Annotated in this window: 55 protein-coding genes and 1 riboswitch (1 of these 56 running past the window's edge); of the genes, 20 read left to right on the top strand and 35 right to left on the bottom strand. The window is 32.7% G+C overall.

The genetic code is table 11. The features are described from left to right. Nucleotides 1-170 precede the first annotated feature (170 nt). Nucleotides 171-1,511 (top strand): Nramp family divalent metal transporter, encoded by a 1,341-nt coding sequence (locus tag F1592_RS10210; RefSeq protein ID WP_053017971.1) that lies wholly within the window; start codon nt 171-173, stop codon nt 1,509-1,511. Between the two features lie 57 nt (nt 1,512-1,568). Here F1592_RS10210 and F1592_RS10215 read toward each other — a convergent pair whose 3' ends face one another. From F1592_RS10215 to F1592_RS10275, 13 genes are all read right to left on the bottom strand, one after another. Continuing rightward, nucleotides 1,569-2,054, bottom strand: a complete 486-nt coding sequence (locus F1592_RS10215) for a DUF4064 domain-containing protein (protein ID WP_053017970.1) — start codon at nt 2,052-2,054, stop codon at nt 1,569-1,571. 141 nt (nt 2,055-2,195) lie between these two features. Beyond that, nucleotides 2,196-3,398, bottom strand: coding sequence for a lipoteichoic acid stability factor AuxB (gene auxB / locus F1592_RS10220; RefSeq protein ID WP_149809524.1), 1,203 nt, complete (start codon nt 3,396-3,398; stop codon nt 2,196-2,198). 72 nt (nt 3,399-3,470) lie between these two features. Continuing rightward, nucleotides 3,471-4,544: an ABC transporter substrate-binding protein gene (locus F1592_RS10225; protein ID WP_149809523.1), complete on the bottom strand. Its 1,074-nt coding sequence runs from the start codon at nt 4,542-4,544 to the stop codon at nt 3,471-3,473. Continuing rightward, nucleotides 4,541-5,353 (bottom strand): ABC transporter permease, encoded by an 813-nt coding sequence (locus F1592_RS10230; protein WP_037535611.1) that lies wholly within the window; start codon nt 5,351-5,353, stop codon nt 4,541-4,543. Before F1592_RS10230 ends, F1592_RS10225 begins: the two co-directional genes overlap by 4 nt. After that, entirely contained in the window at nt 5,350-6,162 is an 813-nt protein-coding gene (locus F1592_RS10235) for an ABC transporter permease (RefSeq protein WP_053017967.1), read from the bottom strand. Before F1592_RS10235 ends, F1592_RS10230 begins: the two co-directional genes overlap by 4 nt. Next, nucleotides 6,155-7,249 carry an ABC transporter ATP-binding protein gene (locus F1592_RS10240; protein ID WP_037535605.1) on the bottom strand — a complete coding sequence of 365 codons (1,095 nt, stop codon included), beginning with the start codon at nt 7,247-7,249 and terminating at the stop codon, nt 6,155-6,157. The genes F1592_RS10235 and F1592_RS10240 overlap by 8 nt, the downstream gene beginning before the upstream one ends. 15 nt (nt 7,250-7,264) lie before the next feature. Continuing rightward, entirely contained in the window at nt 7,265-7,804 is a 540-nt protein-coding gene (locus F1592_RS10245) for a helix-turn-helix domain-containing protein (protein ID WP_011276130.1), read from the bottom strand. Between the two features lie 170 nt (nt 7,805-7,974). Further along, entirely contained in the window at nt 7,975-8,247 is a 273-nt protein-coding gene (locus F1592_RS10250) for a UPF0223 family protein (protein ID WP_053017966.1), read from the bottom strand. A 188-nt stretch (nt 8,248-8,435) separates the two neighbouring features. Further along, nucleotides 8,436-9,842: a dihydrolipoyl dehydrogenase gene (gene lpdA / locus F1592_RS10255; RefSeq protein WP_149809522.1), complete on the bottom strand. Its 1,407-nt coding sequence runs from the start codon at nt 9,840-9,842 to the stop codon at nt 8,436-8,438. A gap of 3 nt (nt 9,843-9,845) precedes the next feature. Further along, nucleotides 9,846-11,147, bottom strand: a complete 1,302-nt coding sequence (locus tag F1592_RS10260; RefSeq protein ID WP_149809521.1) for a dihydrolipoamide acetyltransferase family protein — start codon at nt 11,145-11,147, stop codon at nt 9,846-9,848. A 202-nt stretch (nt 11,148-11,349) separates the two neighbouring features. Beyond that, a complete protein-coding gene (locus F1592_RS10265; RefSeq protein WP_149809520.1) occupies nt 11,350-12,327 on the bottom strand; it encodes an alpha-ketoacid dehydrogenase subunit beta in 978 nt (325 codons plus the stop codon). A gap of 3 nt (nt 12,328-12,330) precedes the next feature. After that, complete coding sequence (pdhA, locus tag F1592_RS10270; protein ID WP_011276135.1) at nt 12,331-13,443, bottom strand: pyruvate dehydrogenase (acetyl-transferring) E1 component subunit alpha; 1,113 nt, start codon at nt 13,441-13,443, stop codon at nt 12,331-12,333. 172 nt (nt 13,444-13,615) lie between these two features. Further along, the gene (locus F1592_RS10275) at nt 13,616-14,239 is read right to left on the bottom strand and encodes a YkyA family protein (protein WP_037535598.1); all 624 of its coding nucleotides are present in this window, start codon (nt 14,237-14,239) and stop codon (nt 13,616-13,618) included. Nucleotides 14,240-14,369: 130 nt separating this feature from the next. On the opposite strand from F1592_RS10275, the gene def reads away from it, so the two are divergent. The 3 genes from def (at nt 14,370) to rnjA (ending at nt 17,304) form a co-directional block, all read left to right on the top strand. Next, entirely contained in the window at nt 14,370-14,921 is a 552-nt protein-coding gene (gene def / locus F1592_RS10280) for a peptide deformylase (protein WP_037535596.1), read from the top strand. Between the two features lie 485 nt (nt 14,922-15,406). Further along, the gene (locus F1592_RS10285; protein ID WP_002448185.1) at nt 15,407-15,625 is read left to right on the top strand and encodes a DNA-dependent RNA polymerase subunit epsilon; all 219 of its coding nucleotides are present in this window, start codon (nt 15,407-15,409) and stop codon (nt 15,623-15,625) included. Further along, nucleotides 15,625-17,304 (top strand): ribonuclease J1, encoded by a 1,680-nt coding sequence (gene rnjA, locus F1592_RS10290; protein ID WP_037535591.1) that lies wholly within the window; start codon nt 15,625-15,627, stop codon nt 17,302-17,304. Before F1592_RS10285 ends, rnjA begins: the two co-directional genes overlap by 1 nt. Before the next feature lie 78 nt (nt 17,305-17,382). Here the strand turns inward: rnjA and F1592_RS10295 are convergent, their stop codons facing one another. From F1592_RS10295 to F1592_RS10310, 4 genes are all read right to left on the bottom strand, one after another. Beyond that, complete coding sequence (locus F1592_RS10295) at nt 17,383-17,769, bottom strand: YbaN family protein (RefSeq protein WP_053017963.1); 387 nt, start codon at nt 17,767-17,769, stop codon at nt 17,383-17,385. Nucleotides 17,770-17,927: 158 nt separating this feature from the next. Next, nucleotides 17,928-18,587, bottom strand: a complete 660-nt coding sequence (locus tag F1592_RS10300; protein WP_011276142.1) for a potassium channel family protein — start codon at nt 18,585-18,587, stop codon at nt 17,928-17,930. A gap of 126 nt (nt 18,588-18,713) precedes the next feature. Then, the gene (locus F1592_RS10305; protein ID WP_149809519.1) at nt 18,714-19,730 is read right to left on the bottom strand and encodes a cytochrome d ubiquinol oxidase subunit II; all 1,017 of its coding nucleotides are present in this window, start codon (nt 19,728-19,730) and stop codon (nt 18,714-18,716) included. Further along, nucleotides 19,730-21,082 (bottom strand): cytochrome ubiquinol oxidase subunit I, encoded by a 1,353-nt coding sequence (locus F1592_RS10310; RefSeq protein ID WP_016930740.1) that lies wholly within the window; start codon nt 21,080-21,082, stop codon nt 19,730-19,732. The genes F1592_RS10305 and F1592_RS10310 overlap by 1 nt, the downstream gene beginning before the upstream one ends. Nucleotides 21,083-21,285: 203 nt before the next feature. On the opposite strand from F1592_RS10310, the gene F1592_RS10315 reads away from it, so the two are divergent. Beyond that, a complete protein-coding gene (locus F1592_RS10315) occupies nt 21,286-21,519 on the top strand; it encodes a glutaredoxin family protein (RefSeq protein WP_037535582.1) in 234 nt (77 codons plus the stop codon). 110 nt (nt 21,520-21,629) lie between these two features. Here the strand turns inward: F1592_RS10315 and ptsP are convergent, their stop codons facing one another. The 5 genes from ptsP to auxA all read right to left on the bottom strand — a co-directional run bounded on the left by ptsP (nt 21,630) and on the right by auxA (nt 27,206). Beyond that, nucleotides 21,630-23,345 carry a phosphoenolpyruvate--protein phosphotransferase gene (ptsP, locus tag F1592_RS10320; protein ID WP_037535580.1) on the bottom strand — a complete coding sequence of 572 codons (1,716 nt, stop codon included), beginning with the start codon at nt 23,343-23,345 and terminating at the stop codon, nt 21,630-21,632. Nucleotides 23,346-23,347: 2 nt separating this feature from the next. After that, on the bottom strand, nt 23,348-23,614 hold the full coding sequence (locus tag F1592_RS10325) for a phosphocarrier protein HPr (RefSeq protein WP_011276148.1): 267 nt from the start codon (nt 23,612-23,614) through the stop codon (nt 23,348-23,350). 334 nt (nt 23,615-23,948) lie between these two features. Next, nucleotides 23,949-24,491 carry a DUF697 domain-containing protein gene (locus F1592_RS10330; RefSeq protein ID WP_011276149.1) on the bottom strand — a complete coding sequence of 181 codons (543 nt, stop codon included), beginning with the start codon at nt 24,489-24,491 and terminating at the stop codon, nt 23,949-23,951. Nucleotides 24,492-24,548: 57 nt separating this feature from the next. Next, nucleotides 24,549-25,721 carry a class I SAM-dependent rRNA methyltransferase gene (locus F1592_RS10335; RefSeq protein WP_053017844.1) on the bottom strand — a complete coding sequence of 391 codons (1,173 nt, stop codon included), beginning with the start codon at nt 25,719-25,721 and terminating at the stop codon, nt 24,549-24,551. A gap of 189 nt (nt 25,722-25,910) precedes the next feature. Continuing rightward, the gene (gene auxA, locus F1592_RS10340) at nt 25,911-27,206 is read right to left on the bottom strand and encodes a lipoteichoic acid stability factor AuxA (protein ID WP_053018986.1); all 1,296 of its coding nucleotides are present in this window, start codon (nt 27,204-27,206) and stop codon (nt 25,911-25,913) included. A 149-nt stretch (nt 27,207-27,355) separates the two neighbouring features. Here auxA and graF point away from each other — a divergent pair, with 149 nt between their 5' ends. The 4 genes from graF (at nt 27,356) to F1592_RS10360 (ending at nt 30,745) form a co-directional block, all read left to right on the top strand. Further along, nucleotides 27,356-27,475, top strand: coding sequence for a glycopeptide resistance-associated protein GraF (graF, locus tag F1592_RS13810; RefSeq protein ID WP_107609884.1), 120 nt, complete (start codon nt 27,356-27,358; stop codon nt 27,473-27,475). Between the two features lie 289 nt (nt 27,476-27,764). Then, nucleotides 27,765-27,864: riboswitch (TPP riboswitch) on the top strand. 87 nt (nt 27,865-27,951) lie between these two features. After that, complete coding sequence (locus tag F1592_RS10350; RefSeq protein WP_149809518.1) at nt 27,952-28,527, top strand: ECF transporter S component; 576 nt, start codon at nt 27,952-27,954, stop codon at nt 28,525-28,527. A 12-nt stretch (nt 28,528-28,539) separates the two neighbouring features. After that, nucleotides 28,540-29,943, top strand: a complete 1,404-nt coding sequence (locus tag F1592_RS10355; protein WP_053017837.1) for an ABC transporter ATP-binding protein — start codon at nt 28,540-28,542, stop codon at nt 29,941-29,943. Beyond that, entirely contained in the window at nt 29,936-30,745 is an 810-nt protein-coding gene (locus tag F1592_RS10360) for an energy-coupling factor transporter transmembrane component T family protein (protein WP_037535569.1), read from the top strand. The genes F1592_RS10355 and F1592_RS10360 overlap by 8 nt, the downstream gene beginning before the upstream one ends. A 49-nt stretch (nt 30,746-30,794) precedes the next feature. Here the strand turns inward: F1592_RS10360 and purD are convergent, their stop codons facing one another. Genes purD through purE form a run of 11 tightly spaced genes read right to left on the bottom strand, consistent with a single transcriptional unit; the run spans nt 30,795 to nt 42,034 of the window. Next, entirely contained in the window at nt 30,795-32,036 is a 1,242-nt protein-coding gene (purD, locus tag F1592_RS10365; RefSeq protein ID WP_053017835.1) for a phosphoribosylamine--glycine ligase, read from the bottom strand. A 34-nt stretch (nt 32,037-32,070) separates the two neighbouring features. Next, nucleotides 32,071-33,549 carry a bifunctional phosphoribosylaminoimidazolecarboxamide formyltransferase/IMP cyclohydrolase gene (purH, locus tag F1592_RS10370; RefSeq protein WP_149809517.1) on the bottom strand — a complete coding sequence of 493 codons (1,479 nt, stop codon included), beginning with the start codon at nt 33,547-33,549 and terminating at the stop codon, nt 32,071-32,073. Nucleotides 33,550-33,564: 15 nt separating this feature from the next. Further along, nucleotides 33,565-34,131, bottom strand: a complete 567-nt coding sequence (gene purN, locus F1592_RS10375) for a phosphoribosylglycinamide formyltransferase (protein ID WP_037535564.1) — start codon at nt 34,129-34,131, stop codon at nt 33,565-33,567. Continuing rightward, entirely contained in the window at nt 34,131-35,162 is a 1,032-nt protein-coding gene (gene purM, locus F1592_RS10380; RefSeq protein WP_149809516.1) for a phosphoribosylformylglycinamidine cyclo-ligase, read from the bottom strand. The genes purN and purM overlap by 1 nt, the downstream gene beginning before the upstream one ends. Beyond that, on the bottom strand, nt 35,155-36,639 hold the full coding sequence (purF, locus tag F1592_RS10385; RefSeq protein ID WP_053017845.1) for an amidophosphoribosyltransferase: 1,485 nt from the start codon (nt 36,637-36,639) through the stop codon (nt 35,155-35,157). The genes purM and purF overlap by 8 nt, the downstream gene beginning before the upstream one ends. Further along, nucleotides 36,618-38,807, bottom strand: a complete 2,190-nt coding sequence (gene purL, locus F1592_RS10390; protein ID WP_053017829.1) for a phosphoribosylformylglycinamidine synthase subunit PurL — start codon at nt 38,805-38,807, stop codon at nt 36,618-36,620. The genes purF and purL overlap by 22 nt, the downstream gene beginning before the upstream one ends. Further along, nucleotides 38,800-39,471 (bottom strand): phosphoribosylformylglycinamidine synthase I, encoded by a 672-nt coding sequence (purQ, locus tag F1592_RS10395; protein WP_033079948.1) that lies wholly within the window; start codon nt 39,469-39,471, stop codon nt 38,800-38,802. Before purQ ends, purL begins: the two co-directional genes overlap by 8 nt. A 1-nt stretch (nt 39,472) precedes the next feature. Further along, nucleotides 39,473-39,733: a phosphoribosylformylglycinamidine synthase subunit PurS gene (purS, locus tag F1592_RS10400; protein WP_033079949.1), complete on the bottom strand. Its 261-nt coding sequence runs from the start codon at nt 39,731-39,733 to the stop codon at nt 39,473-39,475. After that, nucleotides 39,733-40,437 carry a phosphoribosylaminoimidazolesuccinocarboxamide synthase gene (purC, locus tag F1592_RS10405; protein ID WP_053017826.1) on the bottom strand — a complete coding sequence of 235 codons (705 nt, stop codon included), beginning with the start codon at nt 40,435-40,437 and terminating at the stop codon, nt 39,733-39,735. Before purC ends, purS begins: the two co-directional genes overlap by 1 nt. 3 nt (nt 40,438-40,440) lie before the next feature. After that, nucleotides 40,441-41,565, bottom strand: a complete 1,125-nt coding sequence (gene purK, locus F1592_RS10410) for a 5-(carboxyamino)imidazole ribonucleotide synthase (protein WP_053017825.1) — start codon at nt 41,563-41,565, stop codon at nt 40,441-40,443. After that, a complete protein-coding gene (gene purE / locus F1592_RS10415; protein ID WP_037535548.1) occupies nt 41,552-42,034 on the bottom strand; it encodes a 5-(carboxyamino)imidazole ribonucleotide mutase in 483 nt (160 codons plus the stop codon). Before purE ends, purK begins: the two co-directional genes overlap by 14 nt. Nucleotides 42,035-42,245: 211 nt before the next feature. On the opposite strand from purE, the gene folD reads away from it, so the two are divergent. Then, nucleotides 42,246-43,103 (top strand): bifunctional methylenetetrahydrofolate dehydrogenase/methenyltetrahydrofolate cyclohydrolase FolD, encoded by an 858-nt coding sequence (gene folD, locus F1592_RS10420; protein ID WP_016931330.1) that lies wholly within the window; start codon nt 42,246-42,248, stop codon nt 43,101-43,103. Nucleotides 43,104-43,254: 151 nt separating this feature from the next. On the opposite strand, the gene F1592_RS10425 is transcribed toward folD, so the two are convergent. After that, nucleotides 43,255-44,400: a globin domain-containing protein gene (locus F1592_RS10425; RefSeq protein WP_037535544.1), complete on the bottom strand. Its 1,146-nt coding sequence runs from the start codon at nt 44,398-44,400 to the stop codon at nt 43,255-43,257. 263 nt (nt 44,401-44,663) lie between these two features. On the opposite strand from F1592_RS10425, the gene F1592_RS10430 reads away from it, so the two are divergent. From F1592_RS10430 to rihC, 6 genes are all read left to right on the top strand, one after another. Beyond that, on the top strand, nt 44,664-44,981 hold the full coding sequence (locus tag F1592_RS10430) for a DUF5011 domain-containing protein (protein ID WP_011276172.1): 318 nt from the start codon (nt 44,664-44,666) through the stop codon (nt 44,979-44,981). Between the two features lie 295 nt (nt 44,982-45,276). Further along, complete coding sequence (qoxA, locus tag F1592_RS10435) at nt 45,277-46,401, top strand: cytochrome aa3 quinol oxidase subunit II (RefSeq protein ID WP_149809515.1); 1,125 nt, start codon at nt 45,277-45,279, stop codon at nt 46,399-46,401. Then, complete coding sequence (gene qoxB, locus F1592_RS10440) at nt 46,401-48,389, top strand: cytochrome aa3 quinol oxidase subunit I (protein ID WP_037535539.1); 1,989 nt, start codon at nt 46,401-46,403, stop codon at nt 48,387-48,389. The genes qoxA and qoxB overlap by 1 nt, the downstream gene beginning before the upstream one ends. Then, nucleotides 48,379-48,984, top strand: a complete 606-nt coding sequence (qoxC, locus tag F1592_RS10445) for a cytochrome aa3 quinol oxidase subunit III (RefSeq protein WP_037535537.1) — start codon at nt 48,379-48,381, stop codon at nt 48,982-48,984. Before qoxB ends, qoxC begins: the two co-directional genes overlap by 11 nt. Then, nucleotides 48,981-49,271, top strand: a complete 291-nt coding sequence (qoxD, locus tag F1592_RS10450; protein ID WP_011276176.1) for a cytochrome aa3 quinol oxidase subunit IV — start codon at nt 48,981-48,983, stop codon at nt 49,269-49,271. Before qoxC ends, qoxD begins: the two co-directional genes overlap by 4 nt. Nucleotides 49,272-49,413: 142 nt before the next feature. Next, on the top strand, nt 49,414-50,313 hold the full coding sequence (gene rihC, locus F1592_RS10455; RefSeq protein WP_149809514.1) for a ribonucleoside hydrolase RihC: 900 nt from the start codon (nt 49,414-49,416) through the stop codon (nt 50,311-50,313). Nucleotides 50,314-50,375: 62 nt separating this feature from the next. Here rihC and F1592_RS10460 read toward each other — a convergent pair whose 3' ends face one another. Further along, nucleotides 50,376-51,551, bottom strand: coding sequence for a serine hydrolase domain-containing protein (locus tag F1592_RS10460; RefSeq protein WP_149809513.1), 1,176 nt, complete (start codon nt 51,549-51,551; stop codon nt 50,376-50,378). Nucleotides 51,552-52,004: 453 nt separating this feature from the next. On the opposite strand from F1592_RS10460, the gene F1592_RS10465 reads away from it, so the two are divergent. The 4 genes from F1592_RS10465 to F1592_RS10480 all read left to right on the top strand — a co-directional run. Beyond that, the gene (locus tag F1592_RS10465) at nt 52,005-53,252 is read left to right on the top strand and encodes an LCP family protein (protein ID WP_053017819.1); all 1,248 of its coding nucleotides are present in this window, start codon (nt 52,005-52,007) and stop codon (nt 53,250-53,252) included. Nucleotides 53,253-53,270: 18 nt separating this feature from the next. Continuing rightward, the gene (locus tag F1592_RS10470) at nt 53,271-53,741 is read left to right on the top strand and encodes a DUF2538 family protein (protein ID WP_011276180.1); all 471 of its coding nucleotides are present in this window, start codon (nt 53,271-53,273) and stop codon (nt 53,739-53,741) included. 141 nt (nt 53,742-53,882) lie between these two features. Next, nucleotides 53,883-54,305, top strand: coding sequence for a GNAT family N-acetyltransferase (locus tag F1592_RS10475; protein WP_037535528.1), 423 nt, complete (start codon nt 53,883-53,885; stop codon nt 54,303-54,305). A gap of 252 nt (nt 54,306-54,557) precedes the next feature. Continuing rightward, nucleotides 54,558-57,671, top strand: partial view of a GW dipeptide domain-containing protein gene (locus F1592_RS10480; protein WP_149809512.1) — the 5' portion only. 969 nt of this gene lie beyond the right edge of the window; the window shows 3,114 of its 4,083 coding nt (coding positions 1-3,114); the start codon lies at nt 54,558-54,560; the stop codon falls past the right edge of the window.

Consider the following 57,671-nt stretch of genomic DNA (forward strand, 5'->3'; position numbering starts at 1 on the left):
CAAAAAGAATTTCATTATGAAATTCTACAAGCTAAGCGAGCTGGGGAAACAACGATATAAATTTTGAAAATATTATTTCTGTCCCACTTTTTTTTACACCCAATTTTATTAGGTTGACCTAAAAATAAAGTTAGATTATTATAAAATATATTAGTTTAAGGAGTTTTTTCATGGGTGTAATAGACAACAAAGGACAACGTAGTTTAGATGAAATTAATAGCACAATCGAATTTAATGGCTCGCAACGTACTAGTCAGAAATTTTTAGCTTTTCTAGGACCAGGTTTACTTGTAGCTGTTGGTTATATGGATCCAGGAAATTGGATTACATCAATGCAAGGTGGCGCACAATTTGGTTATACTTTATTATTTGTAATTTTAATATCTAGCTTATCAGCAATGTTGTTACAAAGTATGACTGTTCGTTTAGGTATCGCTACTGATAAAGATTTAGCACAAATGACTCGTCATTATTTAAACAAACCAACTGCAATTATATTTTGGGTGATTGCTGAACTTGCAATCATTGCCACTGATATTGCTGAAGTAATCGGAAGCGCGATTGCTTTGGATTTACTTTTTAATATTCCTTTAATCATAGGTGCTTTAATAACAGTTTTTGACGTATTTTTATTACTTTTTATAATGAAATTTGGTTTTAGAAAGATTGAAGCAATCGTCGGTACTTTAATCTTTACTGTACTAATGATTTTTGTATTTGAAGTTTACATTTCATCTCCAAATTTAATTGAAATACTTAACGGATTTGTTCCACATTATCAAATTATTGCTAATCATAGTATCTTGTATATTGCATTAGGTATTATTGGCGCTACAATTATGCCTCATAATTTATATTTGCACTCATCAATCGTGCAATCACGTAAGTATAATCGCCATAGCTTTACTGAAAAAGCCCAAGCGATTAAATTCGCAACAATTGATTCTAACATTCAATTAAGTATCGCATTTATTGTAAATTGCTTACTACTTGTTCTAGGGGCTGCTTTGTTTTATGGCGTCAATTCAAATAGCTTAGGTGGTTTCTATGATTTATATCAAGCTTTAAGAACACAACCTGTATTAGGTGTTGTAATGGGAAGTATAATGAGTACACTATTCGCAATAGCATTATTAGCATCCGGTCAGAATTCAACAATCACTGGTACACTCGCAGGTCAAATAGTTATGGAAGGATTCTTAAAACTTTCTATACCAAATTGGATGAGACGCTTAGTCACAAGAAGTTTGGCTGTCATACCTGTTTTAATATGTCTTGTTATTTTCCGGGGCAATGAGTCTAAAATGGAACAATTGCTAGTATTTTCACAAGTGTTCTTAAGTATTGCACTACCTTTCTCATTAATACCTCTGCAATTAGCCACAAGTAATGAAAAATTAATGGGTCCGTTTAAAAATAAAAAGTGGGTTAATATATGTGCTTGGGGTTTAATCATCATATTGAGTTTCCTAAATATTTATCTAATAATAGAAACCTTTAAAGAATTATAAAAAAATCTAACGATTTAGCATTATAAATGCTAAGTCGTTAGATTTTAGTTTTATATTTTAATAAATATATGGATCATCTTTCTTACGTTCATTATATGATTTTTCAGTTTGCCATTCATCCATGTTTACTTTTGTTGATTTAGGTTTTTGTTTAGGTAGATTAGGATCCTTTTTAACAAATAACATGATTGCTACAACTATCCACAATATTCCTGCAATTAAACTCATATTAAATATACCTACTAATGCTGCGACAATTAAAAGACAACCTGCTAAAATAGGACGACCTTTAATGATTAACATACCAATAATGCCTAACAACGTTGAAAAGATTAATGTTCCCATAGAAAAAGCCATAGCAAAGTTGACCATTTCAGGTGTAACTTTAACATCTTGATTTCCAAATTGTTTTAGCATTTGTTGATATTGTTCAGTATTATTGTTATTACTAACCATTAAGTAAGATAGTGATGACATAATTAAATAAATAATACTTAAACCACAAGCAATCCATCCAAGAATTAACTCTACTTTTCTACTCACTTTCTTAGCCTCCATTATTAAAGTATTTAATTAAATCATACTAAAATTGTAATCTGTTTGCGACTAACTTCATGAATTAAATTGTGGATATTGACACAAAAACGGTTAAGCCATATATGACTCAACCGTTTTAAATGTATATTAGTTTTTATTATCTTCTTCTTGGTTGTTGACGTCTTTCTCTGATTCGATGTCATCTTTATTCAAGATTTGTTTACGTTCTTCATAGTTCATACGACGTTGACTAACAGCACTTGGTTGATTTTTACGACGCTCTTTCATACGTTGATTATAAGCTTTGCGCTTTTCTTTTTTCTTAGCTTTAATTTCAGCTTTTTCTCTCTTACGTTGTGCTTTTTCTTCTCTTTTATCAACTTTTGGCTCAGTATCTACTACATTTTCAGCAAAATCGTAAGACTCTTCATCACTAGTGTTATCAAATTGTGATTTTTTATTCGCCTTTTTGTTGTATTTAGCCTGTCTAGAGAGTACTCCCGTTGCTTCAGCATCATCAGCATCCGATGGATACTCTCCAGTAATTGCACGTTTTGGATATTGATTATATTTATCTTCCTCAGTATCAGTTGCTAAATCTTGCTCTCCATCATTACGAATCGTTGTTTCATCGTAGTTGTTATCTCGATAATTACTATCGATATCATTATTGTAATAAGGCTTTTTACGACGTGTACGACGTTCAGATTTTTTGGTTTTACGCGGTGATTCAACATAATCTTCATCATAATCATTATATTGATTATGATCGTCGTAATCATAGTCATCATTAATATTTCTATCAGATCCATAATAACGATCATCATATTCATCTCTAGGATAATATTGATTTTCATAGCCGTGTGATGGACCATACATAGGCACTGTTTCGACCTTGCTCTTCCTTACAAACATCATGATTGCAATAATAAAGAAGAAAATAGGAATGATTAATGTTACGAATAATAATACTAATGGCAATGTAATAGTTGAGGCAATTAAAAACAAGAATCCAGAAAGTATTCTCATATTCATAGATATAAGTGCTAAAAATGAAATAAGCAAACACACTATGAAATAAACAATAATTGCCCATACACCATTTTGTAACCAAATTACAAATTGTGTTGTATTTAAACTATTATTTGTTAAAATTTGCTGAATTAGTTCATTACTATTCATTGAGTTTTCAAGATTTTGAATTGATGTATCATTACTAAATGACACGAGTGCAATAAACATTGTAATAACCGTCAATATAAGTAAGAAAATCCAACTAAACCAACCTAAAAGTTTTTCAGTCAGACGACTCACAGGCCGTTTGATTTGCGTGTAACGTTCTCCTGACATGTATTACAACTCCTTATTTTACTTATCAAATAATTATATCTAATTCATTATAAAATAACTACTATTTATAGTCTATTTTAAAGACATTTTAAAGTTTAAGAAACTTTCGTTATATTCTCCTAAAGTTTTAGGACCTAAATCTTTATAGACTTCTAATCGTGATTGCTCTTTTTGAGTAGGATAGAAACGATGATCATCTCTAACTTCTTTAGGTAACAACTGACGAGCCGCTTTATTAGGTGTAGCATATCCGACCCATTCTGTATTTTGTTTATTATTTTTAGCATCAAGAAGGAAATTCATAAATTTATAAGCCCCTTCTTTATTCTGAGCGGTTTTAGGAATAACCATATTATCAAACCATAGGTTAGATCCTTCTTTTGGAATAACATAATTATATTTGTCACTATCTTGTACTAAAGGAGCTGCAACACCACTCCATACTACTGCAATATTCCCCTCATTTTGTTCAAGCATCATTGTGACTTCGTCTCCAACAACGCCACTAACCTGTGGTGTAAGGTGATTCAAATCTTTCTCTGCTTCTTTTAAATGACTTGGATTTGTATCATTTAAACTATATCCTAATTTGTTCAAAGCTAATCCCATAATTTCTCGTGCACCATCAACTAATAAAATATCGTTTTTATATTTAGGCTGATATAATGCTTGCCAACTACTAAAGTCTTCATTTGGGTAAACCTCTTTATTATATAAGATGCCTACAGTACCAAAGAAATAAGGTAGTGAATACTTATTATGTCTATCATATGACATGTTCATGTAATCAGAATCTAAATTTTTTATATTTGGAATTTTACTATGATCTAGTGGTTCCAATAAATTTTCACGCTTCAATTTCTGAACGGTATATTCACTAGGAAAAGCCACATCATAGTGGGTTCCACCATTTCTAATTTTAGCTTCCATGGCCTCATTAGAATCAAACGTTTCATATATAACTTGAATACCTGTTTCTTTCTCAAATTGTTTAATTAAAGTGGGGTCTATATATTCTCCCCAATTATACACGTATATCTTTTCACCAGTACTAGTATTATCCTGCGATTTAAACCAGTGACTTATACCTAAGCATATTAATCCAACGACAATTGCTCCTAATATTAACTGTAAAAATTGCTTCACTGATTTACACCTCGCTTAGTTAATTGTCGTCTCTTAACTGTATGTTGTATTGCATAATAACCAACAATCCCTAATACAATAGCTGCAAATAAAATAGTTGAAATTGCATTTATTTCCATACTAATACCTTTACGTGCCATAGCGTAAACTTCTACAGATAATACACTAAAGCCATTACCGGTTACAAAGAAACTTACTGTAAAATCATCTAAAGAGTATGTTAGCGCCATAAAGAATCCACCTATAATTGAAGGCATTAAATTAGGTATTAATACACGTCCAAGTATTTGTGATTCCGTAGCACCTAAATCACGTGCAGCATTTAAAATATTATTATTCATTTCATATAACTGTGGTAACACTACGATAACTACGATAGGAATGCAAAATGCAATATGCGACGCTAACACTGTTCCAAAACCTAGTCCTAAACCAGTTAAATGCCCTATTGCTGTAAACATAATTAAAAATGAGGCACCAATAACTACATCAGACGAAACCATTAGCACATTATTAAGCGTTAATAATGTTACTTTAAATTTTTTATTTCTTAAATAATATAATGAAATGGCACCAAATGTTCCTATTATGGTAGAAATTGCAGCTGCTAATAGCGCAACTGCTACCGTATTAAAAATTACAGACATCAGACGATCATTCTGAAATAGACTTTGGTAATGTTCCAAAGTAAAATGCTCAAAATGAATCATATTTCCCGCTGAATTAAATGAATAAAACATAAGGAAAAATATCGGAATATATAATATAGCTAATAAAATGCCAATATATAATTTTCCATACCACTTCATTTAATTCTCCTTCTTTCGTCCGTAGATTTCGATTTAGTAATGATTAAAATAAATGCCATAAATACAATCAAGAATATGGCGATTGTAGAACCCATACCGTAATTCTGAATAACTAGGAATTGTTCTTCAATCGATGTACCAATATTGATAACTTTATTACCTGCAATTAATCTTGTAATCATGAATAGCGATAATGCTGGAATAAATGTTACTTGAATGCCTGTCATGACACCTTCTTTAGTTAGAGGTACGATAACTTTTCTAAATGTAGTAAATGGACTAGCCCCTAAGTCACTAGAAGCTTGTAATAAATTATTTGGGATAGCTTTCATACTATTAAATATAGGTAAAATCATAAATGGTATATAAATATAGCTTGCTACTAATAAAAATGCACCCGGTGTAAATAATAGATTAGCCGAAGGTAAATGAATAAAATTTAGAAATCTATTTATTAAACCCTCATGGCTTAGTAAACCAATAAAAGCATATGTTTTAAGTAATAGATTTATCCACGTCGGAATAATTAAAATGAGCAACCACATATTTTGGTTTTTTGACGAACGAATAAAATAAGCAGCAGGGTAGCTAATTAATAGAGTGATTATAGTAATTAATGCTGCGTAAAAAATCGAATCCCACATCATTTTTAAATATTTCATCGATAATATTTGTTCATAGTTTGTCAAACTAAAATGACCATTTAAATCAGTGAATGAGAAATATACAAGTAAAATAACCGGCACTATTATGAATAACACCATCCATAATAAATATGGAATGATTAGCACTTTATTTATATTACGCATTGTCAAACTCCTCATAACTTTCAATACGTTTATCAAATTCCTCTTCTGTTTCACCTGGAACCATGATGTGTATTGCCTCAGGGTCAAAATAGAGTCCTACTTCGCTTCCAACTTCTGCTTTTTTAGTTGTCTGTATGACCCATTCATATCCTTTTCTATCAATGCAACAAATTTCATAATGAACGCCTCTAAATAGCATTGAATCAACAGTAGCTTTAAATAACCCTTTGTCTGCTTCTATTAATGAAATATCTTCAGGTCTAATGACGACTTCGACATTTTTGCCTGAGGGTATACCAGCATCTACACATTCAAAATCTTGACCATATATATTTACTACGAAATCCTCAACCATTTTACCCTCAACAATATTGGATTCACCTATAAAATCAGCTACAAAACGATTGACCGGTTCATCATAAATATCTGTAGGTGTACCAAATTGTTGAATTTTACCATCTTTCATAACAAATATGTAATCACTGAGCGCTAATGCTTCTTCTTGATCGTGAGTAACAAATATGAAGGTAATTCCTAAACGTTTTTGTAATTCACGCAATTCATACTGCATTTCAGTTCTTAATTTTAAATCCAAAGCAGATAGAGATTCATCTAATAATAAAATTTCTGGCTCATTAACTATTGCTCTTGCGATAGCAACGCGTTGCTTTTGACCGCCACTCATTTCATTAATATTTCGTTGTTCATACCCTGATAATTTTACTAGTTTTAATGCATCTATTACTTTTTTATCAATATCTTTTTTGGAATGCTTTTTCAACTTTAAACCAAAAGCAATATTGTCATAAACATTTAAATGCGGGAATAAAGCATAATCTTGGAAAACAGTGTTTACCTTTCTTTTATTTGCAGGTAAATCACCTATTGATTTATTTAAATATATAATATCTCCATCATCTGGTTGTTCGAACCCAGCTATAAGTTTTAATATTGTGGTTTTACCACAACCTGAAGGACCTAGTAATGTATAAAAATGTCCTGACTCAATCTCTAAATCCATTTTGTTTAATATCGTTACATCGTCAAAACCTTTTGTCACACCTTTAAAAGATAACAATGGCTCCATTACTATACTCCCCCTTTATAAATATGATGCTGTCGCAACAATTAAAATTTCAATTTCATCGGTTGTTTCATTATGTAATTGATGTATTTCATTAGCCCTAAAATATAAAACATCTTGTTCATTTGCCTGATATCGTGAATTTCCTAATGTAAGTGTTACACACCCTTTTAAGCAATAAATAAATGTATCTGACTCAGATGGATCAAAATGTTTATAAGACGCACCTGGTTTTAATGATAATATGAGCGGTTCCATTTCAAATTCATTAGATTTCATTACCAACCAATTAAGTACATAACCTCTATCATATTCGTCATAAATAGTTCGTTCATTTTTAGTGTATAGCACTTTTTCTTTTGACTTCTCTTTAAAAAAATCACTAGGAGAAGTACCTAACACTTCTAGAATATTTAAAAATGTTTCCATACTAGGAGAAGCATGTTGACTCTCAATTTGAGATATATACCCTTTTGATAAATCTGTTCGTTCTGCTAGCTCTTCTTGCGTTAAATTCTTTTGACGTCTTAAATTACGTAATTTATTTCCAATTTGCATCGCTAATCACCTTAAAAAAGCTATACTTTGTTTAGTAATATTAAACATTTTGTTTAATGCTTAATAAAAGTAACAAAATATAGCTTTAACTTCAATACTTTTTTGAAATTAATTAAAATTAATGATGTAGATATTATGATTTTTAATAATTAACGTTAAATCGTTATAAGTTATTTTGCACTGAATGTTGTTAATTCGGGATTATTCTTTACTTCTTGTACAACTTTATAACTATTATAATTACTTTTTTCTTCAAATTCTTTAAATAATTGCTTTTCTTCTGCTTTGCCGGGAACAATTTCTTTGAATCGTTTATAATGATTCATTAAGTCTTGACCGTTAACCGAGTTTTCATAATAATTTTCAATTTTATTAAAGAAAGCAATCACATCAACCATTTCTTCATTAGACCAATCTAAGTCTAGTGGATATTGGTATTCCATTTTATTCCTCCATTCATTGTATTAGCTATTAGTAATCTATTACCCTTTTTTGGTTAAATAATTATAAAAAAGGGGTGAAACTAAGTTCAAACATGAACTTGAGTTGCACCCCTCTTGGATGTCAAATAACCTCAATCAAATCTAATTAAAGTTATTCGATCTATATAGTTAGTCAGTTTGACTAAAAATTACATTGTGTGGATTGGCATTCCAATTGCTTTTTCAGCAGCTTCCATAGACATTTCACCTAATGTTGGGTGAGCATGTACTGTTAATGCGATATCTTCAGCATTCATACCAGCTTCGATAGCTAAACCTAATTCAGAAATGATATCTGAAGCGCCATTACCGGCAATTTGTGCACCGATAACAGTATCGTCTTCTTTAAGTGTGATAAGTTTAACGAAACCAGTTGTATCATCTAATGATAAAGCACGGCCGTTACCAGCATAAGGGAATTTAGAAGCTTTGTAGTCTAAACCTTCTTCTTTAGCTTGTGCTTCTGTGTAACCTACTTGAGCTAATTCTGGTTCAGTGAAACATACAGCTGGCATACCAATGTAGTCTACTTCTGATGCTTGACCAGAGATAGCTTCAGCAGCTACTTTAGCTTCATAACTTGCTTTATGAGCAAGTGGTAAACCAGGAACGATATCACCAATTGCATAAATATTGTCGATAGAAGTACGGCTTTGTTTATCTACTTCTAATAATCCACGATCTGCGAATTTAAGTCCTAACTCTTCTAAACCTAATTCGTCTGTGTTTGGACGACGACCAACAGTTACTAATACATAATCAGCTTCGATAGTTTTTTCTTCACCTTTAGCTTCATAAGTAACTTTAACGCCCTTTTCAGTTTCTTCAGCATTTTTAGCCATTGCTTCAGTAATGATTTCAACGCCTTTTTCTTTCATGCCTTTTTTAACTGGTTGAACCATTTGTTTTTCGAATCCGCCAAGAATTTCTTTAGCGCCTTCTAAAATTGTAACGTCTGAACCAAAGTTAGCAAATGCAGTACCAAGTTCTGAACCAATGTAACCGCCACCTACAACGACTAATTTACCTGGAACTTCTTGTAGGTTTAATGCACCTGTTGAATCGATAACACGTTTACCAAATTCAAAGTTAGGAATTTCAATTGGTCTAGAACCTGTTGCGATAATAGCGTGTTTGAAATTGTAAGTTTGTGCACTTTTTTCATCCATAACGCGTAAGCTGTTATTATCAACGAAATAAGCTTCACCTTTTACAATCTCAACTTTATTACCTTTTAATAAGCCTTCAACACCACCAGTTAATTTGTTTACAACTGATTTTTTGAATTCTTGAACTTTGTCGAATTTAAGTGATACGCTTTCAGCGATAACACCTAAGTTTTCAGAGTGTTGAGCTTCTACAAAGCGGTGTGAAGCGTGTAATAATGCTTTTGAAGGAATACAACCAACGTTTAAGCATACGCCACCTAAGTTACCTTTCTCAACGATAGTAACTTTTTGTCCTAATTGTGCTGCGCGAATTGCTGCAACATATCCACCAGGACCTGCTCCGATTACAATAGTATCTGTTTCAATTGGGAAATCTCCAACTACCATGTTTTACCCCTCCATTAATAATAATTCTGGATTATTTAATAAGCGTTTGATGTGATTCATAGCGTTTTGTCCAGTTGCACCATCAATTTGTCTGTGGTCAAAGCTTAATGATAAAGCTAATACTGGAGCTGCTACGATTTCACCATCTTTAACGATAGGTTTTTGAGCAATACGGCCAATACCTAAGATAGCTACTTCTGGGTGGTTGATAACTGGAGTGAACCATTGTCCACCAGCTGAACCGATATTACTGATTGTGCATGTTGCACCTTTCATTTCATCAGATGTTAATTTACCATCACGAGCTTTAACTGCTAATTCGTTGATTTCATCTGAAATTTGGAAGATTGATTTACGGTCTGCATTTTTAACTACAGGAACTAATAAGCCTCTGTCAGTATCAGCAGCAATACCAATATTCCAGTAATGTTTGTGTACAATTTCGCCAGCTTCTTCATTGAATGAAGTGTTAAGTGCTGGGTATTTTTTAAGTGCAGAAACTAATGCTTTAACAACATAAGGTAAGAAAGTTAATTTAGTACCTTGTTCAGCTGCAACTTCTTTGAATTTTTTACGGTGATCCCATAAATCTTGAACATCAATTTCATCCATTAATGTTACGTGAGGAGCAGTGTGTTTTGAGTTAACCATTGCTTTCGCAATTGCTCTACGCATTGCTGGGATTTTTTCAGTAGTTTCAGGGAAGTCTCCTTCAGGTACTGATTGAGTTTGAACTGCAGAAGTATCTTCTGATGTTGAAGCAGCTGCACTTTCATTTGATGTTGTTGCTGCTTGAGCACCGCCACCATTTAAGTGGTTATCGATATCTTCTTTAGTAATACGACCATTTTTACCTGAACCAGCTACTGCTTTGATGTTAACGCCTTTTTCACGTGCATATTTACGAACAGATGGCATAGCTTTGATTTGTCTATTTTCATCTACTTCTTCATCTTGTGAAGCTGATGCTGCTGGTGCTTCTTCAGTTTTAGCTTCTTCTTGAGCTGGTGCTTCTTCAGATGAAGCATCGTCATCGTGACCACCTTTAAATTGCATATCTTCTGCATCAGGTGCATCGATTTTGACAACAACATCACCTACAACTGCTACAGTACCTTCGTCAACTACAACTTCTTCAACAGTACCGCTAACAGGAGATGGGATTTCAACTACAGATTTGTCATTTTGAACCTCTGCTAATACATCATCTTCTTCAATTGTATCTCCGGCTTTAACAAACCATTTTACAATTTCACCTTCGTGGATACCTTCACCAATGTCGGGTAATCTAAATTCAAATGCCACGTTCTTGTCCTCCTAGATTTCTTATTCATCATTTAATAAATTTATAACATAGAGCAAGGACAGAATAATTTGAAAGCCTAAACTCAAACTATTTTGCCCTAAATCTCTAGTTTACACTTACTTATTCACACATAGAGTAAAAAGTAAACATTTTACTTACTTCCTATAAGTCTGCTTGCTAGCTAATTGATAAGCTAAAATATTAGAATTCTAAAGTTGCTTTAGCTTTTTCAATGATATCGTTTTTGTTTGGTAACCAAACATTTTCAGCTTGTGTAAATGGATATACTGTATCAGCAGCAGCCACACCAGCGATTGGTGCTTCTAATGAAAGAATAGCACGTTCAGCTAATTCAGCAGCTACAGTAGCACCAACACCAGCTTGACGTTGAGCTTCTTGAACTACTACAGCACGGCCAGTTTTTTCAACTGATGCAACTAAAGTATCGATGTCGATAGGTTGTACAGTACGTAAGTCAATAACTTCAACTGAGTAACCTTCTTTTTCTAATTCTTCAGCAGCTTTTTCAGATTCTTGAACCATTGCACCGTAAGCGATTAATGTGATGTCGTTACCTTCTTTTTTCACATTAGCTTTACCGATGTCAATTGTATATTCTTCTTCAGGAACTTCTTCACGGAATGAACGATATAATTTCATATGTTCCAAATATACAACTGGGTCATTAGATCTGATTGATGAAAGTAATAAACCTTTAGCATCATATGGACCTGAAGGAATAACTACTTTAATACCAGGTGATTGAGCTAAAATACCTTCTAAGTTATCAGCGTGAAGTTCAGGAGTATGAACACCACCACCGAATGGTGCACGGATTGTAACAGGTGCTACTTTTGAACCACCTGAACGGAAACGTGTACGAGCAATTTGACCTGCAACTTCGTCAAATACTTCAAATACGAAACCAAGAAATTGGATTTCCATTACAGGACGGAAACCTTCAACAGTTAAACCAAGAGCTAAACCACCGATACCTGATTCAGCTAATGGTGTATCGAATACACGGTCTTCACCGAATTCTTTTTGTAAACCTTCAGTTACACGGAATACACCGCCGTTAACACCAACGTCTTCACCGAAAACTAATACGTTTTCGTCATTTTGCAATTCAGTTTTAAGCGCATTATTAATCGCTTGAACCATTGTCATTTGTGCCATGGCTTATTTCGACTCCTTCTCTTTGTAAATTTCATATTGTTCAGCTAAGTTTTGAGGCATATCTTCGTACATGATATCCATTAAGTCAATAACTGTTTGTTTTGGAGTATTATCAGCCTCTTTGATAGCTTTCTTGATGTCGTCTTTAGCACGTTCAATAACTTCATTTTCTTTTTCTTCGTTCCATAATCCTTTGTTTTCAAGGAATTTTCTGAAACGAACTAATGGGTCTTTTTTCTCCCAATCTGCATCTTCATCTGAAGTTCTATAACGAGTTGGGTCATCTCCAGCCATTGTATGTGGACCATAACGGTAAGTCATAGTTTCAATTAATGTTGGACCTTCACCATTAATAGCACGATCACGAGCTTCTTTAGTAGCTTGATATACAGCTAATGCATCCATACCATCAACTTGGATACCTGGAATACCTACTGCAATAGCTTTTTGAGCTAATGAAGTTGCTGCTGTTTGTTTACTACGTGGTGTAGAAATAGCATAGTTATTGTTTTGGATAACAAAAATTGCTGGCGCTTTATAAGCAGAAGCAAAGTTGATACCTTCATAGAAGTCACCTTGTGAAGAACCGCCGTCACCAGTGTATGTGATAGCAACTGCTTTTTTACCACGTTTTTTAATACCGAATGCTACACCAGCAGTTTGAATGTATTGAGCACCGATAATGATTTGTGGACTGAATGCATTAACACCTTCAGGGAATTGATTTCCTTTGAAGTGTCCTCTTGAGAATAAGAAAGCTTCAGTTAATGGTAAACCATGCCAAATGATTTGTGGCACATCACGGTAACCAGGTAAGATGAAGTCCTCTTTTTCTAAAGCATATTGTGAAGCTAATTGAGAAGCTTCTTGTCCAGCTGTAGGCGCATAGAAACCTAAACGTCCTTGTCTGTTTAATGAAATAGAACGTTGGTCAAGAATACGTGTCCATACCATTCTTTCCATTAATTCTACTAGTTGTTCATCAGTTAAATCAGGTACTAAGTCTTCATTTACGACATTACCATCTACATCCAAAATTTGAACCATTTCAAATTTCGACTGAGTATCATTTAATACTTTTACTGCATCGAATTGGGCTTGTAACTTAGGAGCCATTCAATTCACCATACCTTTCCCATATAATAGAAATTCATTTTATCCTCTCATAGTGTACCACAATTTATTTATACTGTTAAATATTTTAGTAAAGTTCTGTATTACTAAAAAAGATACAGTTTTTTACAACTGTATCATTCCAATCAACTAATCTGTACTAATGCTTATATTGCTACAGATTATCAACATCTTGTTTTTCTTTATTAACTGTGTTCATAGCTTTTGAATAATCTTTAAATTTATTTTGGAAATTCTTCTGAGCTTTATTCAATGCATCATTTTTTTCATCAACTTGCGATTGAGTTACACCATCTTGTTTAATAAGTTCGAACAAGTCTTTTTCTTTTTCCAAGACATTTTTATACGCACTTGCATATTCATCATGAACTTTATATTTATTTTTTACAGCATCGTCTAATTGTTTAACTTCTTTTTTCTTATCATCACTTTTAATTTCATCAATATGTGACTCGCCTTTTTTAAACTGTTTTTCAGAATCATTTAAAGTTGATACTTCTTTATCGAATGTTTCTTGTCTCTGTTTGATATTTTCAAGAATATCATCAGCAGCTTTCTTACGAGTATCCTCGTTATCACTATTAGCTTTTTTATATAAACCTTGCTTCTTTTCCTCAAGTGAGTTTAATTTTTTGCTAATGCTATTGATTGATTGCTCTTTATCAAAAGCTTTTTGAATATTTTCATTATACGCTTTAACTTCTTTTTTATCTGTTGTACAGCCTGCTAATAAAATAGTTGATGCTGCTACTACCGCAACTGTTTTACGTAATTTCATTGAGTGTAAACCTCCTAGTAGTCATTCGACTGTAATAATATAGAATTATACTTTATAAATCAAATGAAATAAGATAATGTACTTATTATTCATTTTTCTGTTATATTTTATTGTAAGGAAGGTGTATGACATGTTAACAATGAAAGATATTATAAGAGATGGTCATCCTACGTTACGTGCTAAAGCTGAAGACGTAAGTTTGCCTCTTTCTGATGAAGATAAAAGTACATTAAAAGAAATGCGTCAATTTTTAATTAATAGTCAAGATGATGACATTGCAAAAAAATATGGTTTACGTTCTGGTGTAGGTCTAGCCGCCCCACAGATTAATGTTTCAAAACGAATGATTGCTGTCTATTTACCTGATGATGGAAATGGAAAAGCTTATGACTATATGCTAGTTAATCCTAAAATTATGAGTCACAGTGTTCAACGTGCTTATTTACCTACTGGAGAAGGTTGCTTAAGTGTGGATGAAAATATCCCTGGTTTAGTTCATAGACATTTCAGAGTAACAATTAAAGCGTTAGACATTGATGGTAACGAAGTTAAATTGAGATTAAAAGGTTACCCAGCAATTATATTCCAACATGAGATTGATCATTTAAATGGTGTTATGTTCTATGACTATATTGATCAAGATAATCCATTAACTCCACTACCTGATTCTGTTGAAGTATAACTTTTAACAATTTTATTTGCTCAAACTATTTTCAATGATGGAACTAGTTTGAGTTTTTTATTTGTATTATGGCTGTTAAATTGAATTTATTACTTTTAATAATTTTTAAAAAATATATAACGTTGATGAAGTAATGAAGAGATATAAACTGCTTTATTTATTTATATACATAAGGTAAAATGAGTAGTAACTGAAATCTTAGTTTAACGCTAATTTTCAAATAATGAACGACATTAACAATTACCTTAGTGAAAGCTTGAGAGTCAAATTTACAAGATATTTATATGAATGTATATCACTAGGTCGACAATCATCAAGTGACTTTAAAATCATTATTTATACAGATAAATTTATCTTCTTATTTATGATTTATGAAGCAATTCCTATTGTCGTAATCAACAAGATTTGATGTATCAAGTTAATATATTAGGGTTCAGATTAATATAATCAATTTAGATGTTTAAATTTAGGAGGAACTATCCAATATGGCAGTATTTAAAGTATTTTTCCAACATAATAAAGACGAAGTAATCGTTCGTGAAAACACAAATACGATTTATGTTGAAGGTGAAACAGAAGAACAAGTAAGACGTTATTTAAAAGACCGCAATTACAATATCGAATTCATTACTAAATTAGAGGGCGCACATTTAGAATATGAAAAAGAACATTCTGATCATTTTAACGTGGAGAATGCTCAATAATGAAGCAATTACATGCTAACGAAGTAGGTGTATATGCTTTAGGTGGCTTGGGTGAAGTCGGTAAAAACACTTATGCTATCGAATATAAAAATGAAATTGTTATCATTGATGCCGGAATAAAATTCCCTGATGATAATTTATTAGGGATTGATTATGTAATTCCTGATTACACTTACCTCGAACAAAATCAAGACAAAATTGTCGGTCTATTCATTACACATGGACATGAAGACCATATAGGTGGTGTGCCCTACCTATTAAAGCAAATTAATGTACCTATCTATGGCGGTCCATTAGCATTAGGATTAATTCGCAACAAGTTAGACGAACACAACTTATTACGTAATGCTTCATTAAATGAGATTACAGAAGATAGTGTTATTAAGTCTAAACACTTTGAAATATCATTTTACTTAACTACACATAGTATTCCTGAAGCTTATGGTGTAATAATTGATACACCTGAAGGTAAGATTGTTCATACAGGTGACTTTAAATTTGATTTCACTCCTGTAGGCGAACCTGCGAATATTGCTAAAATGGCAGAATTGGGTAAAGAAGGCGTATTATGTCTATTATCTGACTCAACAAATGCATTAGTACCTGATTTCACATTAAGTGAACGTGAAGTAGGTCAAAATGTAGATAAAATCTTCCGTAACTGTAAAGGACGTATTATATTTGCTACATTTGCTTCTAACATTTACCGTGTACAACAAGCGGTTGAGGCTGCTATTAAATACAATCGTAAAATAGTAACATTTGGTCGTTCCATGGAAAATAATATTAAAATCGGTATGGAATTAGGCTATATTAAAGCACCGCCAGAAACTTTTGTTGAACCAAATAAGATTAACAACATTCCAAAACATGAATTACTAATTTTATGTACAGGATCTCAAGGTGAACCGATGGCGGCTTTATCACGAATTGCAAATGGAACTCATAAGCAAATTAAAATTATACCTGATGATACTGTTGTATTTAGTTCATCACCTATTCCAGGTAACACTAAGAGCATCAATCGCACGATTAATGCATTATATAAAGCTGGTGCTGATGTTATCCATAGTAAAATTTCAAATATCCATACATCAGGTCACGGTTCTCAAGGCGATCAACAACTTATGCTTCGCTTGATTCAACCGAAATTTTTCTTACCAATACACGGTGAATATCGTATGCTTAAAGCGCATGGACAAACGGGTGTCGACTGTGGTGTTAAAGAAGAGAACGTCTTTATCTTTGATATCGGTGATGTACTCGCATTAACACATGACTCTGCTCGTAAAGCCGGTCGCATACCTTCTGGTAATGTGTTAGTAGATGGTAGTGGAATTGGTGATATAGGTAACGTTGTTATTCGTGATCGTAAATTATTATCTGAAGAAGGATTAGTCATTGTAGTGGTTAGTATTGATTTCAACACTAATAAATTACTTTCAGGTCCAGATATCATTTCTCGTGGTTTTGTGTACATGCGTGAATCAGGTCAATTAATTTATGACGCTCAACGCAAAATTAAAACCGACGTGATTTCTAAATTAAATGCTAATCCAAATATTCAATGGCATCAAATTAAATCTTCAATCATTGAGACATTACAACCTTATCTATACGATAAAACTGCTCGTCGCCCAATGATTTTACCTGTAATTATGAAAGTAAACGAAGATTAAATATAATGATGCACTTCACATAGAGAAATCCGTAAATGAATCATAATATTCATCTACGGATTTTTTTTGGAATTTCATCTATGAATCTTTCTCTTGATTAAAATTTGCTGGCAACGTTTTAACAAATGTAAATAATACAATTGTTTGAATCACGACCATTATCACTAATCCAATTCGAATATATAAGTTTGAAATCATAAAAATAGAAAAACCAACTACTATATATAAACTTATAAGTATTCTTATTTTTTCTTTCATAGTATACCCTTTGTACTTTTTTAAATTTTCAACATAATTTTTATAAATTTGAGTGCTTTCAAGCCATATTTTGAATTTCCGGGAACTATTAGTAAAACAAATCGCTGCTAAAATTAGAAAAGGTGTCGTAGGTAGTAATGGTAATACTGCCCCTATGAACGCGATTACAGTAAATACTATTCCTAATACTATTAATACATATCTCATTTAGTAGAATCATCACTCCATCATCTTATTCTTAAAATATGTTGCTGATTTTTAAATTCTTCTAACTGTTTATAAAAACATCACAAATATCAATGTTACTAAATATGAAATCAATAGCCTTTTTATTTAGTAGTCATTTAATAGTTGTGATGCAACATTTATCTTACAATTTTCTTTTCAAAACGATTTAAATCATTATCGTGTCCGATCATAATCAATATATCTCCAAATTCTATATTCATAGACGGGTCTGGCGATACAACAATTTCCTTGCCTCGTTTAATTGCTATTATATTAATTCCAAATTGCGCACGAATATCCAAATCAATAATCGATTGGCCTGTCATTTTTTCGCTTGCTTTTAATTCAACTAGTGAATGCTCATCTGCCAATTCAAGGTAATCTAAAACACTAGCACTTGCGACATTATGAGCGATTCGTCGTCCCATATCTCTTTCAGGATGGACAACTGTATCCGCACCAATTTTATTTAAAATTTTAGCATGATAATCATTTTGAGCTTTAGCTGTAACTTTCTTAACACCTAACTCTTTGAGAATTAGCGTAGTTAATGTACTAGATTGAATATTTTCACCAATCGCAACTATAACATGATCAAAGTTACGTATACCTAAACTTTTCATCACTGCTTCATCTGTAGTATCAGCTACTACAGCATGCGTTGCAATATCACTATATTCATTGACACGTGCCTCATCCCTATCAATTGCCATAACATCCATATCTAATGCATTTAATTCTCTTACAATACTTCCACCAAATCGGCCTAACCCAATAACAACATATTCTTTCTCCATTTAATGGCTACCCCTATCTATAAAAAAATAAGGAAAAAGCTGAAACAATCGACATCATGTAGATTACTACTAACCAAGTTAATGTACATAGATGTTAATCATTTCAGCCCCCTTTTATTATTATAATTATTTTTTACCTTCAACATATTCTTTATCGAATACAAATAATCTTAATAATAATATTAACGATGGAACTAATAAAAGTAAACCTAAAATAAATACAATCACTAGTGCTAAGCCCATTGAAGCATTAACACCTGAATCACTCACTTTGATGTATGGATATAACAAGTAAGGTAGTTTGCTTATTCCGTATCCATAAAAAGCGAATGCCATTTGTAATATAACCATGATAAATGCTAGACCATGATATTTCTTGATGAAGTTTAAAATTCCGGCTACTACAAAACAAATAAAGCTTAATGCAAACATCCACCAATAATTTTGAACTGCATTATTAAAATGATCGGCATTTTGAATTCTTAGAGATAAGAAAACAAATAGAGAAATAATAATCATTGGAGGTCCCCAGAAAATAAACCATTGTCGCATATATTTATAAGCTACTTCGTCTTTAGCTTTCGCAGCATAATATGTTAAAAATCCAGAAGAAATATATAATACACTTATGATTGCTAGAAAGACGACTGACCATGCAAATGGACTTAGTAATAATTGAAACCAATCTAAATCAAAATGTGAACCACGTTCAGTAATATAGCCACCTTCAGATATAGTTAATACCGTTGTCAATGATGCTGGTATTAACAAACCTGTAAGTCCATACATGATAATCCATGGTAATTTAGTATCCTGACCATAATGTTCAAACGCGTAAAAGCTTCCTCTAATAGAAATTAAAATCAACGCAATTGAACCAGGAACTAATAGCACAGTACCAAAGTATAACGCTGAATTAGGGAAAAATCCTACGAATCCGACAAAGAAGAAAACAAAGAAAACATTAGTAACTTCCCAAACAGGATTTAAGTAACGCTCTACTAAGTGATTTATCTTTTTCTCTTCCCCAGTTAATTTTGTGTGTAAGGTAAAGAAACCTGCACCAAAGTCAATTGAAGCAACAATGATATATAAGAATAAGAAAGTCCAAAGTACGGTAATACCTATAGTTGTGTAATCCATTAAGCATGACCTCCTTTTTCAATGACTTTATCTACATCATCTTGAGCAGGCTTGTCTTTGAACATGCGAATTAAAACATATGCAGATGTAAAAAGTAATACTAGATAAAGTAGTCCAAATAGAATAGTTACAAGTGTTATTCCTCCTGCCTGAGTAGCAGCTTCACTTACTCGCATATAACCTCTAACAATCCATGGCTGACGACCTACCTCAGTTAAAAACCATCCAAATTCGATTGCTAACATAGCAGCTGGCCCTGTTAGAAGAACTGCATATAGCATACCTTTATGCGTAACGTATTTACGCAGTTTTTTAATCATTAAAGTTAAAATAAAGGCTCCTGAAATAACAAAACATAACACACCCATCGTTACCATTAAGTCAAAGAAATAATGAACGATTAATGGAGGTAATTCATTTTTAGGGAAGTCATTAAGACCCTCTACTTTAGTATTTACATTGTTATCCGCCAAGAAACTAAGCATACCTGGAATCTTGATTGCACCTTCAACTTCTTGAGTCTTTTCATTTAAAACTCCGAAAAATACTAAATCAGCCTTAGATTGTGTATCAAAATGCCATTCGTAAGCTGCAAGTTTTTCTGGTTGAACTTGATGTAAGAATTTAGCAGATAAGTCTCCAGCTAACATTGACAATAATGTTGATATGAAACCAACAATCATAGTCATCTTTAAGGCCTTTTTATGATATTCTGCATCTTTGTTGTATTTATTTTTCAATAATTTAAAAGCCGCAATAGATGCAAGAATAAACGCCATTGTCATACCTGCTGTAGCTACTACATGAAACGCCCTAACTAGGAATGATGAATTGAACATTGCTTCAAGCGGTTGTACATTAACCATTTTGCCATCTTTCATTTCAAAACCTGCGGGTGTATTCATAAATGAGTTTACAGAAGTAATAAAGAACGCGGAGAATGAACCACCAATGATGACTGGTATACTAATAATGAAGTGTGTCCATTTATTTTTAAAGCGATCCCATGTGTATAAATAAATACTAAGGAAAATAGCTTCAAAGAAAAATGCAAAAGTCTCCATAAATAAAGGTAAAGCAATCACGTGCCCACCCATTTTCATAAATGTTGGCCAAATTAATGATAATTGTAAACCGATAATCGTACCAGTTACAACACCAACAGCCACAGTAATGGTATAACCTTTCGACCAACGCTTAGCTAGTGCTATATATTTAGGATCCTTGTTTTTAATTCCTAAAAATTCTGCGATTGCGAACATTAAAGGCATACCAACACCGACAGTCGCAAAGATGATATGTACTGCTAGAGTCATACCTGTTAGGAAACGACTAATTTCAACGGAATCCATAATTTTATCACCTTTTCTATATCTAATTTTTAAAAAGCAATTAATTTAAATTATATTATGTTCTAAATTCTAACTAAATCCTTTTGCTTAAATTTAAGAAAGATTTTTAATATGTAATTCACATAATTTTCACAGTTTGCAATTGAATCAAAAATTTTATATAGTAATTTTCATGATAATAACCAAATTGGGAGTGAACTAAATTGACGGAATTAGTTATTTATACTCAAAATGATTGCCCGCCTTGTACATTTGTAAAAAATTATCTTACAGAACACAAGGTGGATTACATTGAAAAAAATATCTCGAATAATAAGTATCGTTCAGAGATGATTGATTACGATGCATTTGCCACACCTTTTATACTCTTAGATGGTGAACCAATGTATCAAGTTGATTTGGATAAAATCAACACTAAGTGTCACATTAAATCATAAAGTCATCACACTAATAACCTAACGCTAAAAAGGAACTATTTAGTTGTTAGGTTTTTTATTTTGTAATACAAAAACACCTCAACTAAAGTTAAGGTGTTTCAAATACATCATTATTTAGAAATGTTATTAACTAAATCTTTTACTTCTTCTTGAGTAGCACAATTAATTGCACGATTTGCTAATTCAGACATTTCATTTTTACTTAAACCATTAATTTGTCTTCTAGCTTTTAAGATAGATGTCGCACTCATTGAGAATTCATCTAATCCTAAACCTAATAGTAATGGAATAGCTGTTTCGTCTCCAGCCATTTCACCACACATACCAGTCCATTTACCTTCTTTATGAGAAGCTTCAATGACTTGTTTAACCAAGCGTAAAATTGCTGGGTTATAAGGTTGGTATAAGTATGAAACGCGTTCTGACATACGGTCAGCTGCCATAGTATATTGAATTAAATCATTAGTACCAATACTGAAGAAATCCACTTCTTTAGCAAAGATATCAGCTAAAGCAGCTGTAGATGGAATCTCAACCATGATACCTAACTCAATTTCATCAGAAACGTCATGACCATCATTTTTAAGGTTTTCTTTTTCTTCTAAAAGAATGGCTTTAGCATCACGGAATTCATTGATTGTAGCTACCATTGGGAACATAATGTTTAATTTACCGTAAGCTGACGCGCGTAATAATGCACGTAATTGTGTTCTAAAAATATCTTGTTGATCTAAGCATAGACGAATTGCTCTGTAACCTAAGAATGGGTTCATCTCTTTAGGTAGATTTAAATAAGGTAACTCTTTATCGCCACCAATATCTAATGTACGAACTACAACTCGTTTGTCTTTCATTGTTTCTAGCACTTTTTTATAGGCTTCAAATTGCTCATCTTCAGTTGGCATTTGATCTCTACCCATATATAAGAATTCAGTTCTATATAAACCGATTCCTTCAGCACCATTTTCCATTACACCGTATAAATCATCAGGTGTACCGATATTAGCAGCTAATTCAGCATGTTCACCGTCGATTGTTACCGTTTCAGCATCACGTAATTTTTGTAATTCTTTTTTATCTTCAAAGAAACGTTCACGTTTGTTTTGATAAGCAATTAACTCATCTTCTGTAGGGTCAACAATAACGTCACCTGTGATTCCGTCAACGATAACCATATCGCCTTGTTTAACTTCTTTAGTAACTGATTTTGTACCAACAACTGCAGCAATTTCTAATGATCGACTCATAATTGCTGAATGGCTCGTACGACCACCAATATTTGTTACGAAACCTTGAACAAATTCTTTATTTAATTGTGCAGTATCTGAAGGCGTTAAGTCGTTACCAACGATAACAACACTTTCATCAATCATACTTGGGTTTGGTAATTCAACACCTAAAAGATGTGCTAGCACACGTTTAGATACGTCTCTAATATCTGCTGCACGCTCTCTCATGTATTCATTATCCATAGATTCGAAGATTGTAATAAATTGTGAAGTTACTTCATCAAGCGCTTCTGGGGCACTCACTTTTTCGTTCGCAATTTTGTCTTCGATTGGTTGAATCAACTCTGGATCATCAAGTACTAATAAATGCGCATCAAAGATTGCGGCTTTATCAGGACCTAATTGTTTTTCAGCATTATTTCTGATTTTAGTTAATTCAATTTTAGAAGCTTCTAACGCATTTCTGAATTTTTGTATTTCAGCATCAGTATCAGTGACTTTTTCATTAGTGAATGATAAATCAGGTTCTACTAATAAATAAGCTTTAGCAATTGCGACACCGTCTGATGCCGCAATACCATTAATTAATTTTGACATAATTATTCAGTTAAACCTTCTTTAGATAAGACATCACTGATAGCTTGAATTGCGTCTGCTTCATCGCTTCCATCAGCATAGATAGTGATTTCAGCATCTTTACCTACACCTAAACTCATTACACCCATGATTGATTTTAAGTTAACTTTCTTACCGTTATATTCTAATTGAATATCTGAATCAAATTTTGATGCAGTTTGAACTAACATAGTTGCAGGACGTGCATGAATACCAGTTTCATCGATAATTACATAAGATTTTTGTTCCATAATCTATTTCTCCTTCGCAAAGTTAGAATATTCAAATTTGTCATAATCTAACATAATTTTATACCATAACACTACCAAAATATAATACTAAATTCAATTCTAATAGGATTGAAAAACTATTATAATCGGTTTTTATAGAAATAAACAAGTGTTTCAAATTGTATAAATTAGATTCTAATCTTCAATATTTTTTACTTACTTATAATATGCACAAAACACTAATTAAAATCCCTATAACAACTTCGGTTTAAATGATATTTTAAGACAAATTTGTATGATAATTATTTTAGCTTTATCACTAAGCTCACTTCAATTATACTACAACATTTTCAATTTAAATAATATCATGAAGCACTTTTTCACATTTTTCGATATGTTCACGTCCAAGTTTATTCATGAAATAATAGCTTATTGATGCTGAGACAGCTTGTCCCACAACTGGGAACCATTTAGTTTGTTTTGCTGCCGCACGTTTTGCCATATCTCTAATAATCACTTTAAGTACTGCACTAGACACTTTTTTACCAATAAATGAACTACCTTGTATAGCAGCTGCTGCAAGAATTCGTTCTTTCACATCATCGCCAAGTGTATTAACTTGTTTGTGATCTAAACCATAAATTTTATTAATATCTTCAATAATATCTCTCATTAATTTAATATCTACACCGAAATCTAATCCTGGAATTGGTACAACACTCATACCTGAAGATAAAAGTGACTTCTTCTTCACAATTGTTTCTGCTTTAGCTCTACGCTCAGCTATTTCTTCTTTCGTTGTTGGTAAAATACTTTTTTCTTTAATTTCTTCAATGTTTAAAACTTTATTGCCAACTTTATTTGTAACTCCACTTGAAAATCTATTCATAATGCCCATTAATAGACACACCTTTCATAATTCATTCATTAAACATTTATACCCACTTTTTATTATTTAATGCTTGATATTAATGAATATAGCTTTTAAATATTTTGAGGGTTTATAGTGCGGATGTGTTTTAAAGTCCTTAGGTAAGCCCATTACTTCCTCAATATCGTATGTTACACCCGCTTCGTTAAGTGTTGTTTTAATAACATTCTTAAATGCTTTTAGTGAGAAAGCACTTGAATTTGTACATAATAATAACGAGCCATTTGGAGCAAGTATACTTAATGCACCATTAATTAAATCATCATAATTCTTTTGTACTGAGAATGTTTTCTTCTTATTTCTTGCAAAACTTGGTGGGTCAATAACTATTGTGTCGTAAACTTTGCCATGTCGTGCAGCATAATTGTAAAAATCAAATGTATCCATGACATATATATATTGACTTTTAGGGTCAATACCATTTAAACCAAAGTTTTCTTCAGTTAAACTACGTGAACGGTTGGCTAAATCCACACTTGTCGTTGATTTAGAATTTTGAGCAGCTACTACTGAAAATGCACCTGTATAACTAAATAAATTTAGTATATCTTTCTCTTTTGCAAAATGATCACGTAATTTCTTGCGTACTTCTTTTTGATCTAAGAATATACCTGTCATCAAACCATCATTTAAGTCTATATTGTAAAATGTAAAATTCTCCTCTATAACTATTGGAAAATCAGGTGTTTCACCGAGTACATGTCCACCGGTGTATTCAGAGTCTTTAAAACGCATTTTTTCATAAATTGACTTAAATGGAAATACTTGTTGAATGGCTTCAATGACATTATAGCGAAACTTATAAATCCCCTTTGAATACCATTGAATCAATAAATGACCATCGTAATTATCGATTGTTAAACCTCCAACACCATCGCCTTCAGCGTTAAATAGTCTAAACGCATTAGTACCTTCAATGTGATAGTAATAATCACGCTCTTGTAATGCAATTTGAAATTGCTTTTCGAAAAAAGAAGTATTAATGACTTCGTTTTGATCATAACTCAATACCCAGCCTAAACCTTTATGTTGACGTCCTACATATGCAGTCGCAATGTACTGCTCTTGACCGTTCGTAAGATAAAATAAATCGCCTTCTTTTAAATGATCATTGTTATAAATATCATCTTCATCCACAAGTGGATATTGATTTAAATACTTTGATTCCTTACCTCTATTTAAAGTTGCTATTTTCATTTGTAAACGCTCCTAATTTGAATGCTTTTGTAGTTTAAAGTTTATAAAAATTTCTAAATATTATTCGTTATCATTTTAACAAATATGAATTTGTCATTACACAAAATAACATAAACAAAAAAGGTGGATCGCGAAGTCTATTTTGTCACCATAGATTTCACGCTTCCACCTAAGTAAAATTTGAAATAATTAAGGTCTTTCTCTCAATTGTAACGTAAATGCGATAATAACCGCCATCAACATTAAGATTAGTGTTGGAGTAATAAAAATTGATAATAATAATCCATGAATCATAATGTTTACGAATTCAGTTAACAATTTAAAGAATAGAATACTAATCATAAATAATTGTAAATAATAATATTTACCTCTTAAGAAATGTGTAAATGTAGTTGCAATGTAAGTAATGATTACAAACATTAACAATAACAATGTTACCCATTCAACAACATATTGCGTTTGAGATAGTTCCCATTCACCAGAAACAAACAATGCGTTTCTGTTATTAAATTCGATAAATGTAAATAAGAATAGAATGAAGCCACAGAATATTTCTACATATGCTGGTTTGATCCACTTAGGACGTCTCATCCAATTTGGTATATCATCTTCTTCAATATTAAATACATTTTTGAATTTATTTTTAAATTTATCACGTTTTGATCTGATTTTTTCTAAATCGACACTTCTTCTCGTCTTACGTGCATATTCTGATGTTTTATCTTGAAGTTGTTTAAAATGAACTTTAGACTGATTCGAAACATTTCCCTTACTTGTTCTTGATAATTCAGGTTCTTCTTCACCCAATTCTTCTTTAGTTAGTGGTAAAGCTCTTCTTAAGAATAGGAAATTCCAAATTGAAGCTTGCGCTAATAACCACATAACTAAGAAAAATGTATTTACACTTAAGATATCTATTGGTGCAATTTCATTAGCATCAATTTTACCGTACAGAGAAATTTGAGTAATTAAATAACTTATTCCGTATGAAAAGATAATCCATAGATAATGGCTTTTTCTATTAGCAACATTAAGTTCATCTTTATATACAATGTAGCCTGTGTGAATTATAAAAGGAATAATAAAGATAATTGCCCAAAAACTGTACACTTGAGTCATTAAAGTAATTGAAATGAGGAAGTATAAAATCCCAATAATTAAAAAGAAAATTGAGATGTCGTAATCATATTTCGTAGTTCTAAATAATGCGTATCCAATAAGCATTACAAGAATACCAAACAGAATAATTATGACTGCACTAATAATAGGAAAGTTGCCTATGAACCTACTCATCACTCTAATTATTTCACTGAAGAATGCATTAAGAAAATCCCATAAATTATGAATTTTCAATTCAACTTTTTCTTTATCTTTTAATTGATTGATTAAAGGTAAGTTTATTAATATTATGAGACCCGTGAAGAGTGAAACGATACCGATAATATAACTAAAAATTATCTCGGTGTGTTTCTTAAGAAAAGACATACTGTTCACCTCAAAATTCATTATATAGTAAGATGTTCATCTTGTCTTTATTAAACAATAAAATACATCTCGAGACCTATATAAGTTTATCCTACTTTTATATGGGTAAACTTAAATTGTAATCATTAATCTATCAAGGAGTGTTAATTATGACAAACGAAGATGCTAAAAAAGCAAAAGAAGTTGAAGAAAAATTAAAAGAACAAAACGAAGAAAAATCAGATGATATCGAGCAAACTAAAAAAGATGTTCAAGACACTTTAGATTAATTATTAAGAAATCTCAATTCACTGAAGTTGAGAACAATATAATATTTAACTGCTACACTGCTAAAAAGTAGTAGTTAACTAAAACTGAGAGAACGCTCTTTTCGAGCTTTTCTCAGTTTTTTGTTTTTAATACAAGGTTCAAATATTTTAGAGATTTCAATAGTTAAGTGTATTAGGGAATAGCGTATTCAGTGTAAAACCAAATCTAATCCCCCTTTTTATTTGTAACTTAGCAAAATCATCTTGACATTAAATCTTAAAAGTCATACATTTAAAATAAATTAAATATAAAACGCACTAGGGGTGTGTATACTGAGATGAGGTTTACCCTCGAACCCTTTGAACCTGAACTAGTTAAAACTAGCGTAGGAAAGTGTTGCTAATATAAATAATTGTGGTAAATACATATAGCATTTTATTTAAATTCACGCACAACTTTCTACGGATGGTTGTGCGTTTTTTTAGGAGGAAATAACATGTCAAAAGGTTTAAAGCTTTCAGAAATATTAGTAACTGTTCTGTTAGCAGTAGTATTTGCTATTATTTATAACTTATGGTGGTTTGCATATAATGTGGCCCAAGTTGCCGGTGTTCACATAGAGCAATTAACTTATGGCGTTTGGTTTATGGCAGCTATCGTTGCATATTTAATAATTCCTAAGCCTGGTATTGCACTAATTGCAGAATTTGCTGCAGGCGCTGGTGAAACAATCGTTATGGGTAAATTTGATATTCCTACAATTGTATATGCTATTCTTCAAGGTTTAGCTTGTGAAATTATTTTTGCTATTTTCAAATATAAATCTAGATCATTAATGGTTGCTGTATTAGCAGGATTAGCAACTGCTTTAATATCATTCCCAGTTGATTATTATTATGGCTATTTAGCTGAAGTAGCAGGATGGAACCTTCTTTTATTCATTATCTTCCGTTCTATTAGTGGTATTGTAATCGCAGGTTTATTATCATATCTGATTGTTAAAGCATTAGACCAAACAGGTGTAACGAAATTATTCCGCCCTGCATCTCAAAAAGACTACGACAACCTATAAGGGGAAATTAAAGTGTTAAAAGCGAAAAATTTACGTCTAAAATATCCTAACGGCGAACGTAAAATCTTCGATAATTTAAATATTGAAATTAAAGATAAAGAAAAAGTGCTTTTACTAGGTCCTTCTGGATCTGGTAAGAGCACATTGCTAAATGTATTAAGTGGTATCGTTCCAAATCTAATTGAATTACCGATGAAGTATGATGAACTTGAAATTGACTCACACTCCGGCGTCATTTTTCAAGATCCAGATACTCAATTTTGTATGCCTAAAGTGTATGAGGAACTTGCATTCGTTCTTGAAAACAAACAAGTACCACGTAGTCAAATGGATCCACTCATTGAAGAAGCTCTTGCTTCTGTTGATTTAAATGTTACTGATAATACTTTTGTCAATCATTTAAGTGGTGGCATGAAACAAAAACTCGCTATTGTAGAAACTATTTTACAAGAAGCTAATACATTATTCTTAGATGAACCAACTGCCATGTTAGATGTAGATGCTACAGCTGATTTATGGCAAAGACTTATTCAACTATGGACTGATCAAACTGTACTTATAGTAGAACATAAAGTTGAACACATCTGGGAACACGTGGATAGAGTTATTTTAATGAATTATGAAGGACAAATCATAGCAGATGGAACACCAGATTATGTGTTAAAAAATTGCGAAAGTTTACTCACAGAATTTGGTGTATGGCATCCACAAGCTTGGGACCATGCCCCAAAATCAACTAAATTTTCGCCTAGTCCAGATGAAACGCTATTTGCCTACAAAAATGGTAATATTATTCGAGGAAAAAAACATTTATTCCAAGTACCCGAATTAACTGTTCGTTCAGGAGAATGGATTACTATTACAGGAAAAAATGGTACAGGTAAAACAACATTATTAGAATCTATGATGCAACTAATAAAGTATGAAGGCGTTATGTCATATAAAAATACTACATTAAAGAAAATTAAAGACGCAGCTCAACATATGTATTTAGTTTATCAAAACCCAGAATTACAATTTATAACAAATTCAGTTTATGAAGAAATATATATTCATTATAATCATCAAGAACCATCAATCGCTGAAAAAGAAACGATGAAACTATTAAAGTTATTACATTTAGAAGCTGTTAAAAATCAACATCCTTTTGAATTATCTATGGGACAAAAACGACGACTTAGTGTGGCAACTGCACTTAGTTCACGAGCAGAAATCATTTTACTTGATGAACCTACATTTGGACTTGATAGCCATAATACATTTCAATTAATTGAACTATTCCAAGAGAGAGTTTCTAATGGACAGACCATTATTATGGTTACTCACGATCCTGAAATCATACATCGTTATCCAACACGTCGTTTAATAGTTGAAGACAACCAACTCATCGAGAAGGAAGGTGAATCAAATGTTTGAACGTTGGAAGAAACATTATTCCTTTGTAGATGACGTTAATATCATTACAAAACTTTTACTTGGTGTATCATTATTTATTTTTATTATTTTCGTTCACAATTTTGATTATATGATTTATATAACAATAATTATGTTTATTTTTTTAATGGCATTCAATGGGACTCAATTTAAAATCACCGGTGCATTTATTTTAGCCTCTGTCTTATTTGCCTTATTATCATCATTATTTATGATTCTTTATGGTGATGGTACGCATATGTTATTTAAATGGGGGATCATTCAAATTAGTACTGAAAGCATCGTACGAGGTTTACATTTATCACTAAGAACTATAACAGTCTCTATGTTTGGTATTTTATTAGCATTGACATCCGAAATTGTAATGATTTTTTACAGTTTGATGCAACATTTAAAAGTAAAACCAAAAATTGCATATGCATTTATGGCTGCAATTAGAATGGTGCCTCTCATTTTCACTTCATTAATTCAATTAAGACGGTCATTGAAAATGCGTTATCAAATGATTGATGCTTCAAATTATAGAGGGCTTAAACGTCTAAAACATTTATTAATACCTATCTTAAGTCAAAATATCCGTCGTGCGCATCAACTGTCTGTTGCTATGGAATCTAAAGGCTTCAAAGATGGCCCAAGAACATATTATTATAAAGCACCGTTTTCTTATAAAGATATTTTATTTGTAATTTGTGTTGTGGCCATATTAATCATCGCATTTTATCTTTCACAATACTTCCCTATCACTGGGATTACTGATGCTCGTGTATCAGGTTATACCTCATAAAAAAATAGGGTGTATCACTGTTCATCAGGATACGCCCTATTTTTTACTTTTATTTATTCAATGCTTTATTCCCAATATCATTACGATAAAATAGATTATCACTCTTAATTTTTTCTACATTATTATAGGCTGCTTTTTGCGCTTCTTCAATTGTTTCTCCTTTTCCAACAGCTAATATAACTCTGCCTCCTGAAGTAACAAATGCATCATCTTCTTTACGCAATCCACTCACAAAATAAGTATCATTTAATTCAAAGCCTGTTACTTTAGCTCCTTTTTCATAAGCGCCTGGATATCCTTTAGAAGCTAACATAACTCCTACAACAAAATCTTCTTGCCATTGAAATAGAATAGGTTCTTTACGATCTAAAGCAACAATTTGAGCCATTAAATCACTTTCCAAACGACTTAATAAAACTTGAGCTTCAGGATCACCAAAGCGCGCATTAAATTCAATTACTTTCGGGCCTTCTGACGTTAAAATAGCACCAATATAAAGTAATCCAAAGTAATCATAACCTTCAGCTTTCATCGCTTTTGCAATAGGCTGTGCAATATCTTTATTCGTGCGTTCCAAGACATCTTCAGTAATATGTGGCACCGGGCAATATGCACCCATTCCTCCAGTGTTTGGTCCTTCATCATTATCAAAAGCACGTTTATGGTCTTGCGCAATACAATCAAATGGAACTGCATAATCCCCGTTAATAAAAGTCATTAATGAAAATTCTTCACCCTCTAAAAATTGCTCAAAGACCACTTCACCATGTTCTTCAGGATAAAGTGTTTCAACTGCTTTAATTGCGTCTTCACGTGTTTCAGCAATGATTACACCTTTACCAGCAGCTAAACCATCCTTTTTAACTACAATTGGTAAATCACAATGATTTACATACGCCAGCGCATCTGTTTTGTTATTAGTTTCTTTATATTTTGCTGTTGGAATATTATATTTTTGCATAATTTTTTTAGCAAACAGCTTAGATCCTTCAATTTGAGCTGCATCCTTATTAGGACCAAACACTTTAACTCCTGATTGACGTAATTTATCAGATAAACCATCAATTAATGGTTGTTCAGGACCAACAACCACCCATTCAACCTTATTTTCTTTAACAAAGTTTAAGATTGACTCATGATCAGACTCTGCAATCTCAGTATGCACTCTTGCAACATTACCCATAGCATCATTGCCTGGAATTACGTGCAATTGATCAATTAACGGTGATTGATGCAATTTATTTGCTAAAGCATGCTCTCGACCACCTGCTCCGATAACTAAAACATTCATTAATATTACCCCTTCCGTTATTTTGAATGATTAATTAATGCTTAAAGTGACGCATGCCTGTAGTCACCATGGCAATACCATATTTATTCGCCATATCTATTGAGTCTTGATCTTTAATTGATCCACCCGGTTGTATGATAGCTTTGATACCATGTTTTGCAGCTAATTCAACCGTATCATCCATTGGGAAAAAGCCGTCTGATACTAAAGCAACATTGTCATTCATTTCTATAGCACGCTCTAAAGCTATTTTGGCTGAACCAACACGGTTCATTTGACCTGCACCAATGCCTACAGTTTGTTTAGTATTGCTCATTATAACAGCATTACTTTTAACAGATGGAATAACTTTCCAACCTAGTAGCATTGCATCCCATTGATCATCAGTTGGCGCTTTTTCAGTTACTACTTTCATGTCTTCTTTAGCTACCTCAAAATTATCTTTATCTTGAACTAAATACCCACCTGAAACTGAAACAAATTCTTCTTCACGATTATCAATAGTCATATCTATTTCTAATAGACGTATGTTTTTCTTTTTAGTTAAAATGTCTAAAGCTTCATCAGTAAATCTTGGAGCAATCACTACTTCTAAAAATATAGCATGTAATGTTTCAGCTAAATCAGCAGTTACTGTTCTATTTAATGCGATAATGCCACCAAAGATAGATTGATTATCTGCATCATAAGCATGCTTAAATGCAGTTTCAATATTGTCGCCAATACCAACACCACAAGGGTTCATATGTTTAACTGCAACGGCAGCAGGCTCTTTAAATTTCTTAACAAGTGAAAGTGCAGAATCAGCATCTTTAATATTGTTAAAACTTAAAGCTTTACCATGTAATTGTTTAGCACCTGCAATTGTGTGTTTGCTATTTGAAGTACGTACAAAACGCGCTGATTGTTGAGGATTTTCACCGTATCTTAATTGTTCACTATCACCTTTGAAGAAACTTACAATGGCATGATCATATTCGTTCGTATGTGCAAAAACTTTAATCATTAATTCTTTACGGAAATCCTCATCGAGTCGGTCTTCCTTTATGCGCTCAATGACTTCATTATAATCAGCTGGATGTACAATTGTAGTCACATGTTTAAAGTTTTTAGCTGCAGCACGTAACATTGTAGGTCCGCCAATATCGATGTTTTCAATTGCTTCTGCTTCTGTTACACCCGGTTTTGCGACTGTTTTTTGGAATGGATATAAGTTAACTACTACCATATCGATTAAATCAATATGTTGTTCTGATAACTGTTCTAAATGTTCAGGTTTATCACGATCTGCTAAAATGCCACCATGTACTGCCGGGTGTAATGTTTTAACACGTCCGTCCATAATTTCAGGAAATTGTGTTAATTCTGAAACAGATTTCACCGGTACAGAAGCATCTTCTAAAGCACCTTTAGTTCCTCCAGTTGAATATAATTCATAATCTAATTTGATTAAAGATTTAGCAAACTCCACTATTCCACTTTTGTTTGAGACACTTAAAATTGCTTTTTTCATGATTAGATTAACTCCTTATTTAATAACTTTAGCTATAACACTTGGATAAAGTTCATACTCCAAACGCTTTACACGTTCTTCCAAATTCTCTTTAGTATCGTCCTGTTTTATATCACATTGTCGTTGTTCAATAATTTCTCCCGTATCCATACCACTATCAACATAATGTACAGTTGAACCAGTTATCTTATCGCCACTATTAAACGCTTGTCCAATAGCATCTTTCCCCTTATATTTCGGTAATAGTGATGGATGTATGTTTAAAATTTTACCTTCGTAAGCGTCTAATAAATCAGGTCCAATTAATCGCATATAGCCAGCAAGTATTATCCACTCAACTTCTTCACGCTTTAACAATTCTATTAAATGTTGTTCGTAATCTGCTTTAGTAGTGAAATTCTTAGGCTCATTTATATTAACTGCTACTTTTAATTGTTTGGCTCGTTCAACACAATATGCATCGTGATGATCAGTATATAAAGAAGTAATTTCTATATTGTTGAGCTCCCCTTTATCTGCTTTTAGCACAATATTCTCAAAATTACTACCTGATCCAGATGCAAATATAGCTACTTTAGTCACTATTCTACCCCCTCAAGTAAAATGGGTGACTCTGCATTGGCAATAATTTCACCTATTTCGTAAGAAGATATACCTTGTTGTTGTAAGATATCAAGTGTTTGCGCAACGTCTTTTTTATCTACTATGGCTGTGAAACCAATACCCATATTAAAGACATTGTACATTTCATTCGTTCCAATATTAGCTTGTTGTTGTAACCAATCAAATACTTTTGGTGTAGGAAAAGCTTTTGTATCAATTTTTGCTGCTAATCCATCAGGTAATCCACGTGGAATGTTTTCATAGAAACCACCACCAGTGATATGATTCATTCCTTTAATTTGAATAGCTTTTTTCAAAGCAAGAATTGGTTTAACATATAATTGCGTTGGAGCTAAAAATGTTTCTAAGTACGTACGACCATCAAAATCGTCATTTAAATCTATACCAGATTCTCTAATTAATTTACGTACTAAGCTATAACCATTTGAATGTATGCCGTTAGAGGCTAAACCAATGATGGCTTGACCTTCTTGTATTGCTGATCCATCAATATAGTCGTCTTTCTCGACTGCTCCAACAGCAAAACCGGCAAGGTCATATTCTCCTTCATGATACATTTCACCCATTTCAGCTGTTTCTCCACCAATAAGTGCAGTGTTAGTCTCTTCGCATCCATCACTTACACCTTTAACAATCTGTTCGATTACTTCCGGAACAACTTTATTCGTTGCAATATAATCTAAGAAATATAATGGCTCAGCACCAGTAGTCAAAATGTCATTTACACACATCGCTACTGCATCAATTCCGATTGTGTCGTGTTTATCATTATCAATTGCCAATTTCAATTTAGTACCAACACCATCTGTACCAGAAACTAGTACAGGCGCCTTCATATTTAATTGAGATAAATCAAAGGTAGCACCAAATCCACCTAAACCACCTAGTACCTCTTTACGCATTGTTCGTTTAACATGACTAGACATTCTCTCAACCGCTTCATAACCTGCATGAATATCAACACCTGATTGTTCATAAGCTTTAGACATGAATATTACCCTCTCTATCAAAGTAGTGTTTATGATTATTAATATAATCCTGTTGACGTTGACTTAAGTTCTTATAATATTTATCTTCGTAATCAAATAGTCCTGCTGGATAATCACCTGTAAAGCTCTCTACACATAAACCACTATACGGTGCGTCATAATCTAATCCAATCGATTCAATTAGACCGTCTACGCTTAAATAAGATAATGAGTCTGCACCAATATAATCACAAATTTCTTTAGGTGACTTACTTGCAGAAATGAGTTCAGCAGTCGTTGAAACATCTATTCCGTAAAAGCTTGGGAACATAAATTCTGGAGAAGCGATTCTTACATGAACCTCTTTAGCTCCGGAGTCCTTTAACATTCTGACAATACGTTTACTCGTTGTTCCACGCACAATTGAATCATCAACTAAAACAATTCGTTTACCTTCTACGATATCCTTGACCGCCGACAATTTAACGCGGACACCTTGTTCTCTTAACTCTTGAGTCGGTTGGATAAATGTGCGAGCTACATATTGGTTCTTCACCAACCCCATTTCATAAGGTAGGTGGCTTTCTTCAGCATACCCACTTGCAGCTGATAATGATGAGTTGGGTACACCAATAACCATATCTGCATTTGCAGGGCTTTCTTGTGCTAATTTTTTTCCAGATGCTTTACGAACAGCATGAACATTTTTGCCAGCAATAGTAGAATCAGGACGAGCGAAATAAATATATTCCATAGCTGAAATTGCTGTATTTGTATGACTCGTATATGATTTCACTTCAATACCTTCATTATTAATAACAACATATTCTCCGGCATGGATATCTTGCACGTATTCAGCACCTAATACATCAATGGCACATGTTTCACTAGCTAAGATGTACGTGTCATCTTGCATTTTACCTACTACCAGTGGACGGATGGCATTAGGATCTACTGCTCCATATAATGCATCTTTAGTAAGTATTGCAAATGTGAATCCGCCTTTAATTTGTCGCAAGCTCTCTTTTAAAGCTTCTTCAAAAGTTGGTGCTTTACTTCTGCGTATTAAATGCATAATCACTTCAGTGTCAGATGAAGAATGGAAGATTGCACCATGTTTTTCCAAATATTGACGTAACGTCTGGGCATTAATTAAATTACCATTGTGGCAAATCGCAACGCTCATATCGTAAAAGTGATATAAAAATGGTTGTATATTTTCAATCCCTTTATTACCTGATGTGGCATAGCGAACATGGCCAATGGCGTTGTGTCCATCTTTGAGTTGATCCATTTGATCACCTTTAATTGCTTCTGTTAACAATCCAAGACCACGTTCACCTTTTAAAACTTCTCCATCTGATACAACAATACCTGCACCTTCTTGACCACGATGTTGTAAACTGTGAAGTCCCATATAGGTTAATTGAGCGGCTTCTGAATGATTCCAAATGCCGAACACACCACATTCTTCGTTTAATCCACTGTAGTTAAACATTGTGCAATTGCTCCTTCCCAACTTTCTTTAATCTCTGAGACTTTTTCAACAATCGAACTTTGAGCATTAGTAACTTTAAATTCATCAACATCTGTTAATTGACCAATTTCTACTGCTCCCTCAATATTTAACGTCTGTCCTTCTTTAACAGCAATAATATATCGACCTTGCGTTTCACTAAACAATTGTGCATCTGAAAGGTCAATTGAAGCTTCTAATCCTAAACCATAATGAGCACTGATACGCGCTAAAGTGATCAATAAACCACCTTTACCAACTGTTTGTACGTGAGAAGCTACGCCACTTCTAATCGCATTCTTGACTGCTTCTCCTTTATTAACTTCATCGCTTAAATCAATCGCTTCAAATTCATGATTGACTTTACCGTATAATAATTTTTCAACTTGACTACCACCAAAGTCATCTCTTGTTTCACCAACTAAATATAATTTATGACCAGCTTCAGGATGGAAATCTTTCAAATAATCAATATCCTCTATTAAACCTACCATTCCTACGACAGGCGTTGGGAAAATGGATGTGCCACGTGTTTCGTTATAGAGTGATACGTTACCTGAAACTACCGGTGTTTTTAATACTTCACACGCTTCTGACATACCTTTCGTAGAATCAATTAACTGCTGATAGATTTCTTTCTTTTCAGGAGAGCCATAATTTAAGCAATCCGTCATAGCAAGCGGTGTTGCACCTACTGCTATTAAATTACGATAGGCTTCAGCTACGACCATTTTTCCACCTTCATAAGGCTGATTAAACACATAACGCGCTTCGCCATCAATTGTAGAGGCTACAGCTTTATTCGTACCTTCAACACGAACAACTGAAGATTGTAAACCTGGTTTAATGATAGTATTGGCACCAACTTGTTGATCATATTGTTCATATAAATAATGTTTTGAGGCAATCGTTGGATGTATTAGAAGTTTCTTGAATGTTTCTTCGACATTTATAGAGCTATAGTCATTTTTAGATGTGTTATAGTCTTTCTCTTCACCTTCTAAAACATAGACCGGCGCTTCATCTGCAAGTGATTGAACCGGTATATCCGCGAATACTTCATCTTCATATTTAAGTACGAAGCGGTCAGTATTTGTTACTTCACCAATTACTGCACTATCAAGTTCATGTTTTTCAAATAAATCTAAGAATTTTTGTTCAGTACCTTTTTCAACTACTAATAACATTCTTTCTTGTGTTTCGGAAAGCATCATTTCATAAGGTGAAATACCTGGTTCTCGTGTAGGCACTTGATCTAAATGTAATTCTAGACCACTGCCACCTTTAGCTGCCATTTCTGATGATGAAGACGTTAAACCAGCGGCACCCATATCTTGAATACCAACTAATTCGTCGAAAGTAATCGCTTCTAATGTGGCTTCCATTAATTTTTTACCTACAAAAGGGTCACCAATTTGAACAGATGGTCGTTTACTTTCACTTTCTTCAGTTAACTCTTCAGATGCAAAAGTTGCACCATGAATACCATCACGTCCTGTTTTTAAACCTACATAAATGACTGAGTTACCTTCACCTTTAGCAGTCCCTTTTTGAATCATGTCATGATCAATAACACCTACACACATGGCATTAACCAATGGATTTCCATCGTAACGATCATCAAATTCAATTTCTCCAGCCGTTGTAGGTATACCGATACAATTTCCATAACCGCCAATACCACGTACTACACCTTTAAGTAAACGTTGGTTCTGTTTAACTGACAATTCACCGAAACGTAGACTGTTTAACAGATTGATTGGTCTAGCTCCAATTGATACGATATCTCTAATGATGCCACCTACACCAGTTGCAGCACCTTGATAAGGTTCGATAGCTGACGGATGGTTATGTGATTCAACTTTAAATACTACTGCTTGATTATCACCAATATCCACAACACCTGCGCCTTCCCCTGGTCCCATTAAGACATGCTCACCAGTAGTTGGAAATTGTTTTAAGAATGGTTTAGAGTGCTTATAAGAACAGTGCTCACTCCACATAACCGAGAAGATGCCTACCTCTGTAAAATTAGGTTCTCTTCCTAATATTTCACAAACTTTGTTATATTCTGCGTCACTTAAGCCCATATCTTGATATAATTTTTCAAGCTTAATTTCTTCGATACTAGGTTCGATAAACTTAGACATTTTGTTCCCTCCAACTATTAACCATTGCTTCAAATAATTTCACGCCACTATCAGTTCCAAGAATTTTTTCAAGCGCACGTTCAGGGTGTGGCATCATTCCGCAAACATTACCTGCTTTATTTACAATACCTGCAATATTTTCATGAGAGCCGTTTGGATTATCTTCATATGTTAAGATAATTTGATTATTTTCAACTAATTCGTTATATATGTCATCTGTGCAATAATAATGACCTTCGCCATGCGCTACTGGATAAACTACAATTTCATTTTCACCATACAAATTTGTAAAAGGAGTTTGATTATTGGCAATTTTTAGATTTTCATTTCTGCTAATAAATAAATGAGAATCATTATGGAGTAATGCACCAGGTAATAAACCAATCTCAGTGAGAATTTGGAATCCGTTACATACACCTAGAACAGGTTTGCCATCATTTGCCAAGCGCTTTACTTCATTAATTATTGGTGCTACACTCGCCATTGCACCTGAACGTAAATAGTCTCCAAATGAAAAACCGCCAGGAATTAATACGCCATCGTAACCTTCCAATGATGTCTCACGATAATCAACATAATCTGCTTGCGCACCTGACTTGATCGCTGCGTTATACATGTCTCTATCACAATTAGATCCTGGGAATACGAGAACAGCAAATTTCATCTTATGCATTCTCCTTTTCGTCAACGATTTTATAACTATATTCTTCAATTACAGTATTTGCGAATAACTTTTCGCTTAATGTCGTCACAATGTTATCGACCGCTTCATCAGTTGCTTCGTCAACCGTCATGTATAAAACTTTACCTACACGAATATCATTAACTTGTTTATAACCTAAGTCGTGAACAGCTCGATTTAGTGCTTGTCCTTGAGTATCTAACACCTGTGGTTGTAATGTAATGTGAAGTTCAATCGTTTTCATTATTTTAGTTCCTCCAATTTATTTAAAAATGTTGTATATGTGTCAATAAGTGAACCTGTATCATTGCGATAGACGTCTTTATCAAAGTTAGAATCAGAATGTTTATCCCAAATACGACATGTATCTGGAGAAATTTCATCAGCTAATAAAATTTTACCGTCAGAGGTTTTACCAAATTCAACTTTAAAATCAACTAATCTTAAATCCATCTCATCCATCAATTGAACTAATACTTTATTAATATCTTTAGCCATAGTTTTTAATGTTTCAATTTCACTATCGCTCGCTATTTTTAAAAGTTTAACGTGATCATCCGTAATTAACGGGTCATTTAAGTCGTCATTTTTATAGAAAAATTCAACTAACGGTGCTTCGAATTCATAACCTTTGTTAAAACCTAAGCGTTTTGTTATAGAACCTGTTGCTATGTTACGTACTACAACTTCTAGTGGAATGATTTTAACTTCTTCAACTATTTGTTCCGTTTCAGAAAGCTGCTTAATAAAATGACTCGCAATTCCATGCTGAGATAAATATTCAAATATTATAGAGGTAATTTGATTATTTAATCGTCCTTTACCTTCCATTTTGTCTTTTTTTGCACCATTACCAGCCGTAACTTCATCTTTATACTCAACTCGCAATTGACCTTCATTGTCTGTTGAGAAAATTCTTTTAGCTTTTCCTTCATACAATAGCACCATTAACTATTCTCTCCCTTCAAACTGTTTGAGCATATCTTTCTCAGTTTCATCTACATTATCCGTTAAAATTGTCATATGCCCCATTTTACGATTAGGTTTACGTTCAGGTTTCCCATAAATATGAACATGCCATTCTGGATGATTAGCGAACTTATCTTCTAATAAATCTAAATCGCGCCCCAACAAATTCATCATTACTGCAGGTTTTAAAATCTCAATTTCTTTCGGAAGATTTTGTCCAGTAACTGCTAGAATATGTGTATCAAATTGTGAATAATCACAGGCTTCAATTGAATAATGTCCGGAATTGTGTGGTCGTGGTGCAATTTCATTTACATATAAATGATTTAATTTATCGATGAAGAATTCGACTGTAAACGTACCTACAAAATGTACCTCATTAATAATTTTATTTACTTCATCTCTAGCTTCCTGTTCCTTATCACTTCTCGCAGGCACAATGGTTTTAAATAATATTTGATTTCGATGTTCATTTTCTTGAAGAGGGAAATACGTAATTTGTTTTTGGTTACCAATCGTAACAGTTAAAGAAACTTCGAGTGCAATATCAAGAAATTGTTCTGCTACACACTCTTGTTGTGAAATGAGATCTTTAGCTTCTTGAATTGATTCTTCATTTTTAACTAAGACTTGTCCTTTACCATCGTATCCACCAAAACGCGTTTTAACTATAAATGGATATCCTAATTGATTAATCACAACATTTAGGTCTTTTTCCTCTTTAATAGGTAAAAAAGGAACAATTTTAGATCCGGCTTGTTGTAATGTTTGTTTTTCAGTTAAACGATCTTGTAATAATTGAATAGCTTGATAACCTTGAGGAATATTGAATTTTTGAGTTAGACGAATAAGTTGTTCAGCTGAAATATTTTCAAACTCATAAGTGATTACATCAGATTTCTCACCGAGTTCATGTAAAGCTTCTTCATCATCATAAGCAGCAGTTATAAATTCGTGAGCTACTGACTTACACGGACTATCAGGGTTAGGATCTAAACAAATGACTTTAAAGCCCATTTTTTGAGCAGATTGAGCCATCATTTTACCTAATTGACCGCCTCCGATAATACCAATCGTGTCACCGAATTTTAATTTATTGAAGATCATTTTGCATTTCACCAACTTTATCTACTAGACTTTGCTCATATTCATCTAAATGTTTACGAACTGATTCATTACTTATACTTAAAATTCTCGCAGCTAATACCCCAGCATTTTTGGCACCTGCATTACCTATTGCAGTTGTAGCCACCGGTATACCTCCTGGCATTTGAACAATCGATAATAAAGAATCCAATCCTTTTAAACTTTTTGACTCAATCGGTACACCTATAACAGGTATTGTTGTCATTGATGCAACCATTCCTGGTAGATGCGCAGCACCGCCTGCACCAGCAATAATGACATCGTATCCATGTGTTCTAGCTTGACTTGCAAATTCATACATTAATTTAGGCGTACGATGTGCCGAAACGACTTTCTTATCGTACGGTATTTCGAATTTATCTAACATCGCACAACTTTCTTGCATAACCTTCCAATCTGAAGAACTACCCATAATAACCGCTACTTTCACGTTGTACACCCTTTCAAAAGTTTGAAATTTAGTTACGATTAGTTGTATATTACAGATATAGCATAACAATCATGAGATGCTTTTTCAATCAAAAATCGAACTTTAACTTAATTTTTACTTTTAATTTACGTCTTTTGGCTATCAATTGACGTAACTGAAGATTTAAAGTTAAGGTATAAGTATGATTTAAACAAACAAGGAGGAATTTTTTGTGGTTGCAAAAATTTTAGATGGGAAACAAATTTCTAAGGACTACAGACAAGGTTTACAAGATCAAGTTGAAGCTTTAAAAGAAAAAGGTTACACACCAAAATTATCCGTAATCTTAGTAGGTAATGATGGTGCTAGTCAAAGCTATGTAAACTCTAAAAAGAAAGCTGCTGAAAAAATCGGTATGATTTCTGAAATTGTTCATTTAGATGAGGATACTTCTGAAGAAGATGTATTAAAAGAATTAGACCGTTTAAACAATGATGATTCAGTAAGTGGAATATTAGTTCAAGTACCTCTTCCTAAACAAGTAAGTGAACAAAAAATCTTAGAAGCGATTAATCCTGAAAAAGACGTTGATGGCTTCCACCCTTCAAATATCGGTAAGTTATATATTGATGAGCAAACTTTTGTTCCATGTACGCCACTAGGCATTATGGAAATCCTTAAACATGCTGATATTGATTTAGAAGGTAAAAATGCAGTTGTTATTGGTCGTAGCCATATTGTTGGTCAACCAGTATCAAAATTATTATTACAAGCTAATGCTACAGTAACTATTCTACATTCACGTACTAAAGACATGCATAGCCATTTGAAAGATGCTGATGTTATTGTCAGCGCAGTTGGGCAACCAGGTTTAGTAACTAAAGATGATGTGAAAGAAGGCGCTGTTATTGTTGACGTTGGTAACACTCCAGATGAGAATGGTAAATTAAAAGGTGACGTTGAATTTGAAGAAGTTAAAGAAGTTGCCGGTGCAATTACGCCAGTTCCAGGTGGTGTTGGCCCATTAACAATAACTATGGTGCTTAATAATACATTATTAGCTGAAAAAATGCGTCGTGGCATTGAATAATATAATTATTCTTACTTATGAGTAATTCGTTTAAACTTCAATTAAACAATTCGAAATAAAAGCACAGGGATGATGTTTATTAAATATCATCCCTGTGCTTTATTCATTTATAATTTATACAAAATCTTATTAATAAATATCTAATTCAATATTAAACTGCAACACTTAATTTTGGTACAAATGTTTCATAATGAATATGACTTTGATCAACATCTAATGCTTTTAATACTTCAATAACTGATTGTATGAATTTAGCACCACCACAAACATAAATCTCTGTATTTTCACTTATATATTTTTCTAAGTATTCTTTAGTTAAATAGCCATTTTTTTCGCGATCATAAAGTTCATATTTTGCTTTGTCTGATTTTTGACTAATATTTTCTAAATATGAAGTGAATGGTGTATCGTTGACATCTCCAGTTACTTGAATAAATTGAGCATTGCTATCTTTAACAACCACTTCATTAAACATTGAAACTAATGGTGTAACACCGATACCCGCACCAATAAATAATTGAGAGTTTTCAGGATTTGCAACCGCAAATGGACCTACAGGTGCTGATAAATTAATTTTGTCTCCTTCTTTTAATTCATCATGCAATATAGTTGAAACTTCACCTTCATGGTCAGTTGTCACATCACGTTTAACAGCAAATGTTAAACGCTCTTTTTCTCCAGATACAATTGAATAATGTCGTTTTGCACGATATGGCATTTTTTCACTACTTACATCCACAGTGATATATTCACCAGGTGTAAATTGACTTAAATCATAGTCAGTAGATTTAACTGTGAAAGCTTTGATATCTGAAGATAATTGTTCGATTTTTTCGATTTCAAAAGGTTGGAAACCTTCCCAAAGCATACTAGCATAGATATCTTTTTCAACTTGAATAAACACATCTGCGATTTCTTGATAAGCTTTCTTCCAAGTTTGGATGATTGGATGATCATCTTCTAGTCCTACTACTGCCTTAATTGCTTCTATTAAATTTTCTCCAACAATGTCATAACCTGCTGGTGGAACTTCTAATGCACAATGTTTATAAGCGATTTCTTTAACTACAGGCATGATGTTGCCTAAATTATCAATATTAACTGCTGCTGCTAAAACACTTTGCGCTAATGCAGTTGATTGAAATCCTTTTTGTTGGTTCGTTTGGTTAAACATATTCTTTAATTCTGGATGTTGATTGAACATTCTATTGTAAAAATATGATGTTATTTCAGTGCCTTTCTCTTGTAATACAGGTACCGTTTCTTTGATAATGCCTTTTTCTTTTTCATTTAACATGAAAGTCACTCCCATTTAGTTAAATATTTCAAACCTTTTCCAAATTCATTCTATTCCAATTTGCAAAATTTTTAAATCAATTGTAATTAAATTCACAAATTGTTCATTTTACATAATCTTAATATATATTTTTCTTCTTATTATTTAAATTCTTAAAATAATACGATATATTAGGACTATAGTATGATGTTTATTTTCAGAATATATTGTATAGTTTAATTAAATTACTCAATGACTTTATTTTTTTAACGGAGGTTAACTTAATGAATAAACTAATCCAGTCACTTTCAGCGCTAGGCGTCTCCGCAACTCTAGTTACCCCCAACTTAAGTGCAGAAGCAACAACTAATCACTCCCCTGAGCTTAGAGGTGTGAATGATATCGTAATCGAAAAAGGCCAAAATTATAATCTACTAAATGGAATTAGTGCTTATGATAAAGAAGATGGTGATTTAACACATAAGATCACTGTAGATGGTCATGTTGATACTTCTAAAGTAGGCAAATATAAAGTGAAATATAATGTCATTGATTCAGATGGTGCAGAAGAAACTTCAACTCGATACATAGAAGTTAAATAATATGACAAATTTTTGAGATGAGATGAATAATCTCATCTTTTTTTGTGTCAAAAACCCTTGAAAACACTGAAAATGATAACGTTTCTCAACTATATGCGTATTTCACTTAAATTTGTCATTTTTCACAGAATAGACACATAATTTTAACAAATCTTACATTCCCCGTCATTCCTATTGTTTCTAGTTGTTTCCTATATATAATTATAATTTTTTTCGGATAAGTACTTGTAAATATTGCGTAATAAACTAAAATTAATGATAAGCCCTACATTTGTAGTATTAGGAGGTCAAAAAAGTGTCAAAATTTAAGTCTTTGCTTCTAATGTTCGGCACGCTAATTTTACTTAGTGGTTGTTCGAATGTTGAAGTATTTAATGCAAAAGGGCCAGTAGCAAGTAGTCAGAAGTTCTTGATTATCTATTCAATCATCTTCATGCTTGTTATTGTTGCTGTTGTACTTACCATGTTCGCTATTTTTATTTTCAAGTATAGCTACAATAAAAACAGCGAAACTGGTAAGATGCACCACAATTCTTTAATTGAAACAATTTGGTTTGTGGTACCTATCATTATCGTAATTGCTTTATCTATTCCAACAGTTAAAACTTTATACGATTATGAGAAACCACCAGAAAGTAAGGAAGATCCAATGGTTGTATACGCAGTAAGTGCTGGGTACAAATGGTTCTTCGCTTATCCAGAACAAAAAGTTGAAACGGTTAATACTTTAACTATTCCTAAAAATCGTCCTGTAGTATTCAAATTACAAGCTATGGATACGATGACAAGTTTCTGGATTCCTCAATTAGGTGGTCAAAAATATGCCATGACTGGCATGACAATGGATTGGACTTTACAAGCCGATGAAACAGGTACTTTCAGAGGACGTAACTCAAACTTTAATGGTGAAGGTTTCGCTCGCCAAACGTTTAAAGTTCACTCTGTAAACCAAAGTGAATTCGATTCTTGGGTTAAAGATGCTAAGAGCAAGAAAACACTTAGCCAAGATGAGTTTGATAAACAACTCTTACCAAGTACACCTAATAAAGAATTGACATTCAGTGGTACGCATATGGCATTCGTTGACCCTGCAGCTGATCCAGAGTACATCTTCTACGCTTACAAACGTTACAATTATGTTCAAAAAGATCCTAACTTTGTAGCTGAAAAAGACTTGTACAAAGATGTTACTGATAAACCACAAAAACCAGCTCGTAAGGTTCAAATCACTAACGCTAACTATAAGCGTCATGGTATGAAACCTATGATTCTTGGTAACAATGATCCTTATGATAATGAATTCAAGAAAGAAGAAGATCATAACTCTAAGGAAATGGAAAAAATCAGTAAAAGTGCAAAAGACGAAAATGCGTCTAAATTTGGTAGCAAAGCAGACAATGATCATGGAGGTGGACATTAATGAATTTTCCATGGGATCAATTGCTCGTTAAAGGTAACTGGATGATTACAATGGCACAAATTGGTGCGCCATTCCTAGTTATTGGTTTAATCGCAGTAATTACTTACTTCAAGTTATGGAAATATCTTTACAAAGAATGGTTCACATCCGTAGACCATAAAAAAATCGGTTTAATGTACTTAATTTGTGCCGTACTTATGTTCGTTCGTGGTGGTATTGATGCATTACTATTACGTACTCAATTAACAATTCCAGATAATACTTTCTTGGAATCAAATCACTATAACGAAATCTTCAGTACGCACGGCGTTATCATGATTATCTTTATGGCTATGCCATTCGTATTTGGTTTATGGAACGTAGTCGTTCCACTACAAATTGGGGCTCGTGATGTGGCGTTCCCAGTTATGAATAACATTAGTTTCTGGTTATTCTTCGTTGGTATGATTTTATTCAACCTTTCATTCATTATTGGTGGTTCACCAGCAGCTGGTTGGACAAACTATGCACCATTAGCTGGTGAATTTAGTCCAGGCCCAGGTGTTAACTATTACCTAGTCGCAATTCAGATTTCAGGTATTGGTACTTTAATGACTGGTATTAACTTCTTCGTAACAATACTTAGATGTAAAACACCAACAATGAAATTCATGCAAATGCCTATGTTTACTGTAACAACATTTATTACGACTTTAATCGTAATTCTTGCATTCCCAGTATTCACAGTTGTACTTGCATTAATGACTATTGACCGTGTATTTGGAACTGCATTCTTTACAGTTGCCGATGGCGGTATGCCAATGTTATGGGCAAACTTCTTCTGGGTATGGGGGCACCCTGAGGTTTATATCGTTATCTTGCCTGCATTTGGTATTTATTCAGAAATTATTCCAACATTTGCTCGTAAACGTTTATTCGGACACCAAAGTATGGTGTGGGCAACTGCTGGTATCGCATTCTTAAGTTTCTTAGTTTGGGTTCACCATTTCTTCACAATGGGTAATGGTGCTTTAATCAACTCATTCTTCTCAATCTCAACAATGTTAATCGGTGTACCAACCGGAGTTAAATTATTTAACTGGTTATTAACATTATATAAAGGACGTATTACGTTCGAGTCACCTATGCTATTCTCATTAGCCTTCATCCCTAACTTCTTATTAGGTGGGGTTACAGGTGTAATGTTAGCGATGGCATCAGCTGACTATCAATACCATAATACTTATTTCTTAGTAGCTCACTTCCACTATACATTGGTTACTGGTGTTGTATTTGCCTGCCTAGCTGGTTTAATCTTCTGGTATCCTAAGATGATGGGTTACAAATTAAACGAAAAATTAAACGCATGGTGCTTCTGGTTATTCATGATTGGATTTAACGTATGTTTCTTACCACAATTCATTCTTGGATTAGACGGAATGCCTCGTCGTTTATACACTTATATGCCTTCTGATGGTTGGTGGTTATTAAACGTAATCTCTACTATTGGTGCATTATTAATGGCTGTTGGTTTCCTATTCTTAGTAGTAAGCATTGTATACAGTCATATCAAAGCTCCACGTGAAGCTACTGGAGATAACTGGGATGGTCTTGGACGTACTTTAGAGTGGTCTACTGCTTCTGCAATTCCACCTAAATACAACTTTGCTATCACTCCAGATTGGAATGACTATGATACATTTGTTGATATGAAAGAACATGGTCGTCATTATTTAGATAACCATAACTATAAAGACATTCATATGCCAAATAATACACACACAGGTGTAATTATGGGTATATTCATGTTATTAGGTGGTTTCTTCTTAATCTTCGAAACTGTAATTCCTGCCGCAATCTGCTTAGTAGGTATTCTTGGTTCATTAGTTTACCAAAGTTTCGTACAAGATCATGGTTATCATATCCCTGCTTCTGAAGTTGCTGAAAATGAAGCTCGCTTAAGAGAAGCTCGTATTAAAGAAAGGGAGGCTGTAGGTCATGAGTCATGATACAAATACTGTTGATTCACGTACGCACGAAGGTCAATTAAATAAACTTGGCTTCTGGATTTTCCTTACAGCCGAATTCTCATTATTCGGTACCTTGTTCGCAACGTTATTAACGTTGCAACATGGTGGCGATTATGCTGGCAAAATGACAACAGAATTATTCGAGTTACCGCTTGTATTAATTATGACGTTTGCCTTATTAATTAGTTCTTACACATGTGGTATATCAATTTATTACATGCGTAAAGAAAAACAAAACTTAATGATGTTCTGGATGATTCTTACTGTCCTTTTAGGTCTAGTATTCGTTGGATTCGAAATTTACGAATTTGCTCACTATGTTTCTGAAGGCGTAACACCACAAATTGGATCTTATTGGTCTAGTTTCTTCATCCTATTAGGTACACACGGTGCTCACGTATCATTAGGTATTGGTTGGATCATTTGTTTATTAATTCAAGTGGCTACACGTGGTCTTAATAAATTTAATGCTCCTAAATTATTCATTGTAAGTTTATACTGGCACTTCTTAGATGTTGTTTGGATCTTCATCTTCACTGCCGTATATATGATAGGGATGGTGTATAGCGGATGAATACAATCGTAAAACATACAGTCGGCTTTATTGCCTCAATCGTCTTGACGTTATTAGCAGTTTTCGTAACTCTATACACAAACATGACATTCCATGCTAAAACAACAATCATCTTTGGCTTTGCTTTTATTCAAGCTGCAGTTCAATTATTAATGTTCATGCACTTAACTGAAGGTAAAGATGGTCAAGTACAATCGTTCAAAGTTATCTTTGCGATTATCATCACATTAGTGACTGTTATTGGTACGTATTGGGTTATGCAAGGTGGACATTCTCACCACTTATAATTTAATATTTATCTCACACAAAGAACCTGTTATGAAACTCGTCAGAGTTTCAAACAGGTTCTTTCTTTATGCTTTCATATCATACCTGATTTAAGTTATCTTTAATTTAAATCATTTAATGTGAAGGAGATGCATTTGTATAATGACTTTACCCATAATCATAGATACTGATCCAGGAATTGATGATGCTGCTGCACTGAGTGTTGCTCTATTACATCCATTCTTCGATGTAAAAATGATTTCCACAGTTAATGGAAATGTCAATATAGAAAAAACTACTGCTAATGCTCTGAAATTGAAAGCTTTCTTCAATAGTGACGTACCTGTTCACAGAGGTGTTGCAAAACCGTTAATTAATAAAGCAATAGATGCAAGCCAAGTTCATGGAGAAAGTGGTATGGATGGATACGACTTCCCATCTATATCAAATGACCAATTGGCTTCTACTAACTCAATAACTGCAATGAAGGATATACTTTTACATTCAAACACCCCTATTACGCTTATAGCGTTAGGTCCACTTACGAATATTGCTCTATTGATAAGTACGTTTCCTGAAGTTAAAGATCATATTAGAGAAATTGTCTTAATGGGAGGAAGTTCAGGACGAGGTAATGTAACCCCACTTGCAGAGTTTAATATCTATAGTGATCCTGAAGCAGCGCATATTGTTTTTGAGAGTGACCTTCCCATTACTATGATTGGACTTGATTTAGCGCGACAATCGCTGTTAACTCATGACTATTTAGCGTCATTTGAACATATGAGTAGAACAAGTTCAATGCTCTATCAAATCTTTCAACATTATAGAGAGAAAGACTTCGCTAAAGTGTTAAAATTATATGATGTCTTCACAGTATTATATTTACTTGATCCTGAAAGCTATGAAACGATACTAGCTAGTGTACGAATTGAATTACATGGCACATTGACCAAGGGAGCTACAGTTGTTGATTACGACTCCCCCTATCCAAATTGTAAAATTGTTACTTCAAGTCTAAATAAGAACTACTGCTCAATATTTAAAGACACAATTAAATAATTCATTTTAATTAAAAAAGCTATAACAAAATGCATTTTTATTACATTTCGTTATAGCTCTCTTTATTTGGTTTCATAAATATTTTGACCAAGTAATTGATAATAAATATGAGAAATAATTGACTCATTTGACACTTTAGAATAATCAACTTTATTCGTAGCCAGCACAATAATATAATCTTCATTAAAATATACCGTGAATATTTGACCAAAAAACACACCATTAATTCGATTGACTTGAGGAGTCGAATAGAATCCATATCTATAAGATTCTGGATATTTAGTGCTCCCAATTTCTTGAAGTAAGGATGTTGTAACTGCTTGATTGAAAATATTATTTTGCTGTAAATCATTAACTAATCTAGCCATATCATGTGTAGACATAAATAAATTTCCTGCACCATAATATTGATCTAATACATTCGGATTCATCGTTTTTAGTTTATTATTTTTTACTTTATATCCAGTAGCCATATTCTTTTTATAAGGCTTTTCATTAAAGAAAGCACTATGCTCTAAATGATAGGGCTCTGCTAATAATTTATAATAATTTTCTACATAAGAATGATGTGTTACTGCTTCTATAACTTGCGCAAGAACTAGATAGTTAGCATCGTTATATAAATGATTATGATAATATTTACTATTAATACCTCTTCTTTGAATATCATGAACTGCCCCATCTAAACTCTTCGTATTAGGATTAGCACTAAATTTATATAAACCACTTCTATGTAACATTAAATCTTTCAATGTAATTGTTTTATTTGTCTTAAACCAAGGCAAATACTTAGTAACAGGGTCATTAATATTAATTTTGTTTGATAATTCTAAGTGCTTGAGTATTAAGCCAGTAGTGAATTTTTGAGCTGATCCAATTAAATACATCGTATTTGCATTGCTTTTTTTCTTACTGTTAATATTTTGATAACCATAACCTTTATCAAGCATTAATTTTCCATCTTTTAAAACTGTAATTGATCCATTGAAATGAACATTTTTTAAATAAGTATTAATTTGTTCAATATTATCATCTTTTGCTTGAACCGTTTTGAGCTTATCGACTGTTTTGTGGTTTTTATCACGATGTTCTATATAAGCCTTGTTATCATTAACATTGTTATATTCACTATCCTTAATACTATAGTTAGTAACTTTAATGACGAATAATGTAATGAGAAGTATTAAAACAATTAATACTAAAATAAAAGCTATAATTTTTAATTTGTTATTTTTCATGGGGTCCCTCTTACGTCTAATATAAAAGTATATCTAAATTAAAACCTATTCTATCTAAATCATTTTTTATTCGTTTAATATTTTATATTATATAACACAACACCATTGAATTCATCTCTCTTTAATCATATACTTATAATTTTTTATTACATCGTACTTTAGTATGATAAAGTACTATCTAATATTGCTTAATCATCTTTTGTAAATTCTATTTTAATAATGTAAATTTTATATTAAACTTAAAGTTGTAATTCTCTCCAAAAAGTAATACAATTTAAGGCTATGAGAGTATACATTATATATAATTGCACCATCCTTACAACTTTGAATACAAGCAAAAAATATAAATTTATTTTTGATTTTATACTTCATGTTAAATAAAAATGTAACGATTTTTTATTTTTCAAATCATAAAATCCCTTATAAAAGATAATATGTATAGGAGCAAATGCTATGAACCGATTTTTAAAATATTTTATGATGCTACTTACACTAGTACTAATCGTTGTTCCTGTAATTTTTATCATCAATTTGTATAAAACTTCTGAAAGTGCAATGCAAGCCTCATATGATAAATCTGATTCGAAGCGTCAATCAAACATACGTGAAGGAAAAGTAAACCCTTCTAAAGATGCAGTTTCAATCTTATTTTTAGGAATTGATGATAATGAAGGACGTCGTAAAAATGGCCAAACTACAGAACATTCAAGAACGGATTCTATGATTCTTTCTACCTTCAGTCCTGAAAAGCGTCAAATACGATTACTTAGTATCCCACGTGATACGATCAGTTATATACCAAAAGTTGGTTATTACGATAAGATAACTCACGCACATGCTTACGGAGGACCTGTAGCTGCTATGGATTCTGTCGAGGCGACATTAAACGTTCCTGTTGATTACTATGTACGAGTAAATATGGATGCTTTCGTTGAGGCAGTTGATGAACTTGGCGGTATTTATTATGACGTACCTTACGACTTAAATGAGCCTAATACAGACGATAGCGGTAGAATTAAAATTAAAAAAGGCTATCAAAAACTTAATGGTGATGAAGCGCTAGCCGTTGCAAGAACACGACATCACGATTCTGATTTAAAACGTGGCGAAAGACAAATGGATTTAATTAAATTATTATTCCAAAAAGCTAAGAGCCTTGATTCATATGATAAATTAGATGATTTAGTACAAATAGTTGGGAAAAATGCGAAACATAATTTAACTTCTTCTGAAATCAAATCTCTAGCATCTATGTACTTATCTGATGACATTGAATTTAAAAAGTCTCAACTCAAAGGTAAAGATGATTACTTACAAAATATTTACTATTATAATCCGAGCGTAAGTAGTATTATGAAATATTCAAATATATTGCGTTCTGATTTAGGACTATCTAAAATAACAGATAAGGATGAATTCTTAGATCAACGCGTTATTAAACAATACGGTACACTTGTACCACTTACACCTCTTGATCAGTCTTTATTGAAAAATAATCAAAAAGATTCATCTTCTTCTGATGATAACAACGATGATTCAACAAATTCAGACAACAATAATGATGTACAGTCATCTGATGAAAATAGTTCAAACTCAAACGAAGATTTTAACCAAGGTAGCCAAGACAATACTCAAAGTGAAAACTACAATCAAACAAATAATACTGATTCATTCAATAACAATCAAAATCAAATTTACTAATTGAGAGGAGCACAAACTATGTCACGTAAAACATATGAAAAAGCTGCTAACATTAATGGTATGTTTAATGTTTTAGAGCAACAAATTATTCATAGCAAAGACATGGCATTATTTAGAAGTGAATTCTTTTACGTTAATCATGAACATCGTGAAAATTATGAAGCATTATTAGTCTACTATGGTGAAAATTCTGTTAATCCAATTGTAAATGGTGCGTGCTACATTCTTGCTTTACCAGAAATCTTCAATAAAGTAGATGTTTTTGAATCGGATTTACCGTTCTCATGGGTTTATGATGAAAATGGTATTACTGAGACAATGCAAAGTATTAGCGTTCCTCTTCAATATCTTATTGCGGCAGCATTAGAAGTTACTGATGTAACATTATTTAAACCTTCAGGCTTTACAATGGGAATGAATAATTGGAATATTGCTCAAATGAGAATATTTTGGCAGTACAGTGCGATTGTTCGCCAAGAAGCCTTATAATAAAACAATTTCCACTCCTTTTTACAAATTTGTTGTAAAAAGGAGTTTTTTTATATCTTTAAATCATATAGAATAACTTTATACTTTTATAAATTTATTTTTTGCAACTTTTAATAATTACATATATATGGGGGGATTAAGATGTTTGAAATAGTAAAAAACAAAGATATGTTATCAGAATGTTTTTATATTAGAAGAGAAGTATTTGTGAAAGAACAAGGTGTTCCCTTGGAAAATGAATTAGATTCATTTGAAGAAGAATCTACACATATTATTGGCTACGACAAAAATCATGTACCTTTTGCATGTGCGAGATTTAGACCTTATAACAACGCAGCAAAAGTAGAAAGAGTTGCTATTTTAAAACCTTACAGAAAAGATGGGTATGGCAAAACAATGATGCACGCTATTGAACGTTTTGCAAAAGATAAAGGATACAATCAATTAGTTTTAAATGCTCAAGTCCAAGCTCAAGGCTTTTATGAGAAACTAGGTTATATTCAAACGGGCCCAGTATTTATTGAGGAAAATATCGATCATATAAAAATGTATAAGAATATTTAAACTATTTATATTCTAAATTCATAGAGAACTTGTAATTAATTAAATAGACTATCTTATTTTTTTAATAGTAGCTTAAACTAATGTATTTTAAATTATCTGTGCTTAGTTATGTAGTCCTTAGTAAAAACATAATTTGTTTACTATATGTAAGAAAGTATTAAAGTTAGTTTACAAATAAGTTAAATCAAATCATAGTCAGAATTTTAATACTATAATAGTATTGTAATAATAAAAATAATGAGGAGTAACAATATGAAAAAAAAGTTTAATTTAAAATTTCCTTCGATGATTGCGATCACATTATTTGGTGCTGCATTTACTTCACAACATGCACATGCAGCTGAAGCGAATCAAAATTCGAATAATACAAATAATGTTATTGATGATCAACAAAATATAGAAAATGCTGAGCAAGTTAAAAAAGAAGTAACTAATTCAGCTCAAAATGTATCAGGGGTACAAACGTATCAAAATCCTTCTGATGTTAAAGCATCTGTTGCTACAGTAAGCAAAACGTATGATGCTAAATTAGATAATTTAACTACAACAAAACAGACTTCACAAGATCAACAAAGTACGCAAAATCAAAGTACTGCTAACACAAACGCTACTAATTCAAATACTGAACAAGCTAAGGTTCAAGATAAAGAGCAAGAAGTTTCAACTTCAAATAAATCTGATCAAAAAACTAATATCAATAACACACAAAGTAATACTGATGCTAATAAGCAAACATTGCAAGCTTCTAAAGACACTTTATCATCGCCTCAAGTTCAGTCAAATGATGATACGTCTGCTAATAGTAATCAAAACACTACACAAAATGTTAATAATCAAATTGATGAAAGTAGCTCTAATTCACAACAAGAGAATAGTTTAACTTCATCAAATAAGAATCAATTGAATTCATCATCTGTTACTCCATCACAAACTAATCAAGTGGCTCAGTCTAACAAGCAAATAGAGTCTGAGCAAAGCAGTGATAAGAAAGTAAGTACTTATAGTAATAATGATAATAATGCAACTCAAGTAAACGTAGATCAAACTAAAACATCACAAGAAGCTAATACGAAGAATGCATCAGCATCAAAAACAACTCAAACATCTACATCTAACAGTACACAATCAGGTTATTCTGGATTTAGATCAGTTGGTGGCAAAGGTGGTCCAGCTACTTCAGTAAAAACAGTTCAACGTTATGCAGCTAAAGCAACTACATCATCTTTACCGAAATATAAACCACAAGTAAGTTCATCAATCAACAACTATATTCGTTCGAATAACTTACAAGCACCTAAAATCGAAGAAAATTATTCATCTTATTTCCCTAAATATGGATATCGTAATGGTGTAGGTAAACCAGAGGGTATTGTAGTTCATGATACAGCTAATGATAACTCAACTATTGATGGCGAAATTAATTACATGAAAAACAATTACAACTCAGCTTTCGTTCATGCATTTGTAGATGGTAACCGTATTATAGAAACTGCCCCTACTGACTACCTATCATGGGGTGCGGGTCCATATGCTAATGATCGTTTTATAAATGTTGAAATTGTTCATACACATGACTATGCTTCATTCGCTAAATCAATGAATAACTATGCAGATTATGCTGCAACACAATTACAATATTATGGATTAACACCTAATAGTGCTGAAAATGATGGTCAAGGTACAGTTTGGACTCACTATGCAATTAGTCGATTCCTAGGTGGTACAGACCATTCTGACCCACACGCTTACCTACAAAGCCATAATTATACTTATAATGAATTATACGATTTAATTAATGAAAAATATTTAATTAAAACAGGCCAAGTAGCACCTTGGGGTACTACTTCAAGTAGTAGCTCATCTAATACCAATAAAGGTGGTTCAAGTAATAGTGGTTCCACTACTACAGCACCTAAATTAACTGTTAAGTCAAATAGTGGCTTAGCTCAAATTAAAACTGATAATAGTGGTGTTTACACAACAGTTTATGATGATAAAGGTAAAGCTACTAACCAAGTTCATAACACTTTATCTGTAACTAAATCTGCCACACTTGGCAAAGATAAGTATTATCTAGTATCTGACTACAATAGTGGTAAAGTTTACGGTTGGGTTAAGCAAGGAGAAACCGTTTATAATACAGTAAAATCTCCTGTAAAAGTAAACCAATCATATAATATAAAATCAGGTGCTACGCTATATACAGTGCCATGGGGTAACTATAATCAAGTAGCTGGAACTGTTTCAAAATCTAATACAGCACCATTTAAAGCAACAAAGTCTCAACAAGTTGGCAAAGCCACTTATTTATATGGGTCTTTAAATGGTAAAAATGGATGGGTTAGCCAAGCATTTCTATCTAATATAACTAAACCATCTTCTGGAAGTAAAACACCTACTGTAGATAATACTTTAAAAGTATCGAATCTTAAGAATACATTAGGTCAAGTTTCTACTAAAAATAAAGGAACGTATACAACTGTTTATGATAAAAATGTGAAAGCTAACGCAACTATTGGTGGAAAAACGTACAACATAACTAAGAAAGCTACGTTGAACAATAAAGATTATTACTTAATTTCTGATTATAATGGTAATACTTCACGTGGTTGGGTACCTGCTTCAGAAATTTCTATTAAAACTACAACACCTAACAAAACTAATGCCACTTATTACGATATTAATGGAAATGCAAATATTTACGACACACCTTGGGGAACAGCTAAACAAGTTAAAGCTACAGTACCTTCAAGTGGTAAACAGTTAAAATCAATTGATAACCTTAAAGTTGGTAATGAAACATACTTACACGGTGTAATCAACAATATTTGGGGTTGGGTTAAATCAACTGATGTTAAACAAACACCTAAAGTAAATGCTAAATTTGCTGTAAACACTAAAGCTACTAAGCCATCTACTGCATCAACTCAAACTGTGTCGAAAGTAGCTCAAGTTAATGCGAACAACAGCGGTGCACGTGCAACTGTTTATGATAAAATAGGTAAAAATGCAACTAAGTATGCTAATCGTACTTTCAACGTTTCTAAAGAAAAAACAATTGATGGTAATACTTATGTGTTACTTCAAAATACTACGACAAATACACCTTTAGGTTGGTTCAATGTTAAAGACTTGAAAGTTCAAAACTCTAGTTCTGAACAAAAAACATCAGGTACTTATAAAATTAACAACAAAAATAATGGTCTATACTCAATTGCGTGGGGTACAAACCAACAACGTTTAGATAATAAAGATTTAGCTAATAAATCATTTAAAGTATCTAAATCAGTTGTTATTGGAAACACAACTTATCTATACGGTACAGTTAACGGTAAAACTGGTTGGATCGCTAAGAATGACTTAACT

The organism is Staphylococcus sp. GDX7P312P (assembly GCF_008385775.1).
Lineage (GTDB): Bacteria > Bacillota > Bacilli > Staphylococcales > Staphylococcaceae > Staphylococcus > Staphylococcus haemolyticus.

Excerpts from the sequence above, each read along its gene's own strand:
- F1592_RS10210 (WP_053017971.1), top strand. The coding sequence starts at position 171 with ATGGGTGTAATAGACAACAAAGGACAACGTAGTTTAGATGAAATTAAT.
- auxB (WP_149809524.1), bottom strand. The coding sequence starts at position 3,398 with ATGTCAGGAGAACGTTACACGCAAATCAAACGGCCTGTGAGTCGTCTG.
- F1592_RS10230 (WP_037535611.1), bottom strand. The coding sequence starts at position 5,353 with ATGAAGTGGTATGGAAAATTATATATTGGCATTTTATTAGCTATATTA.
- F1592_RS10235 (WP_053017967.1), bottom strand. The coding sequence starts at position 6,162 with ATGCGTAATATAAATAAAGTGCTAATCATTCCATATTTATTATGGATG.
- F1592_RS10240 (WP_037535605.1), bottom strand. The coding sequence starts at position 7,249 with ATGGAGCCATTGTTATCTTTTAAAGGTGTGACAAAAGGTTTTGACGAT.
- F1592_RS10245 (WP_011276130.1), bottom strand. The coding sequence starts at position 7,804 with ATGCAAATTGGAAATAAATTACGTAATTTAAGACGTCAAAAGAATTTA.
- F1592_RS10250 (WP_053017966.1), bottom strand. The coding sequence starts at position 8,247 with ATGGAATACCAATATCCACTAGACTTAGATTGGTCTAATGAAGAAATG.
- lpdA (WP_149809522.1), bottom strand. The coding sequence starts at position 9,842 with ATGGTAGTTGGAGATTTCCCAATTGAAACAGATACTATTGTAATCGGA.
- F1592_RS10265 (WP_149809520.1), bottom strand. The coding sequence starts at position 12,327 with ATGGCACAAATGACAATGGTTCAAGCGATTAATAATGCGCTTAAAACT.
- pdhA (WP_011276135.1), bottom strand. The coding sequence starts at position 13,443 with ATGGCTCCTAAGTTACAAGCCCAATTCGATGCAGTAAAAGTATTAAAT.
- F1592_RS10275 (WP_037535598.1), bottom strand. The coding sequence starts at position 14,239 with ATGAAATTACGTAAAACAGTTGCGGTAGTAGCAGCATCAACTATTTTA.
- def (WP_037535596.1), top strand. The coding sequence starts at position 14,370 with ATGTTAACAATGAAAGATATTATAAGAGATGGTCATCCTACGTTACGT.
- F1592_RS10285 (WP_002448185.1), top strand. The coding sequence starts at position 15,407 with ATGGCAGTATTTAAAGTATTTTTCCAACATAATAAAGACGAAGTAATC.
- rnjA (WP_037535591.1), top strand. The coding sequence starts at position 15,625 with ATGAAGCAATTACATGCTAACGAAGTAGGTGTATATGCTTTAGGTGGC.
- F1592_RS10295 (WP_053017963.1), bottom strand. The coding sequence starts at position 17,769 with ATGAGATATGTATTAATAGTATTAGGAATAGTATTTACTGTAATCGCG.
- F1592_RS10300 (WP_011276142.1), bottom strand. The coding sequence starts at position 18,587 with ATGGAGAAAGAATATGTTGTTATTGGGTTAGGCCGATTTGGTGGAAGT.
- F1592_RS10305 (WP_149809519.1), bottom strand. The coding sequence starts at position 19,730 with ATGGATTACACAACTATAGGTATTACCGTACTTTGGACTTTCTTATTC.
- F1592_RS10310 (WP_016930740.1), bottom strand. The coding sequence starts at position 21,082 with ATGGATTCCGTTGAAATTAGTCGTTTCCTAACAGGTATGACTCTAGCA.
- ptsP (WP_037535580.1), bottom strand. The coding sequence starts at position 23,345 with ATGTCAAAATTAATTAATGGTATTGCGGCATCAGACGGTGTCGCAATT.
- F1592_RS10325 (WP_011276148.1), bottom strand. The coding sequence starts at position 23,614 with ATGGAACAAAAATCTTATGTAATTATCGATGAAACTGGTATTCATGCA.
- F1592_RS10330 (WP_011276149.1), bottom strand. The coding sequence starts at position 24,491 with ATGGGCATTATGAATAGATTTTCAAGTGGAGTTACAAATAAAGTTGGC.
- F1592_RS10335 (WP_053017844.1), bottom strand. The coding sequence starts at position 25,721 with ATGAAAATAGCAACTTTAAATAGAGGTAAGGAATCAAAGTATTTAAAT.
- auxA (WP_053018986.1), bottom strand. The coding sequence starts at position 27,206 with ATGTCTTTTCTTAAGAAACACACCGAGATAATTTTTAGTTATATTATC.
- graF (WP_107609884.1), top strand. The coding sequence starts at position 27,356 with ATGACAAACGAAGATGCTAAAAAAGCAAAAGAAGTTGAAGAAAAATTA.
- F1592_RS10350 (WP_149809518.1), top strand. The coding sequence starts at position 27,952 with ATGTCAAAAGGTTTAAAGCTTTCAGAAATATTAGTAACTGTTCTGTTA.
- F1592_RS10360 (WP_037535569.1), top strand. The coding sequence starts at position 29,936 with ATGTTTGAACGTTGGAAGAAACATTATTCCTTTGTAGATGACGTTAAT.
- purD (WP_053017835.1), bottom strand. The coding sequence starts at position 32,036 with ATGAATGTTTTAGTTATCGGAGCAGGTGGTCGAGAGCATGCTTTAGCA.
- purH (WP_149809517.1), bottom strand. The coding sequence starts at position 33,549 with ATGAAAAAAGCAATTTTAAGTGTCTCAAACAAAAGTGGAATAGTGGAG.
- purM (WP_149809516.1), bottom strand. The coding sequence starts at position 35,162 with ATGTCTAAAGCTTATGAACAATCAGGTGTTGATATTCATGCAGGTTAT.
- purF (WP_053017845.1), bottom strand. The coding sequence starts at position 36,639 with ATGTTTAACTACAGTGGATTAAACGAAGAATGTGGTGTGTTCGGCATT.
- purL (WP_053017829.1), bottom strand. The coding sequence starts at position 38,807 with ATGTCTAAGTTTATCGAACCTAGTATCGAAGAAATTAAGCTTGAAAAA.
- purQ (WP_033079948.1), bottom strand. The coding sequence starts at position 39,471 with ATGAAATTTGCTGTTCTCGTATTCCCAGGATCTAATTGTGATAGAGAC.
- purS (WP_033079949.1), bottom strand. The coding sequence starts at position 39,733 with ATGAAAACGATTGAACTTCACATTACATTACAACCACAGGTGTTAGAT.
- purC (WP_053017826.1), bottom strand. The coding sequence starts at position 40,437 with ATGGTGCTATTGTATGAAGGAAAAGCTAAAAGAATTTTCTCAACAGAC.
- purK (WP_053017825.1), bottom strand. The coding sequence starts at position 41,565 with ATGATCTTCAATAAATTAAAATTCGGTGACACGATTGGTATTATCGGA.
- F1592_RS10425 (WP_037535544.1), bottom strand. The coding sequence starts at position 44,400 with ATGTTAAATGAAAAAGAAAAAGGCATTATCAAAGAAACGGTACCTGTA.
- F1592_RS10430 (WP_011276172.1), top strand. The coding sequence starts at position 44,664 with ATGAATAAACTAATCCAGTCACTTTCAGCGCTAGGCGTCTCCGCAACT.
- qoxB (WP_037535539.1), top strand. The coding sequence starts at position 46,401 with ATGAATTTTCCATGGGATCAATTGCTCGTTAAAGGTAACTGGATGATT.
- qoxC (WP_037535537.1), top strand. The coding sequence starts at position 48,379 with ATGAGTCATGATACAAATACTGTTGATTCACGTACGCACGAAGGTCAA.
- qoxD (WP_011276176.1), top strand. The coding sequence starts at position 48,981 with ATGAATACAATCGTAAAACATACAGTCGGCTTTATTGCCTCAATCGTC.
- rihC (WP_149809514.1), top strand. The coding sequence starts at position 49,414 with ATGACTTTACCCATAATCATAGATACTGATCCAGGAATTGATGATGCT.
- F1592_RS10460 (WP_149809513.1), bottom strand. The coding sequence starts at position 51,551 with ATGAAAAATAACAAATTAAAAATTATAGCTTTTATTTTAGTATTAATT.
- F1592_RS10465 (WP_053017819.1), top strand. The coding sequence starts at position 52,005 with ATGAACCGATTTTTAAAATATTTTATGATGCTACTTACACTAGTACTA.
- F1592_RS10470 (WP_011276180.1), top strand. The coding sequence starts at position 53,271 with ATGTCACGTAAAACATATGAAAAAGCTGCTAACATTAATGGTATGTTT.
- F1592_RS10475 (WP_037535528.1), top strand. The coding sequence starts at position 53,883 with ATGTTTGAAATAGTAAAAAACAAAGATATGTTATCAGAATGTTTTTAT.